Annotated in this window: 50 protein-coding genes and 5 tRNA genes (1 of these 55 only partly in view); 29 read left to right on the forward strand and 26 right to left on the reverse strand. The window is 64.9% G+C overall.

Annotation, left to right across the window (positions count from 1 at the left end; translation table 11 throughout):
* Positions 1–6: 6 nt before the first annotated feature.
* Positions 7–936: a citrulline utilization hydrolase CtlX gene (ctlX, locus tag BKX93_RS22565; protein ID WP_070981487.1), complete on the reverse strand. Its 930-nt coding sequence runs from the start codon at positions 934–936 to the stop codon at positions 7–9.
* A 189-nt stretch (positions 937–1,125) separates the two neighbouring features.
* Here ctlX and BKX93_RS22570 point away from each other — a divergent pair, with 189 nt between their 5' ends.
* Positions 1,126–1,548 carry an Lrp/AsnC family transcriptional regulator gene (locus BKX93_RS22570; RefSeq protein WP_070981488.1) on the forward strand — a complete coding sequence of 141 codons (423 nt, stop codon included), beginning with the start codon at positions 1,126–1,128 and terminating at the stop codon, positions 1,546–1,548.
* 7 nt (positions 1,549–1,555) lie between these two features.
* Here BKX93_RS22570 and BKX93_RS22575 read toward each other — a convergent pair whose 3' ends face one another.
* Both BKX93_RS22575 and BKX93_RS22580 read right to left on the reverse strand, forming a co-directional pair.
* Complete coding sequence (locus BKX93_RS22575) at positions 1,556–1,945, reverse strand: hypothetical protein (protein ID WP_144408911.1); 390 nt, start codon at positions 1,943–1,945, stop codon at positions 1,556–1,558.
* A 125-nt stretch (positions 1,946–2,070) separates the two neighbouring features.
* Positions 2,071–2,874, reverse strand: coding sequence for an AraC family transcriptional regulator (locus tag BKX93_RS22580; RefSeq protein WP_046168645.1), 804 nt, complete (start codon positions 2,872–2,874; stop codon positions 2,071–2,073).
* Positions 2,875–3,186: 312 nt separating this feature from the next.
* Here BKX93_RS22580 and BKX93_RS22585 point away from each other — a divergent pair, with 312 nt between their 5' ends.
* The 5 genes from BKX93_RS22585 to BKX93_RS22605 all read left to right on the forward strand — a co-directional run bounded on the left by BKX93_RS22585 (position 3,187) and on the right by BKX93_RS22605 (position 9,220).
* Positions 3,187–4,113 (forward strand): 4-hydroxyproline epimerase, encoded by a 927-nt coding sequence (locus BKX93_RS22585; protein WP_046168646.1) that lies wholly within the window; start codon positions 3,187–3,189, stop codon positions 4,111–4,113.
* Positions 4,114–4,168: 55 nt separating this feature from the next.
* Positions 4,169–5,116: a dihydrodipicolinate synthase family protein gene (locus tag BKX93_RS22590; RefSeq protein ID WP_070981490.1), complete on the forward strand. Its 948-nt coding sequence runs from the start codon at positions 4,169–4,171 to the stop codon at positions 5,114–5,116.
* 20 nt (positions 5,117–5,136) lie between these two features.
* On the forward strand, positions 5,137–6,711 hold the full coding sequence (locus BKX93_RS22595) for an aldehyde dehydrogenase (NADP(+)) (protein WP_235429514.1): 1,575 nt from the start codon (positions 5,137–5,139) through the stop codon (positions 6,709–6,711).
* Positions 6,712–6,714: 3 nt separating this feature from the next.
* The gene (locus BKX93_RS22600) at positions 6,715–7,971 is read left to right on the forward strand and encodes an NAD(P)/FAD-dependent oxidoreductase (protein WP_070981492.1); all 1,257 of its coding nucleotides are present in this window, start codon (positions 6,715–6,717) and stop codon (positions 7,969–7,971) included.
* A gap of 100 nt (positions 7,972–8,071) precedes the next feature.
* Positions 8,072–9,220, forward strand: coding sequence for a branched-chain amino acid ABC transporter substrate-binding protein (locus BKX93_RS22605; protein WP_046168650.1), 1,149 nt, complete (start codon positions 8,072–8,074; stop codon positions 9,218–9,220).
* A 423-nt stretch (positions 9,221–9,643) separates the two neighbouring features.
* On the opposite strand, the gene BKX93_RS24270 is transcribed toward BKX93_RS22605, so the two are convergent.
* From BKX93_RS24270 to BKX93_RS22615, 4 genes are all read right to left on the reverse strand, one after another.
* The gene (locus BKX93_RS24270) at positions 9,644–10,342 is read right to left on the reverse strand and encodes an RNA ligase family protein (protein ID WP_083340641.1); all 699 of its coding nucleotides are present in this window, start codon (positions 10,340–10,342) and stop codon (positions 9,644–9,646) included.
* Between the two features lie 5 nt (positions 10,343–10,347).
* The gene (locus tag BKX93_RS24275) at positions 10,348–10,878 is read right to left on the reverse strand and encodes a hypothetical protein (RefSeq protein ID WP_083340642.1); all 531 of its coding nucleotides are present in this window, start codon (positions 10,876–10,878) and stop codon (positions 10,348–10,350) included.
* Positions 10,875–12,272, reverse strand: a complete 1,398-nt coding sequence (locus tag BKX93_RS24280; protein WP_083340643.1) for a DUF3696 domain-containing protein — start codon at positions 12,270–12,272, stop codon at positions 10,875–10,877. The genes BKX93_RS24275 and BKX93_RS24280 overlap by 4 nt, the downstream gene beginning before the upstream one ends.
* A 521-nt stretch (positions 12,273–12,793) precedes the next feature.
* Positions 12,794–13,264, reverse strand: a complete 471-nt coding sequence (locus BKX93_RS22615) for a single-stranded DNA-binding protein (protein WP_046159161.1) — start codon at positions 13,262–13,264, stop codon at positions 12,794–12,796.
* 346 nt (positions 13,265–13,610) lie between these two features.
* Between BKX93_RS22615 and BKX93_RS22620 the strand changes: the two genes are divergently transcribed.
* Positions 13,611–14,285, forward strand: coding sequence for a YiaD family glycine zipper/OmpA-like lipoprotein (locus BKX93_RS22620; RefSeq protein ID WP_244887204.1), 675 nt, complete (start codon positions 13,611–13,613; stop codon positions 14,283–14,285).
* 74 nt (positions 14,286–14,359) lie between these two features.
* Here the strand turns inward: BKX93_RS22620 and BKX93_RS22625 are convergent, their stop codons facing one another.
* Entirely contained in the window at positions 14,360–15,721 is a 1,362-nt protein-coding gene (locus BKX93_RS22625; protein WP_070981495.1) for an MFS transporter, read from the reverse strand.
* 155 nt (positions 15,722–15,876) lie between these two features.
* Here BKX93_RS22625 and uvrA point away from each other — a divergent pair, with 155 nt between their 5' ends.
* The 4 genes from uvrA to BKX93_RS22645 all read left to right on the forward strand — a co-directional run bounded on the left by uvrA (position 15,877) and on the right by BKX93_RS22645 (position 20,089).
* Positions 15,877–18,708: an excinuclease ABC subunit UvrA gene (uvrA, locus tag BKX93_RS22630; RefSeq protein WP_070981497.1), complete on the forward strand. Its 2,832-nt coding sequence runs from the start codon at positions 15,877–15,879 to the stop codon at positions 18,706–18,708.
* Between the two features lie 53 nt (positions 18,709–18,761).
* On the forward strand, positions 18,762–19,208 hold the full coding sequence (locus BKX93_RS22635; protein ID WP_046155876.1) for a VOC family protein: 447 nt from the start codon (positions 18,762–18,764) through the stop codon (positions 19,206–19,208).
* Positions 19,209–19,263: 55 nt separating this feature from the next.
* Positions 19,264–19,575: a thioredoxin family protein gene (locus BKX93_RS22640; RefSeq protein ID WP_070981499.1), complete on the forward strand. Its 312-nt coding sequence runs from the start codon at positions 19,264–19,266 to the stop codon at positions 19,573–19,575.
* Positions 19,576–19,714: 139 nt separating this feature from the next.
* A complete protein-coding gene (locus BKX93_RS22645; RefSeq protein WP_046155878.1) occupies positions 19,715–20,089 on the forward strand; it encodes a hypothetical protein in 375 nt (124 codons plus the stop codon).
* A gap of 67 nt (positions 20,090–20,156) precedes the next feature.
* On the opposite strand, the gene BKX93_RS22650 is transcribed toward BKX93_RS22645, so the two are convergent.
* The 4 genes from BKX93_RS22650 to BKX93_RS22665 all read right to left on the reverse strand — a co-directional run bounded on the left by BKX93_RS22650 (position 20,157) and on the right by BKX93_RS22665 (position 24,957).
* Positions 20,157–21,311 carry a methyltransferase gene (locus BKX93_RS22650; RefSeq protein ID WP_070981501.1) on the reverse strand — a complete coding sequence of 385 codons (1,155 nt, stop codon included), beginning with the start codon at positions 21,309–21,311 and terminating at the stop codon, positions 20,157–20,159.
* 192 nt (positions 21,312–21,503) lie between these two features.
* Positions 21,504–22,823 carry a glycoside hydrolase family 19 protein gene (locus BKX93_RS22655; RefSeq protein ID WP_083340644.1) on the reverse strand — a complete coding sequence of 440 codons (1,320 nt, stop codon included), beginning with the start codon at positions 22,821–22,823 and terminating at the stop codon, positions 21,504–21,506.
* A gap of 185 nt (positions 22,824–23,008) precedes the next feature.
* Positions 23,009–23,272 (reverse strand): translation initiation factor IF-1, encoded by a 264-nt coding sequence (infA, locus tag BKX93_RS22660; RefSeq protein ID WP_021478917.1) that lies wholly within the window; start codon positions 23,270–23,272, stop codon positions 23,009–23,011.
* Between the two features lie 242 nt (positions 23,273–23,514).
* The gene (locus tag BKX93_RS22665) at positions 23,515–24,957 is read right to left on the reverse strand and encodes an aminotransferase-like domain-containing protein (protein WP_046167986.1); all 1,443 of its coding nucleotides are present in this window, start codon (positions 24,955–24,957) and stop codon (positions 23,515–23,517) included.
* 184 nt (positions 24,958–25,141) lie between these two features.
* Between BKX93_RS22665 and BKX93_RS22670 the strand changes: the two genes are divergently transcribed.
* The 10 genes from BKX93_RS22670 to BKX93_RS22715 all read left to right on the forward strand — a co-directional run bounded on the left by BKX93_RS22670 (position 25,142) and on the right by BKX93_RS22715 (position 34,507).
* Positions 25,142–25,762 (forward strand): LysE family translocator, encoded by a 621-nt coding sequence (locus tag BKX93_RS22670; RefSeq protein ID WP_046155881.1) that lies wholly within the window; start codon positions 25,142–25,144, stop codon positions 25,760–25,762.
* Positions 25,763–25,860: 98 nt separating this feature from the next.
* Positions 25,861–26,415: an isochorismatase family protein gene (locus tag BKX93_RS22675; RefSeq protein WP_070981503.1), complete on the forward strand. Its 555-nt coding sequence runs from the start codon at positions 25,861–25,863 to the stop codon at positions 26,413–26,415.
* Between the two features lie 115 nt (positions 26,416–26,530).
* Positions 26,531–26,743, forward strand: coding sequence for a DUF1737 domain-containing protein (locus BKX93_RS22680; RefSeq protein WP_046167983.1), 213 nt, complete (start codon positions 26,531–26,533; stop codon positions 26,741–26,743).
* Positions 26,730–27,635, forward strand: a complete 906-nt coding sequence (locus BKX93_RS22685; protein ID WP_070981505.1) for an EamA family transporter — start codon at positions 26,730–26,732, stop codon at positions 27,633–27,635. Before BKX93_RS22680 ends, BKX93_RS22685 begins: the two co-directional genes overlap by 14 nt.
* A complete protein-coding gene (locus tag BKX93_RS22690; RefSeq protein WP_070981507.1) occupies positions 27,628–28,542 on the forward strand; it encodes a GlxA family transcriptional regulator in 915 nt (304 codons plus the stop codon). The genes BKX93_RS22685 and BKX93_RS22690 overlap by 8 nt, the downstream gene beginning before the upstream one ends.
* 113 nt (positions 28,543–28,655) lie before the next feature.
* Positions 28,656–29,378, forward strand: a complete 723-nt coding sequence (locus tag BKX93_RS22695) for an LPP20 family lipoprotein (RefSeq protein ID WP_046167980.1) — start codon at positions 28,656–28,658, stop codon at positions 29,376–29,378.
* Positions 29,378–30,667 (forward strand): flagellar assembly protein T N-terminal domain-containing protein, encoded by a 1,290-nt coding sequence (locus BKX93_RS22700; RefSeq protein ID WP_070981509.1) that lies wholly within the window; start codon positions 29,378–29,380, stop codon positions 30,665–30,667. The genes BKX93_RS22695 and BKX93_RS22700 overlap by 1 nt, the downstream gene beginning before the upstream one ends.
* Positions 30,668–30,792: 125 nt before the next feature.
* Positions 30,793–31,785: an extracellular solute-binding protein gene (locus tag BKX93_RS22705; protein ID WP_046155888.1), complete on the forward strand. Its 993-nt coding sequence runs from the start codon at positions 30,793–30,795 to the stop codon at positions 31,783–31,785.
* Positions 31,786–31,857: 72 nt separating this feature from the next.
* Positions 31,858–33,462 (forward strand): ABC transporter permease, encoded by a 1,605-nt coding sequence (locus tag BKX93_RS22710; protein ID WP_070981510.1) that lies wholly within the window; start codon positions 31,858–31,860, stop codon positions 33,460–33,462.
* 1 nt (position 33,463) lies between these two features.
* A complete protein-coding gene (locus BKX93_RS22715; RefSeq protein WP_070981512.1) occupies positions 33,464–34,507 on the forward strand; it encodes an ABC transporter ATP-binding protein in 1,044 nt (347 codons plus the stop codon).
* 78 nt (positions 34,508–34,585) lie between these two features.
* Here the strand turns inward: BKX93_RS22715 and BKX93_RS22720 are convergent, their stop codons facing one another.
* The 3 genes from BKX93_RS22720 to BKX93_RS22730 form a co-directional block, all read right to left on the reverse strand.
* The gene (locus tag BKX93_RS22720) at positions 34,586–35,053 is read right to left on the reverse strand and encodes a YbaK/EbsC family protein (protein ID WP_046155891.1); all 468 of its coding nucleotides are present in this window, start codon (positions 35,051–35,053) and stop codon (positions 34,586–34,588) included.
* A 210-nt stretch (positions 35,054–35,263) separates the two neighbouring features.
* On the reverse strand, positions 35,264–36,391 hold the full coding sequence (locus BKX93_RS22725) for a methyl-accepting chemotaxis protein (protein WP_070981513.1): 1,128 nt from the start codon (positions 36,389–36,391) through the stop codon (positions 35,264–35,266).
* Between the two features lie 127 nt (positions 36,392–36,518).
* On the reverse strand, positions 36,519–37,007 hold the full coding sequence (locus BKX93_RS22730) for a winged helix-turn-helix transcriptional regulator (RefSeq protein WP_046155893.1): 489 nt from the start codon (positions 37,005–37,007) through the stop codon (positions 36,519–36,521).
* Between the two features lie 138 nt (positions 37,008–37,145).
* Between BKX93_RS22730 and BKX93_RS22735 the strand changes: the two genes are divergently transcribed.
* From BKX93_RS22735 to BKX93_RS22750, 4 genes are all read left to right on the forward strand, one after another.
* Positions 37,146–38,453, forward strand: coding sequence for a D-amino acid dehydrogenase (locus BKX93_RS22735; protein ID WP_046155894.1), 1,308 nt, complete (start codon positions 37,146–37,148; stop codon positions 38,451–38,453).
* A 4-nt stretch (positions 38,454–38,457) separates the two neighbouring features.
* Positions 38,458–39,525, forward strand: coding sequence for an alanine racemase (gene alr / locus BKX93_RS22740; protein WP_070981515.1), 1,068 nt, complete (start codon positions 38,458–38,460; stop codon positions 39,523–39,525).
* Positions 39,526–39,749: 224 nt separating this feature from the next.
* A complete protein-coding gene (locus BKX93_RS22745; RefSeq protein WP_083340645.1) occupies positions 39,750–41,456 on the forward strand; it encodes a ShlB/FhaC/HecB family hemolysin secretion/activation protein in 1,707 nt (568 codons plus the stop codon).
* Between the two features lie 243 nt (positions 41,457–41,699).
* Positions 41,700–46,637, forward strand: a complete 4,938-nt coding sequence (locus tag BKX93_RS22750) for a hemagglutinin repeat-containing protein (protein ID WP_186009462.1) — start codon at positions 41,700–41,702, stop codon at positions 46,635–46,637.
* A 67-nt stretch (positions 46,638–46,704) separates the two neighbouring features.
* On the opposite strand, the gene BKX93_RS22755 is transcribed toward BKX93_RS22750, so the two are convergent.
* Together BKX93_RS22755 and BKX93_RS22760 are read right to left on the reverse strand one after the other, a co-directional pair.
* Positions 46,705–47,565: a pirin family protein gene (locus tag BKX93_RS22755; RefSeq protein WP_070981520.1), complete on the reverse strand. Its 861-nt coding sequence runs from the start codon at positions 47,563–47,565 to the stop codon at positions 46,705–46,707.
* A gap of 75 nt (positions 47,566–47,640) precedes the next feature.
* The gene (locus BKX93_RS22760; RefSeq protein WP_046155897.1) at positions 47,641–48,483 is read right to left on the reverse strand and encodes a pirin family protein; all 843 of its coding nucleotides are present in this window, start codon (positions 48,481–48,483) and stop codon (positions 47,641–47,643) included.
* Positions 48,484–48,584: 101 nt separating this feature from the next.
* Between BKX93_RS22760 and BKX93_RS22765 the strand changes: the two genes are divergently transcribed.
* On the forward strand, positions 48,585–49,484 hold the full coding sequence (locus BKX93_RS22765; protein ID WP_070981522.1) for a LysR family transcriptional regulator: 900 nt from the start codon (positions 48,585–48,587) through the stop codon (positions 49,482–49,484).
* Here the strand turns inward: BKX93_RS22765 and BKX93_RS22770 are convergent.
* The 6 genes from BKX93_RS22770 to BKX93_RS22795 form a co-directional block, all read right to left on the reverse strand.
* Positions 49,478–50,152: a GntR family transcriptional regulator gene (locus BKX93_RS22770; RefSeq protein ID WP_021475694.1), complete on the reverse strand. Its 675-nt coding sequence runs from the start codon at positions 50,150–50,152 to the stop codon at positions 49,478–49,480. The genes BKX93_RS22765 and BKX93_RS22770 overlap by 7 nt on opposite strands.
* A 166-nt stretch (positions 50,153–50,318) precedes the next feature.
* A tRNA-His gene (locus BKX93_RS22775) sits at positions 50,319–50,394 on the reverse strand.
* A 26-nt stretch (positions 50,395–50,420) separates the two neighbouring features.
* Positions 50,421–50,496 (reverse strand) — tRNA-His (locus tag BKX93_RS22780).
* Positions 50,497–50,541: 45 nt separating this feature from the next.
* Positions 50,542–50,617: transfer RNA gene (locus BKX93_RS22785), tRNA-His, on the reverse strand.
* Positions 50,618–50,645: 28 nt separating this feature from the next.
* A tRNA-Arg gene (locus BKX93_RS22790) sits at positions 50,646–50,722 on the reverse strand.
* A gap of 18 nt (positions 50,723–50,740) precedes the next feature.
* Positions 50,741–50,817: transfer RNA gene (locus BKX93_RS22795), tRNA-Pro, on the reverse strand.
* A 224-nt stretch (positions 50,818–51,041) separates the two neighbouring features.
* On the opposite strand from BKX93_RS22795, the gene folD reads away from it, so the two are divergent.
* The 3 genes from folD (at position 51,042) to BKX93_RS22810 (ending at position 53,533) form a co-directional block, all read left to right on the forward strand.
* A complete protein-coding gene (folD, locus tag BKX93_RS22800) occupies positions 51,042–51,893 on the forward strand; it encodes a bifunctional methylenetetrahydrofolate dehydrogenase/methenyltetrahydrofolate cyclohydrolase FolD (protein ID WP_070981523.1) in 852 nt (283 codons plus the stop codon).
* Between the two features lie 178 nt (positions 51,894–52,071).
* The gene (gene purU, locus BKX93_RS22805) at positions 52,072–52,935 is read left to right on the forward strand and encodes a formyltetrahydrofolate deformylase (RefSeq protein WP_021475696.1); all 864 of its coding nucleotides are present in this window, start codon (positions 52,072–52,074) and stop codon (positions 52,933–52,935) included.
* A gap of 7 nt (positions 52,936–52,942) precedes the next feature.
* Complete coding sequence (locus tag BKX93_RS22810) at positions 52,943–53,533, forward strand: hypothetical protein (RefSeq protein ID WP_046155901.1); 591 nt, start codon at positions 52,943–52,945, stop codon at positions 53,531–53,533.
* Between the two features lie 67 nt (positions 53,534–53,600).
* Here the strand turns inward: BKX93_RS22810 and BKX93_RS22815 are convergent, their stop codons facing one another.
* The 3 genes from BKX93_RS22815 to BKX93_RS22825 all read right to left on the reverse strand — a co-directional run.
* Positions 53,601–54,071: an NUDIX hydrolase gene (locus tag BKX93_RS22815; RefSeq protein ID WP_011135479.1), complete on the reverse strand. Its 471-nt coding sequence runs from the start codon at positions 54,069–54,071 to the stop codon at positions 53,601–53,603.
* A 153-nt stretch (positions 54,072–54,224) separates the two neighbouring features.
* Positions 54,225–55,055, reverse strand: coding sequence for an undecaprenyl-diphosphate phosphatase (locus tag BKX93_RS22820; RefSeq protein ID WP_046155902.1), 831 nt, complete (start codon positions 55,053–55,055; stop codon positions 54,225–54,227).
* Between the two features lie 112 nt (positions 55,056–55,167).
* On the reverse strand, positions 55,168–55,616 hold the 3' portion of the coding sequence (locus BKX93_RS22825) for a YecA/YgfB family protein (RefSeq protein ID WP_046155903.1). It continues 181 nt past the right edge of the window; the window shows 449 of its 630 coding nt (coding positions 182–630); the start codon falls outside the window, past its right edge; the stop codon is at positions 55,168–55,170.

Raw genomic sequence — 55,616 nt, forward strand, 5'->3', positions numbered from 1 at the left:
CATCGGCTAGGGTTGAGCCACGCTTCGGCGCGGCAGGAAAATCTCCGCCACCATGCAGCGCGCGCCGCCGCCGCCCAGCCGCTCTATGGTGTCGATCGGCGCCAGCGCGATGCGCGCCTCGCTGGAGAGCAGGCCTTGCTGTTCCGCCGTCAGCGCCGCCCAGGCCTGGCGCGACAAGGCGAACACCGGCGCGCCGTCGGCGGCGGACAGCTCCAGCATATTGCCGGCGAAGCATTCCAGCTGGCGGTAGCCGATGTCGACGACGCGCTTGCCGCCTTGCTGCAGCGAATGGCGCAGCGCGCGGCGCTCGCCGGCGTCGGCCACCGATTCCAGGCAAACCACGGCCAGCGCGCGGCCCACGCTCATCATCACATTGGTGTGGAAGATGGGTTTGCCGGCGCGGTCGGCCGCGCCGAACCAGAACGGCCGATAGCCGATTTCCCGCTCCACCGCTTCCATCACCCGCTCGCTGCTGCGCGTCGAGCGGCAGACATAGGCGATGCGGGCCGAGTGGTCGAACACCATGGAGCCGGTGCCCTCGTGGTAATGTCCGTCGCGCTCGAAAGGGCTGAGGTCGATCGCGCGGCGCAAATCGAATTGTTTTCCGATGGCGTCCAGGATGTCCTGGCGCCGTTCCTGCCGGCGGTTTTCCGCCTCCATCGGGTAAATCAGCGCCCGTCCGTCGGCATGCAGGCTCAGCCAGTTGTTGGGAAAGATGGAGTCCGGCGTGTGGGGCTCATGGGTGTCATCCACCACCAGCACATTGACGCCGCAGTCGCGCAGCGCATCGACATAGGCGTCGAATTCGGCCAGCGCGGCGCGCTGCGCCTCGGCGGCGTCCCGTTCCCGGTTCTGGAAGGCGTTGCTGGCGGTGGTTTGCGGGTTGGACAGGAAGCGGACCGGCCGGATCATCAGAACGTCGCTGGTGGTTTGCATGCCTTTTCATCCTAGGGGAGGCGGTGGGTAAGGTGTCCGTCTTGACCTGCGGCTATCGATTGGGCCGGTATTGATGCGGATCAAGAATGGTCGATATTGTGCGCCTCCGGATTGTCGTCAAAAAGCTGGCAAACCTTACAGAATTTTCATATTGTTTTGCAAATTGATGGGTTTGATTGACGATTTGGCATGAACGATACCGACAGGCAATTACTGGCGCTGCTGCGCGACGACGCGCGGATATCCGTCACCGCGTTGGCGGAGAAGTTGAGAGTGTCGCGGGCGACGGTGCAGCATCGCATCGCCAGGCTGGAAGAGAGCGGGGTGATCGTCGGCTACACGGTGAAAGTGAAGCCGGAGGCGGAAGCCAGGCGCATCCGGGCCTGGATGTGCATCGCGGTGGAGGGCAACAAGACCGCCGCGGTGATGCAGGCGCTGCGCGGCGATCCCAGCGCCCACGCCTTGCATTCCACCAACGGCCGCTGGGACATCCTGGCCGAGCTGCGCGCCGATTCGCTAGAGCAATTCGACCGGGTGCAGGGGCGCGTCAGGCTGATTCCGGGCATTTCCGCCAGCGAAACCAGCATTCTGCTGTCCACGCACAAGGCCTAGCGGCCGGTTACTTGGCCTGCGGCTTTTCCTGGTAGCAGGTGGTTTCCAGCAGGGTGGGCAACAGTTTGTCGGCGGCGTCGCGTCCCAGCGCGAATTGGACCTTGCCGGTGTTGATCACGGCCCTGACGACCGGAGCGCTGACGGGCACGTCGTTGATCACCACCACCATGCTTTGATTCAGGAAGTCGCCGGTGGCCTGCTGCAGGCGAGCGGCGGCCGCCTTATTGAGCGTGGCGCTCAGGGAGAGGTTGTCGCGCTGGATGTTCAGGCTGCTTTCGGTGAAGTCGCAGGCGGAATCCAGACGCAGGATGTTGCCGGTGATGACGGGCTTGCTTGGCGCATCGGCCATGGCCGCGGCGGAAACCAGCAGCGCGGCGGCGGGCAGGAGAAACTTCATCAGACGCTCCATGTTCAGGATGTGGCTCATCGCATTATGACCGAGGCCGCCGCCAGAGGTTGCGTGGACTTGCTGTCAGGCTCGCGGCCGCGACAAGCGCAGCCGGTCTCAGAGCCCCGCGTTGGCTATTCGGCATCCGAAGCCGGCTCGGCATCGCTTCTGCCCAGCTGCTGGCGGTACTGGCGCGGCGTCAGGCCGGTCAAGGCCTTGAACTGCCGGCTGAAGGCGCTGTGATCGGCATAGCCGCAGCGCAGCGCCACTTCGGTGATGGCCATGTCTTCATGCAGCAGCCGGTGCGCGTGTTCCAGCCTGGCCTTGTGTATCATCTGCCGCGGCGACAGGTGGAACACTTTTTTGCAATAGCGCTCCAGCTGGGCGGCGGACATGCCGGCGATGCCGGTGAGCTCCGCCATGGTGACCGGCTGGCTGAAGTTGCGGCGGATGAACTCGTCCACCGCCACCAGGCGTTTGTACGCCGGGTGGGTCTTGCTGGCCGCTTGCAGGTCCAGCGAGATGCCTATCAGGCCGATGATCTCGTCCTGCCGGTCGCGCAACGGCCATTTGTAGGTCAGGCACCAGCCCGGCTCGCGGTTCTTGAACAGATGCAGTTCCAGCTGGCTTTCCAGCACCAGTCCGTCTTGCAGCACCTTGAGATCCTGCGCCGTATACGCCGGCCCCAGCTGGGCCGGGAACACTTCCGCGCTGGTCTTGCCCAGCAGCGGCCGCAAATCCTTCAGCCCGCAGCGCTGCACCAGCGTCTGGTTGGCGCAGAGATAGCGCGCCTGCCTGTCCTTGATGAAGATGGCCGCATTGGGGATCAGGTCCAGCACCGGCAACAGCGGGGCGACGCCCGCCAGCAGCTGGTCTATCGTCGCCGGGCGGATTTCATCCCGCCAGCGGGCGATTTTTTCCACGGTCTCGCTGGTCATCCCTCCCGCCTTTCTTGGCGCGCCAAGCGCCGTGCCTGGCCGTCGGCGTCCATCGCCGCCTCGTCATCCCGAATGCTCTGCTGCTCGGTCAAGCATCACGCCTATCCCGCTCGCTAGGCCCTCTGAAACGCAAACTATGCCGATTTCGTCATCGCAACTGATGATAACCATCAAGATTGCCGGCGACAACGCAGCCATGCTAGCGGGGTGGAAGCGAATACCGGCGCGGCGCGGAGATTCAATGGAATCAATGGCCTGCGAGACGACGGCGCGGTCGGTCGGACTGGATGGGGTTTGGAAATGGATACACGAATGAAACAGGTGGAGATCATCGATTCCCACACCGGGGGCGAACCCACCCGGCTGGTGCTGAGCGGATTCCCCGCATTGACGGGAGCCACCATGGCGGACAAACGCGATGCGTTGCGCGAACTGCACGATCCATGGCGCCGCGCCTGCCTGCTGGAGCCGCGCGGCAGCGATGTGCTGGTGGGCGCGCTGTATTGCGAGCCGGTTTCGCCCGACGCCGCCTGCGGGGTGATCTTCTTCAACAACACTGGCTACATCGGGATGTGCGGCCACGGCACCATAGGCCTGATCGCCTCCTTGCATTACCTGGGGCGCATCGCGCCCGGCAGCCACAAGATCGACACCCCGGTGGGGCCGGTGGACGCCGTCTTGCATGAGGACGGCGCGGTGACGCTGCGCAATGTGCCGGCTTATCGCTACCGCCGGCAGGCGGCGGTGGAGGTGCCCGGCCATGGAACGGTGACCGGCGACATCGCCTGGGGCGGCAACTGGTTTTTCCTGGTGGCCGAGCATGGCCTGAGCGTGCGGCTGGACAATGTCGAGGCGCTGAGCGCGTTCAGCTGCGCCACGATGCAGGCGCTGGAGGCGCAGGGCGTCACCGGCGCCGACGGCGCGCGCATCGATCATGTGGAGCTGTTCGCCGACGACGAACACGCCGACAGCCGCAACTTCGTCATGTGCCCAGGCAAGGCCTACGACCGTTCCCCCTGCGGCACCGGCACCAGCGCCAAGCTGGCCTGCCTGGCCGCCGACGGCAGGCTGGCCGAAGGCGAAGAGTGGGTGCAGGCCGGCATCACCGGCAGCCGTTTCATCGGCCATTACCAGCGCGAAGGCGACTTCATCCGCCCCTACATCACCGGCCGCGCCCACATCACGGCGCGCGCCACATTGCTGATCGACGAGCAAGACCCCTTCGCGTGGGGCATCTGAGCCCGCGCCTCTCATTACCTCTACCACCTGAATGAATGCCGCAAGGAGCAAAACAATGAGCGATAACATTTTCACCGGCTGCATCCCGGCGCTGATGACCCCGTGCACCGCCGATCGCCAGCCGGATTTCGACGCGCTGGTGGCCAAGGGCAAGGAGCTGGTGTCCCTAGGCATGAGCGCGGTGGTGTACTGCGGCTCCATGGGCGACTGGCCGCTGCTGAGTGAGGCCCAGCGCCAGGAGGGCGTGGCGCGGCTGGCGGCCGCCGGCGTGCCGACCATCGTGGGCACCGGCGCCGTCAACACCCGCGAGGCGGTTTCCCATGCCGCCCACGCCGCCAGGGTGGGCGCGCATGGCTTGATGGTGATCCCGCGGGTGCTGTCGCGCGGCGCGTCGCCGGCCGCGCAAAAGGCGCATTTCTCGGCCATTCTGGCCGCCGCGCCCAAGCTGCCGGCCGTGATCTACAACAGCCCCTACTATGGCTTCGCCACCCGCGCCGACCTGTTCTTCGAGCTGCGCCGCGCCTATCCCAACCTGATCGGCTTCAAGGAGTTCGGCGGTGCCGCCGACATGCGCTACGCCGCCGAGCACATCACCTCCCAGGATGACGAAGTCACGCTGATGGTGGGGGTGGACACCCAGGTGGTGCACGGCTTCGTCAATTGCAACGCCACCGGCGCCATCACCGGCATCGGCAACGCGCTGCCGCGCGAGGTGCTGCACCTGGTGGCGCTGAGCAAGGCGGCGGCCAGGGGCGATGCCGTCGCCCGCCGCCGCGCCGGCGAGCTGGAATCGGCGCTGGCCGTGTTGTCCTCCTTCGACGAAGGCTGCGACCTGGTGCTGTATTACAAGCACTTGATGGTGCTGAACGGCGACAAGGAATACGCGCTGCATTTCAACGAGACCGACGCGCTGAGCCCCGCCCAGCGCCGCTATGCCGAAACCCAGTACGCGCTGTTCCGCGAGTGGTACCGCAACTGGTCGGCCGAACTGAACGTCGCCTGAAGCTTAATCACACAGGAAACATGATGAATCTGACAGGCAAGATGCTCATCGGCGGGCAGGCCGTCGCCGGCCGCCGCGAGAGGATCCGGGCGATAGACCCGTCCACCGATCAAGCGCTGGAGCCGGGCTACCCCGGCGCGGACCGCGAACAGGTGGAGCAGGCCTGCGCATTGGCCTGGGACGCGTTTGACGCCTACCGCGAAACCGCGCCGGAAACGCGGGCGCGCTTTCTCGAAACCATCGCCGACGAGATGGAAGCGCTGGGCGATGCGCTGATAGAACGCGCGATGGCCGAAACCGGCCTGCCGCGCGCCCGCTTGCAGGGAGAGCGCGGCCGCGCCTGCGGCCAGCTGCGGCTGTTCGCCCGCACGCTGCGGGCCGGCGAGTGGCTGGACGCGCGGGTAGACCCGGCCATGCCGCAGCGCCAGCCGCTGCCGCGCGCCGATCTGCGCCAGCGCCAGGTGGCGCTGGGGCCGGTGGCGGTGTTCGGCGCCAGCAATTTCCCCTTGGCCTTCTCGGTGGCCGGCGGCGATACCGCTTCCGCGCTGGCGGCCGGCTGCCCGGTCATCGTCAAGGCCCATAGCGCCCATCCCGGCGTCAGCGAACTGGCGGGGCGGGCCATCGCGCGGGCGGCGGAGAAATGCGGGTTGCCGGCCGGCGTGTTCGCGCTGCTGTTCGGCGAAGGCCGCGAAGCGGGGCAGGCTTTGGTGGCCGATCCGCGCGTCAAGGCGGTGGGCTTCACCGGCTCGCGCGGCGGCGGCCTGGCCTTGTGCCGGCTGGCGCAAAACCGGCCGGAGCCGATTCCGGTTTATGCGGAAATGAGCTCCACCAATCCGGTGTTTCTGCTGCCGGCGGCGCTGCAGGCGCGCGGCGAGGCGCTGGCGCAGGGCTTTGTCGGCTCGCTGACGCTGGGCGCGGGGCAGTTCTGCACCAATCCCGGCTTGATCATCGCCGAGCAGGGCCCGGCGTTGGATGGCTTCATCGCCGCCGTGTCCGCTCTGCTGCGGCAGAGCCCGGCGCAGACCATGCTGACGCCCGGCATCTTCCACGCTTACCTGGCGGGCGTGGACGCGCTGTCCGGGCATGCGCGCCTGGCGGCCGCCGGCCTGCCGGTCACCGGGCCGAATCAGTGCCAGGCCCAGCTGTGGCTGGCCGACGCGCGGGACTATCTGGCCAACCCAGCGCTGCGGGCCGAAGTGTTCGGCGCCGCCGCCTTGATCGTGCAATGCAAGGACGCGCGGGAGTTCCGCCAACTTGCCGAGCAACTGGAAGGCCAGCTCACCGCCACGCTGCAGCTGGACGAGGGCGATCTGGACCTGGCCCACGCGCTGCTGCCCACGCTGGAGCGCAAGGCTGGCCGCATTCTGGCGAACGGCTGGCCCACCGGCGTGGAAGTGTGCGACGCCATGGTGCATGGCGGGCCGTACCCGGCCACCTCGGACGCGCGGGCCACCTCGGTGGGCACGGCGGCCATCCAGCGCTTCCTGCGGCCGGTCTGCTATCAGGACTTTCCGGACGCGCTGCTGCCGCAGGCCTTGAAACAGGCCAATCCGTTGGCGCTGCGCCGTCTGCTGGACGGCGATCGGGAGGGCTGAGCCATGGCGCCCGCTATTGCGCCCGGCGCGGCCGTCATCGTGGTGGGCGCCGGCGTGGTCGGCATCGCCGCCGCCTTGCAGCTGCGCCTGGCCGGTTTCGAAGTGACGCTGCTGGACCGCGGCGAGCCGGCGATGGAAACCAGCTACGGCAATGCCGGAGCTTTCGCCGTCAGCGACGTGATCCCGCTGGCCGAGCCCGGCGTGCTGCGCAAGGTGCCCGGCTGGATGCTGGACCCGCTGGGGCCGCTGGCCCTGCGCTGGCGCTACCTGCCTACGCTGGCTCCCTGGCTGCTGCGCTTTCTGGCCGCTAGCCGGCCGCGCCGCGTGGCTGAGCTGACGCAGGCGCTGGCCGCGCTGCTGGGCCGGGTCAACGACGACTACGCCGGACTGATCGCCCAAGTCGGCCTTGGCCATTTGTGGCGGCGGCACGGCAACCTGACGCTGTATCGCAGCCGGGAGGAATTTGACGCCGCCGCGCCAGACTGGGACGCCAAGCGCCGCCATGGCGTGCAATGGCAGGCGCTGGAGCGCGAGGCGCTGGTGGAAGAAGAGGGCGTTGTGGGGGAGGAATGGCGCTACGCGGTCAAAGTGCCGGCGTGGTCTCATGTGGACGACCCCTATGTCTTCAGCCGCGGCCTGTTCGACGCCTTTCTCCGCGAGGGCGGCCGCTTTGTCCGGGACGAGGCGCTGGCCACGGCGATGGAGGCCGGCCGCGTGGCCGGCGTGGAAACGGCTGGCGGCTTCCTGCGCGCCGACGCGGTGGTGATCGCCTGCGGCGTGTGGAGCGACCGCTTCGTCAAACAACATAAATACCGCGTGCCGTTGGAAAGCGAGCGCGGCTATCACGTCAACCTGCCCAAGGCTGGAGTGGCGCTGCGCCACTTCATCCAGTGCGCCAGCGAGAGCTTCGTCATCCTGCCGATGGCCAACGGCGGCTTGCGTCTGGCCGGCACGGTGGAGCTGGCGCACCGCGACGCCCCGCCGGACTGGCGCCGCGCCCGCATCCTGCTGGACAAGGCCAGGCGCATCGTCGGCGATTTCTCAACCGAGGACATGACGGTGTGGATGGGCAACCGCCCGTCGCTGCCGGACACCCTGCCCATCATCGGCCCGGCGCCGCAGCCGGGGCTGTGGTTCGCCACCGGCCACGGCCATCTGGGCCTGACCCTGGCGGCCACCACCGGCGCGCTGCTGCGCGACATGCTGCAGGGGCGGCCGCCGGCGCTGGACATGCAGCCGTATCGGCTATCTCGTTTTTGACCCCGCCTCAGGCTGGCGCAGACCAGCCGCGGTGGGGGAGCGGTAGCAGGGCGGGCCGGGTGGCTTGCCCTGGTCAATGCAGCAATAAAGGAGACATCTCATGGCTTGGAACAAACTGTTTGCGGAAGTGAACTGGGTGGTGGCGCTGGGCGGCATGATGGCGCCGTTCGCCATGGCGGCGGCCCATGCCGATACCGTGGTCAAGATAGGCTTCGCCTCGCCGATGTCCGGCCCGCAGGCCCACTATGGCAAGGACAATGAAAACGCCGCCAAAATGGCGGTGGACGATGTCAACGCCAAGGGCCTGGTGGTGGGCGGGCAGAAGATCAAGTTCGAACTGGTGTCCGAGGACGACCAGGCCGACCCGCGCATCGGCACCCAGGCGGCGCAGCGGCTGGTGGATGCCGGGGTGAAGGCCGTCATCGGCCATTTCAACTCCGGCGTGTCCATCCCAGCCTCGCGCATTTACTCAGAAGCCGGTATCCCGCAATTGTCGGTGGCCACCAACCCGGCTTATACCCAGCAAGGCTACAAAACCACCTTCCGCCTGGTGGGCAGCGACAGCCAGATAGGCGGCGCGCTGGGGCAATTCGCCGTCAAAACGATGAAGGCAAAGACCATTGTCGCCATCGACGACCGCACCGCCTACGGCCAGGGCATCGCCGACGAATTCGTCAAAGCGGTGGCGGCCAACGGCGGCAAGGTGACCCGCCGCGAATTCACCACCGACAAAGCCACCGACTTCACCGCCATCCTCACCTCGCTCAAGGCCGTCAATCCGGACGTGGTGTTCTACGGCGGCGCCGACGCCCAGGCCGCGCCCATGGTCAAGCAGATGAAACGGCTGGGCCTCAAGGCCAGGCTGATGGGCGGGGACATGCTCAACACCCCCACCTTCATCCAGCTGGCCGGCGCGGACGCGGCCGGTCACTACTCGGCGGTGGCCGGCGGCGTGCTCGGCGCCCGTCCGGCGGGCAAGGCGTTTGAGCGCCGCTACAAGGAACGCTTCCATCAAGACGTGGTGCTGCTGGGGCCGCAGTTCTACGACGGCGTGATGCTGGTGGCCGCAGCCATGAAACAGGCGGGCTCAGTGGAGCCGGCCAAATACCTGCCCAAGCTGGCCGCCATCCGCTACAGCGGCGTGACGGCGGACTTCGCCTTCGCGCCCAATGGCAATCTGTTGAAAGCGCCGGTCACGCTGTCCACGGTGAAAAACAACGCTTGGGCCGTGGAAACGGTGGTCCGCTGAGCGCGGCAAGGCAAGACGATATTTCATCGGGCGTACTCCTCTGGGCCGGCTCTCTTGATTGGGGGCTGGCTTCTTTTTGCTTGGAAGGTTTGGTGAGGAGCGGAGGGCGAGAGAGCGGCTTGTCGCAACGCTGTGGGTTCGGGTGGCCATCAGGAGTGAGGATGTCTAGTATTTCGAACTGATCTAGCTAGACGGGCTTCTTATCGGTCGGAGTCGACTTTCAACCGTTGTGCGGAAGTGGGCAACTATGGACCGGTTACCTGCCCTCAGTCGCTGATTGTGAACAATGGAAAGTTCGTTAGCAGCCCAAGACGAACTCAGGCATTAAAGCGACATTGCTAGGTTGAATTCTAGCGGCAGAAACTAGACGTTCAAAGCCACTGTCGTTGCCAATGTTTTCCAGCAAGGCTTGGTCTGGCGGGTTTATCCTAGATGCTCGCCCTCCTTGGAAAGCTGGTTCCATTCAATTTGGTGCCGGCGCCAGTGTTCGGAAATCGTCTGGGTAAAGTCCTCGCGTACCAACTTCGCTCGGCTCTTGCACCAACCATTTGAATCTTGGCGAATAATGATCCCTTCCAATGGTCCTGATCGGAAACGGCTGTGGTCGTACTGCAGCCGCGCTTTTAATAGTGGCAGCGTCTGATGACAACGCTCTAACTCCGGAACCGTGGAAAGCCCAATATTTTCTGCCAGCGCATTACGTCGCGCACTGCTCCAGAACTTATTCACCTGACGATCATAGACATCGAACAGCAAAAACCAGTCGGGTAGGTCGCTGTAGTCGAGCGAATGCCTGGCGGCACACCATTCTCCGAAGAGCATTAATGTTGGTTTTAAGGAAGAGGAGATTGCTTCGCTATGCTGGGCCAGCCAACCAGGCAGCCGGGAAAACTGGCCAGTGTACGGTTCGCACAGATATTGGCCACGATTCTGGGCACGTAACGAACCATCAGGAGCGAGAGATAGTCCGAGATTGGCCCCATCCAACTTCTCTTCCAGTACTACCTCTTCAGCCAGCAGCGCCTTTGCTTCCTCTGGGGAGAGTACCTTGTCGTGACGTGGCTCACCTGTTGCCAGCCAAGCAATATGCGGGGTGTGAGGGAAGCGGAAAAAGTCAGTCATTGGGTTTAATCAGGAAAGGGCGGCAAAGGTTTTGCCGGGAATTTTTTCTGGTAGAACTTTTTTGTATCAGCTTTGCATAGAAACTCGACCGAAAGCTTCTTCTTTTTCAAAGCAGGCCACCAATCCATCCACTTGCAATCTGCGGCCTGCCAAATGGGAGGTTTTTCTGGGTGTGCATGAGCAACAGCTGCAAATTTTCGATCTGGTGCATCAAAAATGACTTCCAGTCTTCGATCTGGAAATTCTTGGTAGTGGTTTTCCGAAATTTTAGTAATGTGTACTTGCTCGACATGTTGCCGGTTCGACTGGTTGCGTAGTAACCATTTCAGAAACACATCACCCACACCCTTTGGTTGATTCGGATGGGTTTTGTGCAGATATTCCGAAATGATGAGGAATGTATCATCAATGACGGTTATACCATCTTCCATGATCATGTTCAGCCGACGGACACATTCATCAACGCAAGCAGGTGAAGCGTCCTCGTGCGATTGATTGGCGACAAGCAGAACATTGGTATCGATGATGGCTTTCATCTGTCTGCTATCTCCTCGTTCTGGTTCATCAGGTGCTGCATTGCCGCTATAGTGCGTGCAGAAATATCGGCCATTTCATCGCCAAAGAAATTCTCTGGCCAGTTCTCAATCTCCCCTAATACGTTCAGGCGTAGTGGCTCCAACTCAGTGGCTGAACCAGCCCGACGACAGAAATAAACAGCCACGTCTTCAGGAGACACAGCGCCTTCAGCAACTCGACGTTGTAGTCGGTTTAGGAAGTGCTCGGAGTGGCTTTCAACGATTAGTTGAACATTGCGCTCTTTGCCGTTCTCACGGGCCTGAGTTGCAGAAATGAAGACATCCGCCAGTTCGGCTTGTACCTGTGGATGCAAGTGAATTTCTGGTTGCTCCATCCAGATGGTCGAGTTTGGAGGGCAATAGAAGGCTTGGACCAGTGCGGGTAATACCTGTGATACTCCAAAGCCTACATCTGTGATTTTTACTTCGCTGGAGGACGGGTGAACCTTGACCAGAACTTCGTATTCCTTCCGGCCTTCGGCTACTGGGTTAACCGAAAAACTGCTAATAATTCCCAAATCTTTCAGCCATTGGGCAATAAATTCGTCGAATCGGGACTGATGTTTTTTCGGTCCACGATTAAGTCTTCTATTTTGGGTGCTGGCTGCCAATATGGCTGCGATTGAAAACTCGCCTTTTTTTCCGACACTCTCTGGGGTTTCTCCTGACCAAGAATAAATGCGTTTTGGATGTTCGCGCAATGGTCCAAGGTAATAGACGCTACTTAACGCTGCTTCTGTGTGTAAGGCAAAATCAGAGAGGAAATCAGCATTTTGGAAACGGGCACGGCTTTGGTCGGAAATTCTATAAAATTTATCCGGTTCGTCCAGAGGCCAGCCGCGTCCCATATTTCGAACAAGCTTGTACTCGTCCGAGTGAATCTCAAGCTTGTTTTTCTCATCGCGTGCGTAGGCAACAGAGAGTGTGGTGGCATCTTCCTGACGTAGGCGATAGGCTAGATGGTTGACTCGAGGTTGCTCTTTTGCATCCGCCACAAGACTGACATCCAACTGCAATTCATCACCAACAAATTTTGTATGACTTAATGGGTCACGAACTTCTAGTTGTTTTCCAGGAACTTGCCATCCAAGCTCGAAGCTGAGCTCATTGTTTAGATCATGGTTGTGAAGGCATTCAGCAAAGGTGCCGAGGTCGATCAATGCGTTTTCATCCCCCAGATGGAGGGGGCGTTTACGATCGACGGACAGAACCGTTTGCTTCAGTGCGAGAAGCAAATGGCCTAAACTACTCTTGCCCGAGCTATTAACTCCAAAGATGACAGTAAGAGGGGCTAGCTGGATTGAGTCGGTGTCTTTCCAAGCCTTAAAGTTTTTGATGCGAAGTGACGTCAGCATCGTTGTGGCGCTCCATTTTTGGACTAGACCTAACGTAAGGCTGGCTGCTGGTCGCTGAGAAATTGGTGACTGAGCAGCAAGTCTTCGTTAGAGCTAGTATCAAGGACCAAACGCACATCATCACGTTGAAAAACACAATGTGGTGGCGTCGCGCAGTTGTGATGATGTACTGGAAGAAGGCATAGTGGCTTGATACGGTTCCCTTTGCAACAGCTAGACTGGGGATATGAGATTTTCATACATCTTCTTACCCTTGGGCGCGCTCCCTTTTAGGTGAATCGTACTGGTTTGAATAGATATATTCGCGGCGGCTTCCAACACTAAAGCCGCCAGTTTGGATCCCTTATTGGGAATGGCTGCTTAGGCCGACGAGCAGCCGCAGGGCACAGTTAATGGTGCGTCCGCCGTATTAGAGGCTGTCCAGTCATCTTCCAGAATCGCTGACAACCCAGGCTGCCAGAAATGAAAAAGCCCACGTTTCTATAAGCGCGGGCTTTGTCCGTAGCAAGCTGTGCCGTGGATCAGAACGGAATGTCGTCGTCCATGTCGTCCATGCGCGGAGCGGCTTTCGGCTCCTGGCGGCGCGGGGCGGCCGGGGCTTCCTGGCGCGGAGCCGGGGCGCTGTAGCCGTAACCGTCGTCCATGCCGCCACCCATGCCGCCGCCGGACGAAGCGCCCATTTCGCTCTTGCCGCCTTGCAGGCTCAGTTCGTTGACGCGCACGTCCGGGGAGACGCGCTTGTTGCCGTCCTTGTCCTGCCATTCGCGCAGGGTCAGTTGGCCGTACACGGTCACTTGTTGGCCTTTGGCCAGGTAGTTCTTCAGCGATTCACCGCGCTTGCCCCATACCTGGCAGCTGAACCAGTTGGTGCTCTTGCGCTCGCCGAAGCCGATGTCGCTGGCCACGCGGAACGACAGAACGGGCTCGCCGCTCGGGGTGTAGCGCAGTTCGGCGTCGGCGGCCAGGCGGCCGTCAAAGGTGATGCTGTTCATTCAATTCTCCGGATAAGTTCAAACTGCTTGGCCTGCGCCGCGAGCGAGGCCCGATTGGCGGCGCGTCTGCTTGCCGTTGCCCGCGCGGATGCGGCATTGCCGCAGCCCTCCATACTACCGCGAAGACGGATTTTCTGGCTGGGCGCTTGCACAAAGGCCAGCGGGCGGACTGGGTTTCGGGGCAGGTTTGGCGAATGGGCCGTATTATACACGCCAATCGGCTTTGCTTTGTTCCGGATGCGGCGCAAGCTGAAGTGTTTCCGCTTGGAACGATGCGCTTGGCCGCGCGCGGGGAACTGTATCGGTCCGCGGCGGTCTGTCATGGGTTTGTTGAAAGGATGATGACATGATGAAGAACACAATAGTATCGATGCTGGTTGCCGTGAGCGTGGCCGGTTTGTCTGGTTGCGCCAACATGAGCGACACCCAGAAGGGCGTGGGCGGCGGCGCTGCCATCGGTGCCGGCGTGGGCGCGGCGATCGGCGCGTTGACCGCGGGCGGCCACGGCGGACGCAGCGCGGCTACCGGCGCGGCGATTGGCGGCCTGCTGGGCGCGGGCGGCGGCTATCTGTGGTCGCAGCACATGCAGAAGCAGAAGGAAGCGATGGAGCAGGCGACCAAGGGCACCGGCATCGGCGTGAGCCAGACCGCCGACAACCGCCTGAAGCTCAACATCCCCGCCGACGCCTCCTTCGATACCGGCAGCTACGCGCTGAAGCCCAGCCTGAAGCCGGTGCTGGACAAGCTGGCCGCCACGCTGCAGCAAAACCCGGTGACCTCGGTCAACATCATCGGCCACACCGACAACACCGGCAGCGACGCGATCAACAACCCGCTGTCGGTCAACCGCGCCAAGGCGACGCAAAGCTACATCGCGTCGCGCGGCGTGGACATCAACCGCATCGGCGTGGACGGCCGCGGCTCGCGCGAACCGGTGGCCGACAACGGCACCGTGTCCGGCCGCGCGATGAACCGCCGCGTGGAGATCTTCGTGGCCGAACCGGCGCAGCCGCAGAAGTAAGCGCGGACGGCGAAACGAAACAAGGGCGGCTCCCGATCGGGTGGCCGCCCTTGTCGCATTCAGGCTGGAGGAGGTTAGAACGTGGCGTCTATCAAGCGCCGTACCTCGGCCTCGTCCCATTGCTGTTGCGATACCTTCAGGTAGGCGACGCGGTCGGCCAGCACCACGGCGGCCTCGTGCACGCCGGCCACTCCGGCCAGCTCGCGCGACAGCGCCTCGGCGTCGCCCTGCCACGATTCGCCGATATGCAGCATCACCGAGCGCACCGCCTTGGGCGGCTGCATGCCCAGCGACCAGATCAGCCACGACAGCATCAGCAGGGTGGTGAAGCCGAACACGCCGGCCGGGCCGTAATGGCTGTACAGCCAGCCGCCAGCGGCCGCGCCCAGGAACAGGCCGAATGACTGCGAGGTGTTGTAGACGCCGATGGCGGTGCCTTTGGCATCGGCCGGGGCGATCTTGGAGATCAGCGACGGCAGCGTAGCCTCCAGGATGTTGAAGGCGATGAAGTACAGGGACAGCCAGCCGACGATCTGCCAGAAGCTGTCCAGCGCCAGCGCCATGCCCAGCTGTGCGGCGGTCATCAGCGCGATGGCGCCGACGAACACCGGCTTCAGCCGCGCTTTCTTTTCGCCGTAGATGATGGCCGGCACCATCAGGATGAAGCCGATCACCGTCACCGGCAGATACACCTGCCAGTGCTGGGACTTGTCCAGGTGCGCGGTCTTGATCAGCGCGAAGGGCACGGTGACGAACATCGCCATCTGCGCCGCGTGCAGCGCGAAGATGCCGTAGTTGAGCCGCAGCAGCTGGCCGTCCTTCATCACCGCCGGCAGCCGCTTGGCGTTGGCCTCGGTGTCGGAGTGGAAGCGGGATTGCGCCGGGTCCGGAATGACCAGCCACACGCCGATCAACGCGGCCAGCGACAGGAAGCCGGTGAGGGCGAAGATGCCGTTGACGCCGATGTACTTGGCCAGCAGCGGGCCTAGCACCAGGCTGGCCGCGAAAGTGGTGCCGATGGACATGCCTATCATCGCCATCGCCTTGGTGCGGTTTTCTTCGCGGGTGAGGTCGGCCAGCAGCGCGGTGATGGCGGCGGAGATGGCGCCGGCGCCCTGGATCACGCGGCCCACGGTCAGGGTGGCGATGTCGTGCGCGCCGGCGGCGACGAAGCTGCCGATGGCGAACAACAGCAGGCCGCCGTAAATCACCTTCTTGCGGCCGATGCGGTCGGACAGCATGCCCAGCGGCAGCTGCAGGATGGCCTGGGTCAGGCCGTAGCTGCCCAGCGCGATGCCGATCAGCGTGTGGTTGTCGGCGCCTTGCAGGGTTTTGGCGTAGATCGCGAAGACGGGCAGAATCAGGAACATGCCCAGCATGCGCAGGGCGTAGATACCGGCCAGCCCCAGGCTGGCCCGCAATTCAGTGGCATTCATGCGGTGAGATTTCGGTTTTGCGTATCTGGGTTTTAACGACCGCGCCGCGCAAACGGATGACGCGTTTGCACGGTCATTGCACGGACAAGTGGAGCCGTCCCGGCCAAGTCGGGTATATTAACAGGTTCCCTGACGACGGTGAGTAACAGCTTCTTATGGACAGCATCCGCATCCGTGGCGCCCGCACCCACAATTTGAAGAACGTCAACCTGGACTTGCCGCGCAACCAGTTGATCGTGATTACCGGCTTGTCCGGCTCCGGAAAGTCCTCGCTGGCCTTTGACACGCTGTACGCCGAAGGCCAGCGCCGCTACGTGGAGAGCCTGTCGGCCTACGCGCGGCAGTTCCTGCAATTGATGGAAAAGCCGGACGTAGACCTGATCGAGGGCCTGTCGCCGGCGATCTCCATCGAGCAGAAGGCCACCAGCCACAACCCGCGCTCGACCGTCGGCACCGTCACCGAAATCCACGACTACCTGCGCCTGTTGTTCGCCCGCGTCGGCGATCCGCATTGCCCGGAGCACAACGTGCCGCTGTCCAGCCAGACCGTCAGCCAGATGGTGGATCACGTGCTGGCGCTGCCGGAAGAAACGCGGATGATGATCCTGGCGCCGGTCATCGTCGGCCGCAAGGGCGAAAACCTGGATCTGTTCGACGACCTGCGCGCGCAGGGCTTCGTCCGCGTGCGGGTGGACGGCGAGGTGTACGAGCTGGACGCGGTGCCCAAGCTCGACAAGAACAAGAAGCACACCGTCGAGGTGGTGATAGACCGCCTCAAGGTGCGCGCCGACATGCAGCAGCGGCTGGCGGAGAGCTTCGAGACCGCGCTGCGCCACGCCGAGGGCCGCGCCATCGCCGTGGAAATGGATGGCGGCAAGGAGCACTGGTTCTCCGCCAAATTCGCCTGCCCGGTATGCAGCTACAGCCTGCCGGAACTGGAGCCGCGGCTGTTCTCGTTCAACAACCCGATGGGAGCCTGCCCCAAGTGCGACGGCCTGGGCGAGATCACCTTTTTCGATCCCAAGCGCGTGGTCGCGCATCCAGAGCTTTCCCTCGCTTCCGGCGCGATCAAGGGCTGGGACAAGCGCAACCAGTTCTACTACCAGATGCTGCTGGCGCTGGGCGAGCACTACGCTTTCTCGGTCAATGACTTGGCCTTCGACGACTTGCCGGAGAAGGTCAAGCACGTGGTGCTGCACGGCTCCGGCCGCGACAGCATCGAATTCAGCTACATGTCGGAGAAGGGCACCAAGTTCACCCGCGCCCATCCGTTCGAGGGCATCATCCCCAATCTGGAGCGCCGCTACCGCGAAACCGACTCGATGGCGGTGCGCGAGGAGCTGGCCAAGTATCAGAACAACCAGGCCTGCCCGCACTGCAGCGGTTCCCGGCTGCGGCTGGAGGCGCGCCACGTGTTCATCGGCACGCGCACGCTGCATGAGATCAACCAACTGCCGCTGAAGGAAACGGCGGACTTCTTCGAGGGATTGGAATTCACCGGCCAGAAACAGGCGGTGGCGGAGAAGATCGTCAAGGAAATCCGCGAGCGGGTGTCCTTCCTCAACAACGTGGGCCTGGATTACCTGAACCTGTCCCGCTCCGCCGACACCCTGTCCGGCGGCGAGGCGCAGCGCATCCGGCTGGCCAGCCAGATCGGCTCCGGCCTGACCGGCGTGATGTACGTGCTGGATGAGCCGTCCATCGGCCTGCACCAGCGCGACAACGACCGCCTGCTGGGCACGCTGAAGCGCCTGCGCGATCTGGGCAACAGCGTGATCGTGGTGGAGCATGACGAAGACGCGATCCGCGAGGCCGACTACCTGGTGGACATGGGACCCGGCGCCGGCGAGCACGGCGGCGAAGTGCTGGTTGCCGGCACGCCGGCCGACGTGGCGGCCAGCGAGAATTCTGTCACCGGCGCCTTCCTGTCCGGCCGCCGTAAGATCGCGCTGCCGGGCGGCCGCCGCGAGCTCTCCGAGGAGCGCATGCTGCAGCTGATCGGCGCCACCGGCAACAACCTGAAGGACGTGACGCTGAACCTGCCGCTGGGCGGCCTGGTGTGCATCACCGGCGTGTCCGGCTCCGGCAAGTCCACGCTGATCAACGACACGCTGTACAAGATCGCCGCGCGCGATCTGAACGGCGCCGGCGAGGAGCCGTCGCCGTACCGCGAGATCAAGGGCCTGGACCAGCTGGACAAGGTGATCAACGTCGACCAGAGCCCGATCGGCCGCACGCCGCGCTCCAACCCGGCCACCTACACCGGCCTGTTCACGCCGATACGCGAGCTGTTCTCCGGCGTGCCGCTGGCGCGCGAGCGCGGCTACGGTCCGGGCCGCTTCTCGTTCAACGTCAAGGGCGGCCGCTGCGAGGCCTGCCAGGGCGACGGCGTGATCAAGGTGGAGATGCACTTCCTGCCGGACATCTACGTGCCCTGCGACGTCTGCCACGGCAAGCGCTACAACCGCGAGACGCTGGAAGTGCAGTACAAGGGCAAGAGCATCCAGGAAGTGCTGGAGATGACGGTGGAGCAGGCGCTGGAGTTCTTCGCCGTGGTGCCGCCGGTGGCCAGGAAGCTGAAAACGCTGATGGACGTCGGTCTCGGCTACATCCGCCTGGGCCAGAGCGCCACCACGCTGTCCGGCGGCGAGGCGCAGCGGGTGAAGCTGGGCCTGGAACTCTCCAAGCGCGACACCGGCCGAACCCTGTATATTCTGGACGAACCGACCACCGGCCTGCATTTCCACGACATCGACCTGTTGCTGCAGGTGCTGCACCGCCTGCGCGAGAGCGGCAACACGGTGGTGGTGATCGAGCACAATCTGGACGTGGTGAAAACCGCGGACTGGCTGATCGACCTGGGGCCGGAAGGCGGCGCCGGCGGCGGCCAGATCATCGCCAGCGGCACGCCGGAACAAGTGGCGGCCAATCCGGTCAGCCATACCGGACGCTATCTGGCGCCGCTGTTGGAACGAGACAAGAAATAAAACCAAGGCGCCGGCTTGTCCGGCGGCAAACCACAGCACATCAAGAGGTAGGCATGCTGAGCTTAGGCAAGATCGATCACATCCACATCCGCGTCAAGGACGTGGCCGTCGCGCTGAAATGGTACCAGCGGGTGCTGGGCATGGTTCCCGACGCGCGCTACAAGACCGACGGCGAGCACAACAACGCCATGCTGGCCAACGCCAGCGGCAATGTGCGCCTGGCCATCAGCGAGGACGCGGACGCGGCGCCGTCCGACGCCCAGGGCGCGGTCGCCTTCGTGGTGAGCGGCCAGGAGTTCGTCGAGTGGATAGACCAGCTGGCCGGCGAGCGCGTCACCAATCGCGAAGGCCAGACCATCGCCCGCGATTCGGTGCACGACCACCGCTTCTTCTGCGCGCTGTCCTTCGTCGATCCGTTCGGCAATCCGTACGAGATCGTCAGCTACGACCACACCTGGCTGGTCGGCAAGCTGAAGCTGGGCGGCCAGTTGGCCGTTTGATCCGAGTCGTTCAAGACACCCGCCGCGAGCGGGTGTTTTTTCATTGGAGCAGGCCATGGCGCACTATCTGGTCGATAACCCTTCCCCGGAGCAGGTGGCGGCGCTGCCGGGACTGACGCTGCTGGAGTTCGGCGTGGACTGGTGCCCGCATTGCCAGGGCGCGCAGCCGCTGCTGGCGCAATATCTGTCCGCGCATCCGCGACTGCGCCATCTGGCGGTGGAAGACGGCAAGGGCAGGCGGCTGGGGCGGCTGTACGGCGTCAAGCTGTGGCCCAGCTTCATCCTGCTGCGCGACGGCGTCGAGATCGGCCGCGCGGTCCGGCCGCAGAGCCTGGACGATCTGGAGGCGCTGCCGGCTGGCGCGTAAACGGTTTTGACGCCGGCTTTGCGCGGATGGCCTCCGCTTTTAGCCGGTTTTTAAGCGTATTTGGATATCTTGCATGTCCGTCCCGCCATAGGGCGTCGCAAGGGGCGATGCCCGGCCTGGGCATGGTCTGGAGATATCCATGTTTGAAAAAGGCAAAAGCTACACCCGCGAGGAAATCCGCGCGGAGGTCGGCGGCAACAAGCATTCCTTCCTGCCGCGCCACAAGGGCAGGGTGGTGGCCGCCTGCCTGCGTCCGGATCTGAACCCGGACGCGCCCGAAGTGATCCTGTGCAATTCCTGCCCGCCGGAGCGCGCGGCCGGCGAGCAGCTGGCCAGCCAGGGCGGGGCGATCCCGGTATTCCTGAAACAGGGCGCGGACAGCTGGACATACCAGGGCCTGTTCCGCGTGGCGGACAGCGAGACCCATCCGGACGTTTGCGCGCCGCATGCCGCGCGCAGCGCCTGGACCCGGGGTCAGATCAAGCGGGTGTTGAGGATGGCGAAGCAGGGCTAGCGCCGGCAGGCCGGCGCGGCTTGTCGGGACGGATCGGATGCTTTGGGCGTTCGATCCGCCGCCAGGCTCAGGCTTGCGGCTTGGCGCCCAGCCGCCACAGGCTGGTGATTTCGGCCCGGCGCGCCGCGCTCAGGCCGTCGGTCTGCTCCACCGCTTTCTTGTGGCTGGGTTTGATGTCCAGCCTGCCCAGCACGGCGAGGCCGGCCTGGTCTATCCATTGCAGCAGTTGCTCGCGCGAGCGCAGGCCCAGGTGTTCGGCCAGGTCGGACAGGATCAGCCAGCCTTCGCCGCCGGGCAGCAGGTGCGCCGCCAGGCCGTCCAGGTAGCCGCGCAGCATGGCGCTGTCCGGGTCGTAGACCGCGTATTCGATCGCGGAGCTGGGTTTGGCCGGCAGCCAGGGCGGGTTGCATATCGCCAGCTGCGCCCGCCCTTCCGGGAACAGATCGGCGCGCCGCAACTCCACCTGGCCGTCCAGCCGCAGGCGTTGCAGATTGTCGGCGGCGCAGGCGAGGGCGCGCTCGTCCTGGTCGGTGGCGACGACGCGGGCCACGCCGCGCTTGGCCAGCAGCGCCGCCAGCACGCCGCTGCCGGTGCCGATGTCGAAGGCCAGCTCGGCGCCCGGCAGCGGGGCGTCGGCCGCCAGGTCGACGTATTCGCCGCGAATCGGCGCGAACACGCCGTAGTGCGGATGGATGCGCGCGTCCAGCGCCTTCACTTCCACGCCTTTCTTGCGCCATTCGTGCGCGCCGATCAGGCCCAGCAGCTCGCGCAGCGACACCAGCGACGCTTCGCCGCCCTCGCCGTAGGCTTCCCGGCAGGCCTGGCGCAAGTCGGGCGCGCGGCGCAGCGGGATGGCGTAGTCGGCGTCCAGCGGCAGCACCAGCCGTGACAGGATCTGCGCGCGGCGTCCCTGGGCCTGGCGGTGCAGGTGGAACGATTCCAGCGGCGTGGCGCCGGTTTTGGCGCCCTTGCGGTCCACGCGCCGCGCCAATGCCTGCAGCAGCTGGCGGGCGTTCTGGTAGTCGCCGCGCCACAGCAGGGTGCCGCCTTCGCAGGCCAGCTTGTAGGCGGCGTCGGCGGACAGGCTGTCGTCGGCGATCACGATGCGCTTGGGCGGCGGCAGGCCGGCTTCGGAGCGCCAGCGGGCGCTGCGCTCGGCGCCGTCTTCCTGCCAGTGGGCGATGGGGTGCGCTGGGGCGGCGGGCTGCGGAGTCTGGGTCATGTCGTGCGTCGGATAAGGTTGGCCAAGGGCGGAGCCGCGTCTGCGCAGGGCCAATGGGCTGCGACTCGCCGCGAGGCGGCGGGCTTTGGAGTGCGGGACTGCGGGGAAGGGCTGAATGGTAAACGCAACGGGGCCATCCGTCATCTGGAAAACGCGCCGGTCCGCGCGGGCGGTCCGGCGCGGCGAGGGGGCTTATTTCAGCTTGATGCCCCAGTTGTCTTCCACGCAGCGCTGGTAGTTGCCGGCCTGCAGCGCGCTGTACGGCGTCTGGTAGCTGACCAGCTGGCACTGGTAGTCGTGCTGCCACTGCCAGTCTTTTTCCCAGTAGATGTTGTAGGCGGCGGAGCTGGCAGAGGTGAAGCGCTGCATATTGGCGCAGGACAGCTGTTCGTTGCCGTAGTCCCAGCCCAGATCGTGGGCGAACTGCTTGTAGTAGTCGATGCGGTTCTGCGCGGCCTGGCGCTCGGTGCCGCCGCCGCATTCGCCGTTGATGATCTGGATGGTGGTGGCGAAGTTGTTGCCGGCGCCGGCGGCTTTGTCGGCGGCGTTGGGCACCCAGGTGCCATCGAGAACGTGCAGCATGGAGGGCTTGGGCGGCTGCGGATAGACGAAGAAGAAGGTGGCGGAGGCGAGGTTGAGCCAGGTGCTGGCCACCAGGTCCGGGTTTTGCAGCAGCACCGATTGGTCGCCGTTGTTCATCGCCTGCGAGAAGGGGCCGTAGTTGTAGTTGTACGACAGCTGCTTGGCGCCGCGGCCATAGTATTTCTTCCAGCTGCCGTCCGCGTTCTTGCCGCAGGTCCACACCTTGTTGAACACCGGGTCGTTGCACTCGGTGTTGTAGCCGCAGGCGCTGCCGCTGTCGGTGCAGCCCATCTCGCGCAGGTAGGCCAGGCCCTGGCGCCATTGCGGCACGGTGTCGCTGGCGTCGTGATTGCCGGTTTCCTGGCCGAAGTGGGCGAACATGGTGGCCAGGCTGTGGCGGCAGATGGCGTCGGCGTCGCGGCCGTCGCTGTAGTCGTCGCAGACGCCGGGGAATTTGGCTATGGACTGCAGAAAACGGGTGTAGGTGTAGCTGGGATCGCGGCGGCTGAAGTAGTAATCCCATTTGGCAGACGGCAGCAACCGCTCGACGCGGCGCACATTGGCCGGGTTGGCGGCGCGGCCGGGGGCCACTTGTTCAACCTGGTCATTGGGCAGGGTGCGGATGGACGCCTTCACTTTGCGGAAGAAGTCGTTGTTGGTGAGGTCGGCTTCATGTTGCAGCGCTTGCTGCAGGGTGGGAATGGGCGGCGCGGCGTCATCCAGCTTGCGCAAGGTTCCGCCGACATGGGCGACCCACGATCCCTTGGGGTTGGCGCCCGGGGCTTCGCCGCGGGTGGGCCATTTGGCCTGCCAGTCGCGGCCCTGCCATTGGACGGTCTGGCCTTTTTGATAGGCTGCGCCGGCGTTCCATGGGGCGGCGAGCGCGGAGCCTGTCAGCAGCGACAGGACAAGGGATGCGAATAATTTCATATCGGTTCCTCGATGGTGGGGCATGCCGGATGGCACGTAATACCACTATGGAACCAATATGAAGTATGTCAAATGCAAATCAATGCCGCTAGTTCAATCCGCAGAGGAAGCGCCAAGCGGCGAGGGGCCAGAGCCGAGGCTGGCCGATGCGGAGCGCACAGGGCCGAAAAAACGGCCGCAGGCGCTCAGCGGCGGTGGTGCGACGGACGCGGGCCGGCGCCGGGGTTGGCGGTCGGGTGGCGGAAGTTGATGCGGCCTTTGGTCAGATCGTACGGAGACATTTCCACGGTGACGCGGTCGCCCAGCAGCACGCGGATGCGGTGCATCTTCATCTTGCCGGAGCCGTAGGCCAGGATCTCCATATTGTTGTCCAGTCTCACGCGAAAGCGCGACTCGGGCAGCATTTCGATGACGACGCCTTCCAGTTCGATCATGTCTTCCTTGGACATAGCGTTTCCTTTCTCATACGGTAATGAAATGGCTTCGCGCGGCTGTCGGTTCGACTGCCGCGGCGAGGCGTTTTAGCTTCAGTTCGGTGACCTTGCGGGATGGGCGCGAGACGGGCCCAAGAGGCGAGGCTAAGCGTCGGGCCGCGCAGGGCTCGACAGCTGAAATCCAGAGGCAAGCTGGTATTGTACCGCCAAGCGGGCAGACTGGTCAGCTGTTTTGTTCTCATCGCGGAAAAAAGCGCTCAGCCGGCGCTCGCCTGCTGCTCGCAGGCCAGTTGGCCGACGCGCACCAGCGCGGCCAGGTAGCGTTCGTCCAGCGGGTAGCAGCAGGACAACCGCATCGCGTTGCGGTAGCGGCCGCCGGGCGAACTGAGAGGGCCGGGGATCAGGCTGATCTTCTCGGCCATCGCGGCGTGGAACAGCGCCACGCTGTCGCAGCCTTCGGGCAGTTCCAGCCAGATCAGGAAGCCGCCTTGCGGCTGGGTGGCGCGGGTGCCGGCCGGAAAGTGGCGGGCGATCAGGCCGCGCACTTTTTCCACGTGGGCGGCGTAGCGGCGCTTGAGTGTGCGCAGATGGTGGTCGTAGCCGCCGGACTCCAGGAACGCGCCCAGGGTCTCGGCCAGCACCGCCGGTTGCGCCACCGACGAGGCGAACTTCAGCTTGCGCAGCGCCGCGCCGAAGCGGCCGCCTTCCATCCAGCCGATGCGGAAATCCGGCGCCAGCGTCTTGGTGTAGCTGGCGCAAACGATGATCCAGCCGTCGTTGTCGAAAGACTTCACCGCCGGCGCCAGCGTGTCGGAAAACTGCAGCTCGGCGTACAGCGCGTCCTCGATCAGCGGCACCTTGTGCTGGTTGACCAGCCGCGCCAGCCGTTTCTTGTTCTCCAGCGGCATGCAGCATCCCAGCGGATTGTGGACGTTGGGCATGGCCACCAGCGCCTGGATGCGCCCCTCGGCCAGCAGCACTTCCACCGCGTCTATCGACAGCCCGGTCTGCGGGTCGGTGGGAATCTCCACCGCCTTCAGCCCCAGGCTGGCCAATAGCGGCAGCAGATTGAAGTAGGTGGGCGATTCCAGGCCCACCGCGTCGCCGTGGCGGGTGACCGCGCGCAGCGCCAGCTGCAGCGCCTCCATGCAGCCATGGGTGAGGATGATGTCGTCTGGTTGCAGCGTCATGCCCAGGTCCATGCCGCGGCGGGCGATCTGCGTGCGCAGCTTCTCCGGGCCGGGCGGCAGCGCGTAGGTGCTGACCATGCCGGGCTGGCGGCGCAGGATCTGGCCCATCAGCCGCGCCAGCTTGTTGCCGGGGTAGAAATCGCCGCCGCGCGGGCAGGCCAAGGCCAGATCGATGAAGCCCTCTGTCTGTTGCGCCTGCAGCACGGTGCCGATCAGGTCCAGCACCGCGTGCTTGGTCGGCGAGGCCGGGCTGCTCTGGGTGCCGGCCTGCCTGGCCGGCGACGGCAGCCGCGCACGCACGTAATAGCCGGATTGCGGCCGCGCCTCGATCAGGCCGCGGTCTTCCAGCACGCGGTAGGCGCTGACCACGGTGTTGAGGCTAAGCTGGCGGTTGTGCGCGGTGCGCCTCACCGACGGCAGCCGCGACCCCGGCGGCAGCGTGCCGCGGCTGATCGCCAGCGACAGGTCGTCTGCCAACTGCTGGTAAAGGGTGGAAGCGCTGTTCTGCATCGACGGCTTTCGGCGGGGGAGTAGTACAACGCTCATCATAGTGGATGGTGACAGTTGCTGAAAAGATCAATCTGTAACCAGATCAATAATGGATTTTTGAATCTGTATCCATGAGGACGGTCCGCATAGCATGTCGAGGTGGGCAAGGGCTTGTCGCCGCTTGCCGTTTCGCCGGAGAACCGCCATGCCAGAATTCGCCTTGCTGTCCTATGTCGCCCTGATGTCCATCACCCCGGGCCCCAACAATCTGATGCTGGCCTCGTCCGGCGTCAATTTCGGCTTCCGCCGCACCGTGCCGCACATGCTGGGCATCAGCCTGGGCTGCGCGCTGCAGGTATTCATCGTCGCGATGCTGCTGGCGCAGATGCTGGGCTGGCTCAGCGCCTGGCGGCTGCCGCTGGCGGTGGCCGGCTGCGTCTACCTGTTGTGGCTGTCGTGGCAGATCGCCCGTTCCGGCCAGCCGGAAGCGCGCGAGCAGGCGCGGCCGCTCGGCTTCGTCGGCGCGGCCTTGTTCCAGTGGCTGAACCCCAAGGCCTGGGTGATGGTGCTGAACGCGTCCATCCTGTTCATGCCGGCAGGCGAAGGCGGCCGCTGGCTGGCGGCCTCGCTGCTGGCGCTGGCCTTCGCGGTGGTCAATCTGCCCTGCATCAGCGTGTGGGCCTGGGGAGGCGAAAAGCTGCGGCGCTGGCTGGCCGCGCCGCGCGCCTTGCTGGTTTACAACCTGACGATGGGCGCGTTGATGGCCGTCACCGCGGTGTGGCTGCTCTACGACGAACTGACGCCGGCGCTTGCCCAGATGGCATGATGTCCTTTTTTGGCAGGCGCTTGTCCGCTCGCGGCCTTATTTCCTGGCGCGATCCGCCTTACGATGCTGTCCATATCCACACCGCCGGGAGAGGCGAAATGAAAAAGACCGCATTGCTGGTGATCGATGTTCAGGAATCCTTCCGCCACCGTCCGTTCTGGACCGAGCAAGACCTGCCGGCCTATCGGAAAGCGCAGCAGGCGCTGATCGCCGGCGCCCAGGCGCGCGGCGTGCCGGTGATCAACATCCTGCACGAAGCGGGCGCGGATGGCCCGTTTTCCGCCGTTTCAGGCCTGGTGCGGCCGCTGGACTGGATGACGCACCAGCCTGCGGCTACCTTCGTCAAGCACGTGCACAACGCGCTGACCGATTCCGGCCTGCAGAGCTGGCTGATCAAGCATGGCATCCAGAAGCTGGTCATTTCCGGCATTCGCACCGAACAGTGCTGCGAAACCACTACCCGGGTGGCGTCCGACCTGGGTTACGAGGTGGATTTCGTCACCGAGGCGACGCTGACCTTCCCGATGACCCATGCCGGCAGCGGCGTCGTTTATAGCGCCGCCGACATCCGCGCCCGCACCGAGCTGGTGCTGGCCGGGCGCTTCGCCGCCATCGTCACGGTGGAGGAGGCTTTGAGGCGGATGGCGGACTGATGATTGGTCGGCCCGCGCGGGCGGCGAACTTTGCATGAAAGCCGCCGGCGCTTGCCGCTTGACGCTGGCATGTCATAAGGTGTCGTCATTGGATTTGTCTGAATAAGGAGAAAGCATGCCGCAACATGTAGCGGACATTCCGCCCGACGGCCTGCCGGCCTATCGGTTGCTGACGGGGCCGGACGACTCCGCCTTCTGCAAGCGGGTCAGCGAAGCGCTGGCGCTGGGCTACCGGCTGCACGGCTCGCCGGCGGCAGCTTTCAACGGCGAGCGGGTGATCGTCGCGCAGGCGGTGCTGTGGCCGGGGAGCGACCATGCCGCTGGCTGACGTGGCGCAGGCGCTGGCCATCGTGCTGGTCTGGGGCGTGAATTTCGTGGTGATCAAATGGGGCGTGGCCGGCGTGCCGCCGTTGCTGCTGGGCGCGCTGCGCTTCACGCTGGTGGCGCTGCCGGCGGTATTCATCGTCAAGCGGCCGGCGCTGCCGTGGCGTTACCTGGCGCTGTACGGGCTGACGGTGGGGGTGGGGCAGTTCGGCTGTCTGTTCACCGCGATCAAGCTTGGCATGCCGGCCGGCCTCGCCTCGGTGGTGCTGCAGTCGCAAGCTTTCTTCACCTTGTTGCTGGCCCGGGTCTTCCTGGGCGAGCGCTGGCAGGCCAGCCAATTGGCGGGGCTGGCGCTGGCCTTGGGCGGCCTGGCGCTGATAGGCATGGGCAAGGGCGGCAATATGACGGCGCTTGGCTTCGGCCTGACCATCGCCGCGGCCACCAGTTGGGCGGCATCCAACATCGTGGTGCGCGCGATCGGCCGCGACGGCTTCAAAGTGGAGCCGCTGGGGCTGGTGATCTGGTCCAGCCTGGCGCCGCCTATTCCTTTCTTGCTGCTGTCGTGGCAGCTGGAAGGCGGCGAACGCATCGCGGCGGCGCTGCGCGGCTTCGACGGACAGTCGCTGTTCGCCGTCGCCTACCTGGCCTTTGTCGCCACCATGTTCGGCTATGGCTTGTGGAGCCGCCTGCTGGCGCGGCATGCGGCGGCCAAGGTGGCGCCGTTCTCCCTGCTGGTGCCGGTGGTGGGGCTGCTGGCTTCGCACTGGCTGCTGGGCGAGAGCCTGACCGCCCCGCAACTGGCCGGCAGCGGGCTGCTGATGGCCGGATTGCTGGCGACGGTGTTCGGCGGCAGGCTGCTGGCCTTGGCCGCTTCCTGGAGAACCAGCCGTGCGTGACGTTTATTTCGTGCTGTCGCCCAACGTCTTGCTGCTGGATCTGGCCGGGCCGGCCGACGCCCTCCGCCTGGCGGGGCTGCGGGGCGCGGATTTTCGTCTGCATTACGTCGGCGCGTCGGAAGCGGTGGATACTTCGCTGGGCCTGCCGCTGGGCGGCCTGGCGCCGTTGCCGGACCAGCTGCCGGAGGGAGCGGTGGTGGTGGCGCCGGGCTCGACGCCGTCCATCGAGGCCTATGCCCGGCCGGAAGCGAGGCGCATCGTCGCCTGGCTGGCCGAGCGCCGGCGCCAGCCGGGCGTCCGCTGGGCCGGCGTCTGCTCCGGCAGCCTGCTGCTGGCGGAGGCCGGGGTGTTCGACGGCCGCGCCTGCACCAGCCACCATACGCTGCTGGAGCGGCTGCGCGCGCTGGCGCCGGCGGCCCGGGTGCAGGAGAACCGAGTGTTCGTCGCCGATGGCCCGTGCTACAGCAGCGCCGGCATCACCGCCGGCATCGATCTGGCGCTGCATCTGATCGCCGATTTGGCCGACCCCGCGATCGCCCGCGCGGTGGCGCGCGAGATGGTGGTGTATTTCCGCCGCTCGCCGCAGGACCCGGAGCTGTCGCCATGGCTGGCCTGGCGCAACCATCTGCACCCGGCGCTGCACCGGGCCCAGGACTTGATCTGCGCCGACCCGGTGCGGGACTGGCCGCTGGACGAGCTGGCCGCCAAGGTCCACGTCAGCGCGCGCCACCTGTCCCGGCTGTTTCGCGATCAGGCCGGCGTTTCAGCGCACGATTACCACCGAGCATTGCGGCTGGCGCTGGCCCAGCAGTGGCGCTCGGCCGGCCTGGGCAAGGAGAAGGCGGCGCTGTCGGCCGGTTTTTCCTCGGCCAGACAGATGAGCCGGGCCGCCGCCGCGCATGACTGAGAGGCCGCGCATGCCGTCCGCTTCTCAAGTTTCATCAGTTATTGCCGATGTTTCAGGTTGACGAGCTCCGGGAATGGTTCATACCATTCCATCAACACCTATCGGTAATTGCCATGAATACAGTCCGTCGTACGTCTCGCCTCGCCTTGTTCGCCCTGGTGGCCGGTTTGACCGCCTGCGCCACGCCCGCCCCGCAGACATCCGCGATGTCCGCGCCGATGCCGATGAAGGAGAGCGGCTCGGTGCCGTCGGGCGTCGGCTATGTAGGCTCCGGCGACGAGACGGCCAGCGGCGAGGAGGTGAGGGTGGTGGTCAAGGAGGTCAATCCCTTCCAGCCCATCGTCGTCCGCGTGACCGGCTCCGGCGCCGCGCCCTACACCAACAGCCTGACGCCGTCTCAGCGCAAGCTGCTGGCGATGCGCGCCGCCCGGCTGGACGCCTTCCGAGCGATCGCGGAACAGGTGCAGGGCATGAAGCTGGTCGGCAACAGCTCGGTGTCCAATATGATCGCCAACAGCGACAGCTTCCGCACCTATGTGGACGCCTACCTGCGCGGCGTCACCATCGTTTCCACCGTGATGAAGCCGGACGGCACCAGCGAGGCGGTGGCCGAGATCACGCTGGACCAGGAGTTCTACAAGCAATTCCGCCACTCCATGGAAAAGACCGGCAGCGTGATGCAGGCGTCCAAGGAAACCGGCGCCGCCGGCGCCCTCTGTCCGGAAGCCAACTGCGGCGCCACCAAGATCGTGCCGGCCCCGGCGGCCGCGCCGGCGCCCGCCGTCATGACCGTTTCGCCAGCCCGCTACAGCAACAATTTCTACGTGACCCAGTAATGACGCGAATCGCTATCCGCGCCGCCGCTCTTGCGGCGGCATTTGTTTTGTCGGGCCCGTCGCAAGCGGAAATCCTGACCGCCGAGGGCGTGGCGCCGCTGGACAACGGGCCGGTCGCCGCGCGGGAGATGGCGATGCAGGACGCGTTGAAGCTGCTCTCCATCCGGCAGGGCGCGCGCATCGAGTCGACGCAGCTGGTCGATGCCGGCCGGCAGGGCGAATCCAGCACGCTGAGGGCCTTGTCCCCGGTGCAGGGCGCGGTGCGGGTCGTCAACGAATACGCGCAGGGCAAGCTTTACCACGTCAAGGTCGAGGTGGACACCGGCCAGGCCAAGGCCGCGCAGGCTCCCGCGGCGGAGCGGCGCGGAGACCCGTCCTGCCAAATGCCGGTGGGCCGGTCGCTGAAGCGCAAGCTGGTGACCACGTATTTCGACGTCGCGCATCCTGCCGACGCGTCCGATATGCCTGACCTGGCCACAGCGCTGCCGACTGAGTTGGCGCGCAGGCTGGCGCACAACAGCATGCTGGTGGTGAAGGACGCCAATACCGTTTCGGTGCTGGCCGACAGCCGCGTTTCCGAACCGGATGCCGGCTGGCAGGCCGCCAGCCAGCTGGGGCAGCGGGAAAACGTGCAGTTCGTGGTGGCGGGCCGGGTGCTGTCCACATCGGTGATGGACAAGGGCATGCGCAGGTCTCTGTTCGAATCCAACAATACCAGCCAGCAAGGGGCGTTCTACAACGGCCCCTTCGCCGGCATGTTCGGCGGCGGCGTCAAGTATGTGCCCACGCAGCGGCAGTTCGATCTGGAATTCTGGATATACGACGGGCTGACCGGTTCGCTGATAGCCAAGGATAGGGTCAGCGGCATGGTGAGCTCGAAAGGGCCGGTGATTCCGACCATGCCGCAGCCCTTCGCCTCTGTCGCGTTCTGGCAGAGCGACTACGGCAAGCAGGTGGATAGGTGGCTGGATAATGTGTCGGACCGCATCGAAAGCGTGATTTCCTGCATCCCGTTCTCCGCCCGCGTGGTAAGGCTGGAAGGCAAGCGCGTTTACATCAACGCCGGCCTGCTGGACGGCATGGCGGTGGGCGACAAGCTGCTGCTGTACAAGCGCTCGAGCGGGCAGCCGCTGCGCGACCTGATTTCGGGCCGGGAGCTGGGCATGCCGGAGAGCCTGAACGGCGACGTGACGCTGACCCAGGTGCAGCCCAATTTCTCGATAGGCGTGGCGCAGGGCGGCGCCCGCGTGGCGGAGGGGGATTACGTCCGCTTCGGAACGGCGCGCTGATGGCGGGTTTTTCTGCTCAAAGTTCCACTGTTTGCAATTTATTTTTGTATTGATAAGTATTATCAACTGGTGTTACGGTGCTCCCCGCACTTCGCTTTTCGTCTCAATCGAACAGGGGAAACACCTTGAAACAGCAACTGATGTTGGCCGCCGCGCTGGCGGCCGTGGCCGGCCCCGCGCTGGCCGAGGATGTGGTGGTCTACAGCGCGCGCGGCGAGCAACTGCTCAAGCCCATCGTCGAAGCCTACAAGAAGGAGACCGGCGTCAACGTCAAGCTGGTGTCAGACAAGGAAGGCCCGCTGATGGAGCGTCTGCGCGCCGAGGGCCGCAACAGCCCGGCCGACCTGCTGCTGACGGTGGATGCCGGCAATCTGTGGCAGGCCGAGCGCATGGGGCTGCTGAAGGCGGTCAATTCGCCGGTGCTGGACGCCAACATTCCGGCCCACCTGCGCGATCCGGCCAAGCAGTGGTACGGCCTGTCCATCCGCGCTCGCACCATTTTCTACAACACCCAGAAGGTGAAGCCGTCCCAGCTGTCCAGCTATGCCGATCTGGCCGATCCCAAGTGGAAAGGCAAGCTCTGCCTGCGCACCTCCAAGAAGGTGTACAACCAGTCGCTGGTGGGCATGATGCTGGCCGAGATGGGGCCGGCCAAGACCGAGCAGGTGGTCAAGGGCTGGGTGGGCAATCTGGCCGCCGCGCCGTTCCCCGACGACACCAAGATGCTGGAGGCCATCGCCGCCGGCCAGTGCGAGGTGGGCATCGCCAACACCTACTACTATGGCCGGATGATGGAAAAGTCGCCGAAGCTGCCGGTCGGCATCTTCTGGGCCGACCAGGCCGGCAAGGGCGCCCATGTCAATATTTCCGGCGCCGGCGTCACCCGCCATGCCCGGAACGAGAAGGGCGCGGTGAAATTCCTGGAGTGGCTGAGCTCGGAGAAGGCGCAGAACATGTTCGCCGACGTCAATCTGGAATTCCCGGTCAATCCCAAGGTGAAGCCCGACGCCCGTGTGGCGGCCTGGGGCGATTTCAAGCACAACTACATTAACGTCTCCAATGCCGGTGCCCGGCAGGCCGAGGCGGTCAAGCTGATGGACCGCGCCGGCTACAAGTAAGCCGCCGCGATTCGTGTTGAACCGGGCCCGCCGTCCTGACGATGCGGGCCCGCCGCCGTTGGATCGCATCGCATGCCGTTTACCGTTTCGCGCTGGCGCGCGTCGGCCGCAGCCGCCAGCCTGCTTACCCTGATTCCGCTGGCGGTGATCGCCCTGGGCCTGTTGGAGCCGGACGCCGAAGTGTGGCGCCATCTGGCGGAGCACGCGTTGCCGGAGCTGCTGCGCAACACCGCCGTCCTGCTGCTGGGCGTCGGCGCCGGTGTGCTGCTGCTGGGCGTGCCGCTGGCCTGGCTGACCGCGGTGCATGACTTTCCCGGGAGGCGGTTTTTCTCCTGGGCGTTGATGCTGCCGCTGGCGATGCCGGCCTATGTGATGGCGTTTTCCCAATTGGGACTGTTCGATTTCACCGGTCCGTTCCAGACCTGGTTGCGCGAGGCCTTCGGCAGCTCCGCCTGGGTGCCCGACATTCGTTCGACGCCCGGCGTGGTGCTGGTGCTGTCGCTGGCTTTCTATCCCTATGTCTACCTGCTGGCGCGCAACGCGTTCGCCGGCATGGGCCGGCGCGCGCTGGAGGTCGGGCAGTCGATGGGTTTGTCGCCGCTGGCCGGTTTCTTCAAGGTGGCGCTGCCGATGGCCCGGCCCTGGATCGCAGGCGGGCTCGGCCTGGCGCTGATGGAGACGCTGGCCGATTTCGGCACCGTCGCCATCTTCAATTTCGACGCCTTCACCTCGGCCATCTACAAGGCCTGGTTCAGCCTGTTCTCCTTGCCCGCCGCCAAGCAGCTGGCGTCCTTGTTGGCGCTGCTGGTGTTCGTCCTGCTATGGCTGGAGCAGCGCGCCCGCGGCCAGCGCGGCTATGTCCAGGCGGGCAGGGCGGCGCCGCTGCCGCGCACCCGCCTGGCCGGCGCGCGCGGCTGGCTGGCCAGCGTCTTCTGCGCGCTGGTTTTGTCGCTGGCTTTCGCCTTGCCCTTCGGCCAGATACTGGTTTGGGCGGCAGGCCATCTGGCTAGCGATCTGGACGCCGACCTGCTCGACAGCTTGAAGAGTTCGCTGTCGCTGGCGGCGTTGGCGGCGCTGCTGGTGCCGGCCATCGCCTTGTGCCTGGTTTTCGCCGGCCGGCGCGATCCGGGCAGCCGGCCCTGGATCCGGCTGGCCACGCTGGGTTACGCGGTGCCGGGCACGGTGCTGGCGGTGGGGGTGTTCGCGCCGGTTGCGGCGTTGGACAATCTGCTGCTCGAGCATTTCGGCCGCTGGCTGCCGGAAGGCGCGTCCGCCGTGTTCAAGGGCACGCTGCTGGTCTTGATGCTGGCCTACGCGTCGCGCTTCCTGGCCGTGGCCCACTCCGCGCTGGAGGCGGCGATGCAGCGGATCAGCCGCAGCCAGGAAGAAGCGGCGAACAGCCTGGGCGTATATGGCGGATGGCTGTTGCTCTGTCTGCACCTGCCGCTTCTCAAGGGCGGCCTCTTCACCGCGATGCTGATGGTGTTCGTCGACGCGATGAAGGAGATGCCGATCACGCTGATGACCCGGCCTTTCGGCTGGGACACGCTGGCGGTGCGCATTTTCAACCTGACCAGCGAGGGCGAGTGGCAACGCGCGGCCCTGCCCTCGGTGGCCATCGTGCTGGCCGGCCTGTTGCCGGTTTTGCTGCTGTCGCGGCAGAAGCCTGGAGTGTGAGATGGACAAGACGCTTGAATTCGACGCGGTAAGCCTGGCTTTCGCCGGCAGGCCGGTGCTGGACGGCATGAGCTTCGCGCTGGAGGGGGGCGAGATCGCCTGCCTGCTGGGCGGCTCCGGTTGCGGCAAGACCACCGCGCTGCGCTGCATCGCCGGCTTCGAGACGCCGTCGGCCGGCCGCATCCGGCTGGAGGGCGAGACGGTGTTCGGCGTGGGCGTGAATGTGCCCGCCCATCGCCGCCGCGTCGGCATGGCGTTTCAGGACCATGCGCTGTTTCCGCACCTGACGGCGGCCGGCAACGTGGCTTTCGGCCTGTCCGCGCTGTCCCGCGCCGAGCGCAAGGCCAGGGTGGCGGAGGCGCTGAGCCTGGTGGGGCTGGAGGACGAAGCCGCGCGTTATCCTCACCAGCTGTCCGGCGGCCAGCAGCAGCGGGTGGCCCTGGCGCGCGCGCTGGCGCCCAGGCCCAGGCTATTGCTGCTGGACGAGCCGTTTTCCAATCTGGACGCCGAGCTGCGCGAGCGGCTGGCGCGCGAGGTGCGCGCCATTTTGAAATCGCAGGGCATCGCCGCCTTGATGGTCACCCACGACCAGCACGAGGCCTTCGCCATCGCCGACCAGGTGGGCGTGCTGCACCAGGGGCGGCTGCAGCAGTGGGACGCGCCGGACGGGCTCTACCATCGCCCCGCCAACCGCTACGTGGCCGGTTTCATCGGCCAGGGCGCGTTTCTGCCCGGCAGAGTGAGCGGCCGCGCGGTGTGGCTGGAGACCGGGGAGCTGAGATGCGATGAGGGCCTGCCCTTCGACGACGGCGCCGAGGTGGACGTGCTGCTGCGGCCGGACGCGGTGCTGCCGGAGCCGGGCAGCCCGCTGCGGGCAAGAGTGGTGGACAGGGTGCTGCGCGGCACAGTCAGCCATTACGCGCTGGAGCTGCTGTCCGGCCGGCGGCTGCTGGCCGAGCTGGGCCATGAGCGGCCGCTGGCGGTCGGCGACATGGTGGGCATCCGGCTGCAGCCCAGGCCGCTGCTGGCGTTCGCCCGGGAGTGAGGCCCAGGCTGTGCCTTGGAATTGCCAAGGCCTAGGCTCTTTGACGCGCGCTCGCGCAAAACGGAGGCGGGCAGGCCCTCAGGCGAAGGCCTGGCAGACGTCCACCCACTGGCCGGCGGTGATGTCGCCGAGCCGGTCCGGGCTGATCCGCACCGCGCTGTGCACGGCGCCGGCAGCGGGCAGCACCTCGTCGAAAGCTTGTATCGAAACGTCCAGATAGATGGGCAGCTCGCGGGCCAGGCCGAACGGGCAGACGCCGCCGACCGGGTGGCCGGTGATGGCCTCCACTTCTTCCGGCGGCAGCATCTTGCCTTTGCCGAAGGCGTCCTTGAACTTGCGGTTGTCGATGCGGGCATCGCCGCGCGCGACCAAGATCACCTCGCGGCCGTCGCTGAGGCGGAAGGCCAGCGTCTTGGCGATGCGGCCGGGTTCGACGCCGTGGGCGGCGGCGGCCTCGGCCACGGTGGCGGTGCTGACGTCCAGCTCGATGATGGCGATGTCCGCTTGGCGGGCGGCGAAGAAGGCTTTGACCGATTCCAGGCTCATGGGCGGTTCTCGTCGGGAAGGAGGGATGACCCGACCATTATTCCCGATGAGGACCAAAGGCGCCAGGCGCGGCTTCCGCTCGCGGTTTTTGCGGCAGCGGCCATTTCCGGCGCGGAAAAATGCCCCAGGCGGTGTCGTCCGCGGCCCGGGGCGTTTGATGGGGCGATGCGGCGGGGAAAAGCGGCCCGATAACCAGTCTTTGATGGATGATCAGGACTGACGCACGATTTCGGCCAGCTTGTCGGCGATGTCTTGCGAGGTAGCGGCCTGTTCCTCGGCGGCGTTGGCGATCTGTACGACGAAGTCGCGCATATTGTTGATTTCGTTGACGATGGTGGTCAGCGCCTGCTCGGCGTGCAGGAAGTCGCTCTCGGTCGCGTCCACTTGTAGGCGGCCGCGTTCGATCGCCTCCACGTTCTGCTTCACCTCGTGCTGGATGTCGCGGATCATGTCGCCGATTTCCTGGGTGGCCTTGGTGGTGCGCTCGGCCAGCTTGCGCACCTCGTCGGCCACCACGGCGAAGCCGCGGCCCATCTCGCCGGCTCGCGCCGCCTCGATGGCGGCGTTCAGCGCCAGCAGATTGGTCTGGTCGGCGATGTCCTTGATCACGCCGATGATCTGGCCGATGGTCACGGAGCGCTGGCCCAGCGACTCCAGGCTGTCGGCGGTGTCGCGCACCATGCCGCCCACGCTTTTCATGCTGCCGCTGGTTTCGTTTACGATGGTCGCGCCCTTGCGGCCTTCGCCCAGCATCAGTTCGGCCGATTCCGACGCCGACGCGGTCTGCACCGCCACGTTCTGGATCGTGGCGCTCATCGCCTGCATGTTTTCCGACAGCTCATTGATGCGGGCCTCCAGGAAGTCGCGGCGTTGATTGCCTTGTTCCTGCAGCTTTTGGGCGCGGATTTCAGAGGACACGTCTTGAAAGCTGGCCATGAAGCACAGCAGTTGATTGGGGTTGGCCGAATCCCAGATCGGAAACACCTTGGTTTCGAACATGACCTCGCCCACCGGAATCATCGCCACGTGCTGCTCCATTTTGCGGCTGGCCAGGTCGGCCAGGATGCGGCGGTTGTGCTCCGGATCCCGGTGGAACTGGTGGATGCTGTGGCCGTGGGCATGGTTGACATCGACGCCGGCCCGGAATTTCTGGTTCATCATTTCTCGATGGCGGCCAAGCACATCGCGCGCAGTCCGGTTCATGTAGAAAATCGCGTTGTCGCGACTGGTGTCGCACAGCATGATCAGATTATCCGCATGATCCAGCACGCTTTCCAGCTGGCGCACCTTGCGCGCCGCATCCTCGGCCTGATTCGTTGCTTTCTTGAAACCAAACATCCCTATCTCCCGCCTACGTACGTGTTTTTACTAGGTTTATTATTTTTGGTTTGGTTGACTCAAGACATAAAAGCAAGCTTTTTCTGGGATTTGGTCAAGTTTCATGCATTGATTTTAAAGGGGTATTTCAGTCTCCCAGAGGCAGTTGCAGGGTCTCTTTGACCTCTTCCATCACCACATAGCTTTTGGACTCCTTGGCCGAAGGCAGCTGCAGCAGGATGTCGCCCAGCAGCTTGCGGTACATCGACATGTCCGGAATGCGCGCCTTGATCAGGTAGTCGAAATCGCCGGACACCAGGTGGCATTCCAGTATCTCCGGGATGCTCATGATCTCGCGGCGGAAGGCATCGAAGATGTTGCCGGACTTGGCCTCCAGCTTGATCTCCACGAACACCAGCAGCGAGCCGCCCAGCGCGTGCGGATTGAGGCGGGCGTAATAGCCCTCGATGATGCCGTCGCGCTCCATGCGCCGCACCCGCTCGGTGCAGGGCGTGGTGGACAGGCCTACTTTTTCGGCCAGTTCGGTCATGGCGATGCGGCCGTTCTTCTGCAGGATGCGCAGGATTTTCCGGTCCATCTTGTCCAGGGCTTTGGCGACGGCGGGAAGTGGCTTCATGTTTTCACTGTTTTTATGAGAAAGATTTGAGAATGATCATTTGATTTTTATCAATTTCAGTGAAAAAAACCAGATGTCAATGCATATACTAGCGGAATTCACTATCTGGTAGTGCCAAGACTACAAACGGAGACAGAAATGAAGGTAATCGTGCTGGGCGGCGGCGTTCTGGGCGTATCCACCGCGTGGTATCTGGCCAAGGCAGGCTGCCAGGTGACGGTGCTGGAGCGCCAGGAAGGCGTGGCGCTGGAAACCAGTTTCGGCAACGCCGGCCAGATATCCCCCGGCTACTCGGCGCCGTGGGCCGCGCCCGGCATCCCGTTGAAGGGTCTGAAGTGGATGTTCCAGCGCCATGCGCCGCTGGCCATCAGCCCGGATGGCAGCCTGTACCAGTTGCAGTGGATCGCGAAAATGCTGGCCAACTGCAACGAGAAGGCCTACGCGGTCAACAAGGGCCGCATGATGCGCCTGGCCGAGTACAGCCGCGACAAAATCAAGGAACTGCGCGCCGAAACCGGCCTGCAGTACGAAGGCCGCCAGGGCGGGACGCTGCAGCTGTTGCGCAGCCAGGCCCAGGTTGAGGGCATGGCCAAGGACATCGCCGTGCTGCGCGAGTGCGGCGTGGACTTCAACGTGCTGGACCCGGACGGCTGCGTCCGCGTCGAGCCGGCGCTGGCGGCTGTCAAGCACAAGCTGGCCGGCGGCCTGCAGCTGCCCAATGACGAAACCGGCGATTGCAATCTGTTCACCAGCCGCCTGGCGGAGCTGGCCCGCGCCAAGGGCGTGGAGTTCCGCTTCGGCGTGACGGTGGACGGCATCGAGAACGACGGCAAGCGCATCACCGGCGTGCGCGTCGGCGACGAGCTGCTGCGCGCCGACCATTACGTGGTGGCGATGGGCAGCTACTCCCGCGACATGGTGAAGGAGCTGGGCATCGACATCCCGGTCTACCCGGTCAAGGGCTACTCGCTGACGGTGCCGATCACCAATCCGGCCGGCGCGCCGACCTCCACCATTTTGGACGAAACCTACAAGGTGGCGATCACCCGCTTCGACGACCGCATCCGCGTCGGCGGCATGGCCGAGCTGTCCGGCTACAATCTGGAGCTGAACCCGCGCCGCCGCGAGACGCTGGAAATGGTGGTGGGCGACCTGTACCCGAACGGCGGCGACATCAAGGCGGCCAGCTTCTGGACCGGCCTGCGCCCGATGACGCCGGACGGCACGCCCATCGTCGGCGGCACCCGTTTCGCCAACCTGTCGTTGAACACCGGCCACGGCACGCTGGGCTGGACCATGTGCGCCGGCTCCGGCAAGGTGCTGGCCGACCTGATCACCGGCGCCAAGCCGGAAATCAGCGTGGACGGCCTGTCGATGCAGCGCTACGCCAAACAGGGCGAAACCCTGGTGGTGCCGGTGATCCGTCCCGCGGCGCAAGGGGCCTGATCCGATGCGTCCGTTGATCGCGACGATACGGCTGGACCATCTGCGCCATAACTATCTGCTGGCGCGCGCCGCCCACGGCGGCAAGACGCTGGCGGTGCTGAAGGCCAATGGCTACGGCCACAACGCGGTGCGTTGCGCGCAGGCGCTGGCCGACATCGCCGACGGCTTCGCCGTCGCCTGCCTGGAAGAGGCGCTGCAGCTGCGCGCCGCCGGCGTGGCCGCCCCCATCCTGCTGCTGGAAGGGGTGTTCGAAGCGGCCGAGCTGGCCGAGGTCGAGCGCCACCGCTTGTGGCTGGTGGTGCAGAGCGAGAGCCAGCTGCGCATGCTGGAGGAAGCCAATCCGGCCGAGCCGTTCCGCGTCTGGCTGATGCTGGACAGCGGCATGCACCGCGAAGGCTTTTTGCCGCAGCATTACCGCGCGGCTTGGCTGCGGCTGCGGGACAGCGGCAAGGCGGAGAGCATCGTGAAGATGACCCACTTCGCCCGCGCCGACGAGCCGGCGGTGTCGATGACGCAGGCGCAGATAGAAGCTTTCGACGCCGCCACCGCCGGTCTGCCGGGGGAGGAGAGCATGGCCAATTCCGCCGGCCTGCTGTGCCATCCGCGCGCGCGCCGCGACTGGGGCCGCGCCGGCATCGTGCTGTACGGCGCCAACCCCTTGCCGGCCGGCTACTTGCAGGGCGATGCGTTGAAACCGGTGATGCGCTTGAGCAGCCGGATCTTCGGCGTGCGCGAACTGGCCGCCGGCGAGCCTATCGGCTATGGCAGCAATTTCGTCACGGATCGCCCGACCCGGGTGGGACTGATCGCCTGCGGCTACGCCGACGGTTATCCGCGGCTGGCGTCCAGCGGCAGCCCGGTGGCGGTGGACGGCCGCCGTTCGCGCATTATCGGCCGGGTGTCGATGGACATGATCACCGTGGATCTGAGCGATCTGCCCGAGGCCGGCATCGGCAGCGAGGTGGAATTGTGGGGCGACGCGGTATCGGTCAACGAGGTTGCCGCCGCCGCCGGCAGCATTTCCTATGAATTGCTGTGCAATATCAAGCGCGCCCACTTCGCATTCGTATAAGTTTTTGCTGATTTTCTGAAAGGTATTTCAGAATCAAACGACTAAGGGACAAGCCCGGCCATTGGCCGGGTTTTTTATTTATATTGCATCTTGTGTTGCGTCGACGCCGCAAGGCTGGCATCAAGCTTGGGTAATTTTGTCATTATTTGATAGTTATTCTCATTAGTCTGGACGCGCAATGGGATTTCTGTTTTCCTTTGTTAAAAATAGTTAAGAATCTAGTGATGATTAAATACAAAAAACTATCTTCGGCCAGATTGTGGCGGATGGCGGGGATAGTCTGCTGGGGCGTGGCGGCGCAAGCCGCGGAAGTGCCCGGCATGTCCGGCAGCATGCATCAGCAGATGGAAAACGATTCGCGGCGCTTGTTGCAAGACAACAGCCGCCGCTTCGACGCCATCATCCAGCAGCAGCGTCTGCGGCAGATGCTGCCGGACAGCAACACCATGCATCGGCCGGAAGCGGAGGACATGAGCGAGCTGGATTGCCTGCGCGTCAAGGGCGTGCGTCTGGCCGGCATCAAGCTGCTGAGCCGCAAGGAAGTGGCTTCGCTGGGCGAGCTGGCGGGCGACTGCCTGAGCAATGAAGAGCTGAACCGCTACAGCCGCGCCTTGACCCAGCTTTATCTGAAGAAGGGCTATATCGCCGCGCGGGTGGCGGCCGAAGGGCCGGACGAACAGGGCGTGCTGACCTTGCGCGTGCATGAGGGGCGGGTGGAAAAAATCGTCAGCGCCGACCGGCGCAGCAACCCGGCCACCTTGTTTCCCGGGGTGATTGGACGGCCGCTGAACATCCACGACGCCGACCAGGGACTGGACCAGGCCAACCGGTTGCCGTCCAGCAAGGCGACGCTGGACATCCTGCCCGGCGAAACGGTGGGCGGCTCCATCCTGAGCCTGCGCAACAATATGGACGCGCCCTGGCGGCTGAACTTCAACGCCGACAACACCGGCCGCGACAGCACCGGCCGGGTGCAGGCCGGGGTGGGGCTGTCCTGGGACAGCCCGCTGGGCTTGTCCGACTTCATCAGCGTGTCGGCGCAGCGCACCAGCAACGACAACGCGGTGCGGCACAGCCGCAGCGAGTCGCTGTTTTATTCCTTGCCCTACGGCTATTGGACTTTCAGCGCCTTCGCCAGCCGCGCCGATTATCTGAACACACAGCAGTTTCCTAATGGCGTGGCGCAGTTGTCCGGCAGTACCGCTCAGAGCGGCCTGCGTACGGACTGGGTAATGAGCCGCGGCCAGGACCAGACCACCTCACTGATGGCCCAGCTAACCCATAAGCGGGTGCGCAATTATTTTCTCGACAGTGAACTCGGCGTCAGCAGCCCGACGCTGAGCGTGGCCGAGCTGGGCTTGTCGCGTCTGCAGCTGCTTAGCGGCGGGGTGTTGATCGCCGATGCCGGCGTGCAGCGCGGCACCCGTTGGCTGGGCGCCAGCGCGCCGGACCCGCGTTCGCCGGACGGCCCGAATCCGCAGTTCACCAAGTGGAAGGCGTCGCTGAACTGGTTCCAAAGCCTGGCCTTTCCCGGCGGGCCGTACCAGCTCAACAGCACGCTGGTCGGCCAGACCAGCCGCGACTACCTGCCCGGCGTCGAGCAGATGGACGTGTCCGACGCCAGCGCGGTGCGCGGCTTTCGCCGCAACACGTTGGCAGGCGAAACCGCCTGGTCCTGGCGCAACACGCTGTCGCGCCGCTTCGAGATGGCAGGCGTTGGCGTGACGCCGAGGCTGGGATTGGATGGCGGCCGGGTATTGCCGAACGGCTCGGTCCAACAGTGGCAAAGCATTGCCGGCGTCAGCCTGGGCCTGGCGTTCAGCTATCGCAAGGCCAGTCTGGATCTGGAATACAGCCGACCTTTGTACAAGCCCGCCGGCTGGCAGCCGGAAGGCCATCAGTTGTTCGCCAGGCTGGCGTTGTCCTGGTGATGCCTTTGGCATCTGTTTTTAAAAGCATAAATATTCTGAAAGAAATTAGCTGCGTACGCGACTAAGCGGTATTGGCAGTATTTCATTTGAATTGATTTAAAAAGAGACGTAGATTAGAAATCAAACGTATGTTTTAGTGCGGGTAAGAACGGCAGGCAGGCCGGCGATGCTCGCGCGACATGGGTTGGATGAAGCGGCCTGAGGCCGGATCTGCTTGTTCTTTGGATGAACGGGACTCAAATCATGAAGAAAAAAATAAATTTCGGATTATCGGCAACGGGGAAAGTGGCCGCGGCGCTGACCCTGGCGTTTTGCGTGGCGGAAGCCACGCTGGCAGCCGGCATCGTAGCCGGGGGCAACGGCGCGCAGCCTCAGGTGAGCAATGCCGCCAACGGCGCGGCGGTGGTCAATATCGTGGCGCCCAGCGCCGCGGGCCTGTCGCATAACCAGTACCAGGATTTCAACGTCGGCAAGCCGGGCGCGGTGTTCAACAACTCCGCCACTGGCGGCCAATCGCAGCTGGCCGGCCAATTGGGCGCCAACGCCTTGCTGGGCGGGCGCGAAGCCAGCGTGATCCTGAATGAAGTGATCAGCCGCAATCCGTCTCTGCTGTTGGGCAAGCAGGAAGTGTTCGGCAAAGCCGCTGATTATGTGCTGGCCAACCCCAACGGCATCACTTGCAGCGGCTGCGGCTTCATCAATACTCCGCGCGCGTCGCTGTTGGTGGGCAATGCCAATATCGAAAACGGCGCCATCGCTTCCTTGCAGGCGGCGATGAACGGCAACGCGCTCACCGTCAACGGCTCCGGCCTGAGCGGCGTCAACGTGCTGGACCTGATCGCGCCGCGCATCGATGTCCGCGGCAATGTCGCCGCGCGCGACCGGATCAATGCCCGCGCCGGCTTCAACCTGGTGGATTACCAGGGCAGCGACGCAAGGATCATCCGCAGCGACAAGGCGCCTGAGGGCGTGGGCTCGCTGGACAGCGTGTTCCTGGGCGCGATGCAGGCCGGCCGCATCAACATCATCAGCACCGCCGACGGCGCGGGCGTGAACGTGGGCGGCAGCCTGAACGGCGCGCAGGAAGTATCGGTGGAGGCCAATCAGGGCAAACTGGCGCTGGAAGGCGCGCAGATCCACGCCAGCGAAGGCAAGGTGGCCCTGGCCGCGCGGCAGATCGACAGCCGCGGCCGAGTGGAGACTTCCACCGCTCAGGACAGCAGCCATGACGAGAGCTGGTTCATCTGGAAAACCGGCGAAACCAATACCGCCAGCAACAGCAGCGACACCCGCATCAAGCGCAGCGCCATCAGCGCGCGCGACGATGTGGCGCTCAGCGCCGGCGATGCCGTCACGCTGGCGGCCACCGACATCAGCGGCCGCAACGTGGCGGTCAGCGGCAAGGACGTGACGCTGGACAGCCAGCTGGCGGAAAGCACATCGAGCAGCAGCAATCACGCCTGGAAAAACTCCTGGGCGTACAACCGAGACCAGAACGAAACCACCCAGCGCCAGGAAGGCGTGCGCATCCGCGCAGACCAGGATGCCACGCTGACCGCGGCGGCATCGGCTGCTGACAATCAGGCGGCCGACGGCGCGCAGCCGCGCGGCCAGATCGCAATCCGCGGCGGCAGCGTCAGCGCCGGCCAGGACATCCGCCTGCAGGCCGACGGCGGCGTGAAGCTGAGCGGCGTGACGGAAACCGACACCCGCCGCGACCAGGGCAATCGTAAGAACGACGGCGCCAGCCTGGAGACCGGCTCCTGGGACAATGCTTCCAGCGAGCAGCGCCTGGCGCAAAGCCAGCTGCGCGCAGGCCGGGACCTGAGCGTCCGCGCCAGCGGCGATATCGACGCCAACGCGGCCAAGCTGGCCGCCGGCCGCGACGCCGGCCTGAACGCGGGCGGCGCGCTCAGCCTGGGCGTGCAGCAGACCGTGAGCCTGAACAACCAGCGCAACGATCAGGTGTACTGGGGCGGCATCGGCGGCGGCGGCAATCGCGACAACGGCAAGACCGACACCGTCAACACCGGCAGCGACCTGACCGCCGGCGGCAAGCTGACGCTGCAGGGCGACAGCGTGGCGATCGCCGGCAGCCGCTCCCGCGGCGAGCAGGACGCGGTGGCGATCAGCCGCAACGGCGATGTCAGCATCGACAGCGTGGTCAATCAGTCGCAAACCCGAACCGATCAGCGCAGCGGCACCGCCTTCAACATCACCAAGAGCAGCAGCAAGGGCAACGCCAGCCAGCAGCAGGCGGTCAACGCCGAGCTGAAGTCGGACACCAATCTGACCATCCAGTCCGCCAAAGACGTGGCGATCAGCGGCAGCCAGGTGCGCGCCGGCGGCGAATTGAACGTTTCCGCGAACGGCGACATCAAGGTGGCGGCGTCGCAGACCCGCGACACCGTGCAGAGCAAGGACACCGAGCTGGCGCTGCGCGGCGTCGGCGAGATCACCGGCGACAAGCAGTACCGCGGCGGCGTGCGCATCGAGCATACCAGCAGCAGCGTGGATCGCGACGCGACTCAGAACCAGGTGGCGACGCTGTCCGGCGACAAGGTGGCGCTCAATGCCCAGGGCGATCTGACGGTGACCGGCTCCAAGCTGAAGGCCGGCGTCGGCGGCGCGGCTCTCAGCGGCCAGAACGTCAGCCTGAACGCGGCGCAGGACACGGTGAAGGAAAGCAAGAGCAGCAGCGTCACCGGCGGCGGCATCTATGTCGACGCCGGCCTGGACAAGACTGGTTTGGCGCTGGGTGTGGACCAGAAGAACAGCAGCAGCCGCTCCGAGAGCGGCACGGCCCAGGTCAGCGCCATCAGCTCCAAGGGCGGCGTCAGCATCGTCGCCGGCAATGGCGACGGCGACATCCGCAACCAGGGCACCCAGGTCAAGGCTGATGGCGACATCAAGCTGGCTGGCGGCCGCATCGACAACCAGGCTGCCAACAGCACCCAGAAAACCACCACCGACAGCAGCCATTGGGGCGTGGAGGTAGGCGTCAACGCGGATTACAGCGGCGTGACTCGTCCGCTGGTGGCGGCCGGCGAAAAAGTAGTCAAGGGCGATGTGGTCGGCGCGGCCGGCGCCGCCGGCAATCTGGGCGCGGCCAATCTGGGTGTGGACCTTGGCGTCAAGGCCGGCGTCGGCTCGGAAATCAGCCAGTCCAGCACCGCGCAGGCCAGCAGTCTGAACGGCGGCAACGTCAAGGTGGACGCCAAGGCGGGGCTGAGCGACCAGGGCACCCAGTACCAGGCGGGCAACACGGTGGAGATCAAGGCGGACAGCCACCAATTCACCGCCGCGGCCAATACCCAGAGCCAGAGCGGCAGCAAGACCGAGGCTGATGTCGGCGTGCGCGTCTACACCACTACCGGCGAGGACGTGAACGTCAAGGCGGCAGGCAGCGGCAGCACGGTGACCAGCGCTTCGTCCAGTTCCACCGCGGTGACTGGCGGCATCCGCGCCGGCAACGGCGTCAAGGTGGACGTGGACAACAACGCCGCCTACCAGGGCGTGGCCATCGCCGGCGGCAAGGGCGCGGCCAGCGTCAATGCGGGCGGCGACCTGAGCTTCAGCCAGGCCAGCAATACCAGCAGCAGCGAGCAGCGCACCGTGGGCGGCAAGGCCAATCTGGCCATCACCACCAGCCCGATCGAAGGCGGCGGCAAGAATGTCGGCGGCAGCGGCGCAGTGGCGGTGAACGTGGACAAGCAGCAAGCCAACTCCAGCGCCGCCGTGACCGGCGGTGTGGACGCCGATGCCGGCGTGGCGTTGACGGCCGGCGGCAAGCTGGCGCTGCAGGGCGACAAGATCGCCAGCCGCGGCGACGTGGCGCTGAAGGGCGACAAGGTGGAGTTCAAGGCCGCCGAATCCAGCGCCGACAAGTCCGGCAGCCAGTGGGGCTTCGACGTCAAGGCCGGCGGCAGCCAGAGCAACGGCCAGGAGAAGGCGAGCCAGGGCTTCAATGTGGGCGCCGGCGGCAATTACGCCAGCACCGACGAGTCCAGCCGCAGCCAGGCTGGCGGCAGCGTGGCCAGCGGCGGCAAAGCCAGCATCGAGGCCGGCAGCGGCGGCATCCGCCTGAGCGGCACCCAGGTGCAGGGCGACAGCGTCAAGCTGGACAGCCAGGGCGATGTCCGCCTGGAGTCGGCGCAGTCCAGCAGCCAGCGCAACAACTGGAGCGTGGCCGGCAATATCGGCGGCGGCAACAAGGCCAGCAGCGACAAGGAAAACGGCCAGATCAAGCCGGACAGCGCCAAGAACGTGCATGACGTGAGCGCGGGCTTGAGCGTCAAGGTGGATCAGCAGGACAAGCTGAGCAACGCCAATGCTTCCATCACCGGCAAGCAGCAGGTGGAGCTGAACGCCGAAGGCAACGCCACTCTGGCCGGCGCCAACGTCAGCGGCAAGACCGTCGCTGGCCAAGTGGGCGGCAAGCTGGCGCTGGAAAGCCGTCAGGACCGCGACAACAGCGTCAAGGTGGATGTGGCGCTGGGCGTCAACAGCTCCAACGGCAAGGAGGCCAGCCTGGTCGATCAGGCCGCCGACAAGGCCGGCCCGCTGAAGGACAAAGTGAAGGAGAAGGGCACCGAACTGGTCAACGCCGCGTCCGACAAGGTGAAGGAGAAGTATGACAGCCTGGCCTTCAACAAGGGTCTGAAGGAAGACACCACCAATGCGGTGAGCTTCAACGCCAATAGCGAAACCGTCACCCTGCCCGAGCAGCCGACCTCCGGCCCGGCCAAGTCCGGCACGCTGGACACCCTGGCGCGCAAAGGCGGCAACACGCTGAAGGACAAGCTGCTGAACGCCCAGGACAAGGGCACCGAGCTGAAGGCCGACGTGGACGTCAGCGTCAAGCGCGACAACTCGGTCGGCACCGTAACCGGCATCGCCGGGGCCGACGGCGTGACGCTGCAAGTGGGCGGCAAGACCCAGCTGACCGGCGCGACCGTCTCGTCCGCCAACGGCAAGGTGGATCTGGGCGATTCCAAGGTGGAAACCGCCGACATCGCCACCGAACGCTACAACGGCGGCGGCGGGGTCAAGCTGAACAGCACGCCGTCCGGCATCCTGAAGCAGGCGGTCAGCGATGTGACGTCCGGCAAGGCGCCGCTGATCCGCGCCGAGCACGAAAATGTGCCGACGGTGGTGCAGGGCGGCATCCAGAGCAAGTAAGGCGCTTCAGCCAAGCGAAAACCCCCGTCAGGAAACTGGCGGGGGTTTTGTTTTGGCGCGGCCGCCATCACAGAGGAATGAACTCCGTCTCGCCCGGCACCATGGGAAACCGCTGCTCGATCCAATCCGCGCGGGCCTGGGCCAGCCGCTCGCGGCGGCTGGATACGAAGTTCCAGTCCAGATAGCGCGGGCTGGCCGGGGGCGTGCCGCCCAGCAGCATCACCCGGCTGTCGCGCCGCGCGATCAGCTCGCCTCCCTGGCCGGTTCGCAGCAGGCCCAGTTGATTGGAGTCCAGCGCGGCGCCGTCCACGTCCAGCTCGCCGGCGGCGACATAGGCGGCCAGTTCTTCCACGCCTTCCGGCAGCGCCAGCCTCGAGCCGGCCGGCATGACGGCGCTGGCGTAGAACACCGGCAGCGGATAGGCGACCGGCGCGTTGCGGCCCCAGCCTTCGCCCATCAACAGGTTCAGCTCCACGCCGTCCTGCCGCCAGCGGGGCAGGTCTTCGGCCGGGTAGTGGGCGAAAGCCGGCTCGCACTCCTCCAGCTCGTCCGGCAGCGCCAGCCACAGCTGCATGCCTTCCACCGCGACGCCTTGCCGGCGGATGTCGGCCGGCACCCGCTCGGAGTGGGTGATGCCGCTGCCGGCGGTCATCAGATTGACTGCGCCGGGCTCGATGCGCTGCACGGTGCCCAGGCTGTCGCGGTGCATCATCGCGCCGGAGAACAGGTAGGTGACGGTGGCCAGGCCGATGTGCGGATGTTGCCGCACATCGCCGGCGCTGCCTTCGGCGGAGAAATGGGCCGGACCCATGTGGTCGAGAAACACGAAGGGACCGACGCGGCGCGCCTGGCGAGTGGGCAGCAGCCGGCGCACCGGAAAACCGATGTCGCGGTCCTGGCTGGCTATGGTTTGCGTAAGCAGAGGCATGGCGGCTCCAGGCAATGAGTTGGATTTAGGGTCTGTTCAAGTTTCGCCTTTGTTCACGAGGCGTTGAACAGGCTATTAGAAGCGTCCGTCGCGAAAATCGCTGATGGCTTCTTCCACTTGTTCGCGCGTATTCATCACGAAGGGGCCCCACTGGGCGATGGGCTCGCCCAGGGGTTTGCCGGCGATCAGCAGCAGGCGGCTGTCGGCCGCGGCGCGGACGACGACGCCGTCGCTGCCGGCGCGGTTGTCCAGCACCGCCATCTGCCTGGCCTTGACGCCGCGCTGCCGCGCGCCGACGGCGATTTCTCCCTGGTAAACATAGAGGAAGGCATTGTGGCCGGCCGGGATTTCCAGCGTCTCTTCGCGGTCGGCGTCCAGATGCAGATCCAGGTAGAGCGGTTCGGTGGCTTCGCGCTGCATCGCGCCGGCCTGGCCTCGCCAGTTGCCGGCGATCAGGCGCGCCTCGCCTTGGGCTGGCGCAGAGGGGATCTCGGCGGCGGGGATGTCGCGATACCAAGGCTCGCACAGCTTGCGATCCGCCGGCAGGTTCAGCCACAGCTGGAAGCCGTGCATCAGGCCGTCTTCCTGCTCCGGCAGCTCGGAATGGACGATGCCGCGCCCTGCGGTCATCCATTGCACGCCGCCGGGTCCGAGCAGGCCCTCGTTGCCGGCGTTGTCGCGGTGGCGCATGCGGCCGGCCAGCATGTAGGTGACGGTTTCGAAGCCGCGGTGCGGGTGGCTGGGAAAGCCGGCGATGTAGTCGTCTGGATTGTCGGAGCGGAACTCGTCCAGCATCAGGAAGGGGTCCAGCCGCCGTTGCAAGTCGGCGGTAAGCACCCGCAGCAGGCGCACGCCGGCGCCATCCGAGACCTCGCGGCCATTGATGATGTGTTCCACTTCGCGGCTGGTCTTGCTCATTTCTCTCTCCGGTCTGAATTCATGTCCTTTATTTTTACAGTGAAAAATCAGATAAAAAAGCGCAAAATTCAGCGTATATATATCTAAAAATTTGATCAATTATGAAAACGACGCTGGATCAATGGCAGGTGTTGCGGACCATCGTGGAGGAGGGCGGTTTCGCCCAGGCGGCGGAGAAGCTGCATCGCAGCCAGTCGTCGGTCAGCTACGCGGTGGCCAGGCTGCAGGAGCAGCTGGATGTCGCCTTGTTGCGGCAGGACGGGCGACGGATGCGGCTGACCGGCGAGGGGGAGGTGCTTTTGCGCGAAGCCGCCGAGCTGCTGCGCCACGCCGACAGGCTGGAGCGTCGCGCGGGAAGCCTGCGCCGGGGATGGGAGCCGGAGCTGAAGGTGGCGTTGGACAGTCTGTTGCCGTCCGAGGTGGTGCTAGCCGCCTGCGGCGATTTCGCCGGCCACTGCCGGGAGACGCGGCTGCAATTGCATGAGGTGGTGATGTCGGGCGCCGACGACGCCTTGTACCAGGGCGATGCAGCCTTGGCGGTGGCGGGGCGGGTGCCGCAGGGTTTTCTGGGCGACTGGCTGCTGGACGCGGAGTTCATCGCCTGCGCGGCGCCGGGCCATCGCTTGCATGCGCACGGCGGGGAGCTGGACGGCGAAAGGCTGCGCGGCGAGGTGCAGGTGGTGTTGCGCGATTCCGGCATTCGCCAGCCGCGGGACGAGGGTTGGCTGGGCGCGCATCAGCGCTGGACGGTGTCGCAGCCGGAAACCGGCATCGCGATGGTGGAGGCCGGCCTGGCCTTTGCCTGGCTGGCGCGCCACCGCATCCGGCGGCAGCTGGCCGAGGGCAGCCTGAGGCCGCTGCCGCTGAAGAGCGGAGCGGTGCGCAAGGCCTCGCTGTACCTGGTGCTGGCGGAGCCTGCGTCCGCCGGGCCCGCCTGCCTGTATCTGGCCGACGCGCTGAGAAGGGCCGCCGCCGATTGGCGGAGCGGCTGCGCTCAGTGATTCGCCTGCTGGCCCTTCAGATAGCTTTCCAGCGCATGGCCGGCGGACAGGATGTGGAAACGCAGGAATTCCGCCGCCTCGTCCGCCTTGCCCTGGCGGCATAGCTCCAGCAGCCGGGTGTGCTCTTCGTGAGCGCGCTCCATGGTGCGGGTGAACAGGATCTGCATCCGGGTGTAGCGGTCGGTCTTGTTGTGCAGCTGCTCGATCAGCGCCAGCGTGTTCGGGCGCTTGGCGGCACGGTACAGCGCCAGATGGAAGCGGGAGTTGATCTCGCCCCAGTGGCGCACGTCGTTGTTGTTGAGCGCCACTTCGAACTCGCGCAGCGTCTGCTGGGCGGCGTCGTGGTCGGCCGAGCTTTGACAGGGGATGGCCGCCTTCAGCAGCGAGCACTCCAGCATCGCCCGCACTTCCAGCAATTCCAGGATGTCTTCCAGCGACAGCTTGGAAACCAGCGCGCCCTTGTGATCGATGATCTGGATCAGCCCCTCGGCCTCCAGCTGCCGCAGCGCTTCCCGCACCGGCACCCGGCTGACGCCGTATTCATTGGACAGCGCCTCTTGGCGCAGTTGTTGGCCGTCGGCGAACTCGCCGGACAGGATGCGTCGGCGCAGGGATTCGGTGACGGCACTGGTAAGCGTCTGGCGCTTGATCGGCTGCAGGGTGGTCATGGTGGATGGGCTTATCTGTCAGTCAATCGGATACATGCAAATGTATTCGATTATACGGAGCTTCACTGTACTGGCAAGCGGCAAATCTGAACATTTTTGTCGCAATTCTATAATTGCGGAGGCGGGAAAAGATAAAGCCCGACACGAGGTCGGGCTTTGCTGTTTCTGGGGTGGATGATGGGACTCGAACCCACGACAACCGGAATCACAATCCGGGACTCTACCAACTGAGCTACATCCACCGCTGATGACGCGATGGTCGAAACCTTGGGGTGGATGATGGGACTCGAACCCACGACAACCGGAATCACAATCCGGGACTCTACCAACTGAGCTACATCCACCGTCGAAACAGTTCGACTGCGGCGATGCCGCAATCTTGCAAATTGTGGGGTGGATAATGGGACTCGAACCCACGACAACCGGAATCACAATCCGGGACTCTACCAACTGAGCTATATCCACCACTGTTTGTTGCCGCCGCTTAAGCGGCTGGCGCGCCCGACAGGAATCGAACCTGTAACCCCCAGCTTAGAAGGCTGGTGCTCTATCCGGTTGAGCTACGGGCGCTCTATCGGGCATTGTGTCTGGTCGGGGCGGCGGGATTCGAACTCGCGACCCCCTGATCCCAAATCAGGTGCGCTACCAGGCTGCGCTACGCCCCGAACAGAGACCGCAACTATACGGACGGGGCATGGGGCTGTCAACGGCTTTGTGCAAATATTTTCGGGGCTTTCCGGGGTGTTTTCGCCGCGCCGGAATAGGATGTTTGTTTTTTCTTTATTTATCTTGATCTTAAGAAAAATATTCCGCCGAGCGGCCTTACTGCACTGCGCAATTAATGCGAGAATAGCGGCCGTTATTCATTGCACCAATATGGGAATCAGGCATGTCGGCACAATTGATCGATGGCAAGGCGGTAGCGGAAAAACTGCTGGAGAAGGTGCGCGCGGGCGTGGAAGAGCGCCTGGGGCAGGGTAAGCGGGCGCCGGCGCTGGCGGTGATCCTGGTCGGAGACAATCCGGCCTCCGCGGTTTACGTGGGCAGCAAGAAAAAAGCCTGCGAAAAGGCGGGCATCCGCTCCCTCGCTTACGATTTGCCGGCCTCCACCAGCCAGAAGGAATTGCTGGAAATCATCGATGGCTTGAACGCGGACGCCGGCGTGGACGGCATTCTGGTGCAATTGCCGCTGCCGGCGCAGATCGATCCGCAGGCAGTGATCGAGCGCATCGATCCGAAAAAGGATGTGGACGGCTTTCACCCGTATAATGTAGGCCGCCTGGCGATCAAGATGCCGCTGCTGCGGCCGTGCACGCCGCGCGGCGTGATGACGCTGCTGGAAGAGTACGGCATCGATCCCAAGGGCAAGAAGGCGGTGATCGTCGGCGCGTCCAATATCGTCGGCCGCCCGCAGGCGCTGGAAATGCTGCTGGCGCGCGCCACCGTCACCGTCTGCCACAGCGCGACGCAGAATCTGGCGGAGGAAGTGGCCGGAGCGGACATCCTGGTGGCCGGCGTCGGCATTCCCAACTTCGTCAAGGGCGAGTGGATCAAGCCGGGCGCGGTGGTGATCGACGTGGGCATCAACCGGCTGGACACCGGCAAGCTGTGCGGCGACGTGGAATTCGACGTCGCGCGCGAGCGGGCCGGCTTCATCACCCCGGTGCCGGGCGGCGTGGGGCCGATGACGGTGGCGACGCTGTTGCAGAATACGCTGGACTCCGCCAATCTGAACGCCTGAGCCGAACGCCGCCGCAGCTGCGGCCGCAAGCCAGTTCGCCACAGCCGCCGCCGCGCCGGGCTGTGGCGATTTTGTTTTCCGCGGCGGCGGCTTGACCGCGTCATGCCGCGCGCGAATTTGCAGACAGCCGTCCGCGGCTGTTTTAGTATCATGTAAAACTAATTTACGGATTTGCTTCATGAGTCACGACAAGCACTCGGCGACGCTGTTGATCAGCGCGCCGGACAAGAAGGGCCTGGTAGCGGCCATCGCCAATTTCCTGATGACCTACAACGCTAACATCATGCATGCGGACCAGCATCAGGACACCAGCGAAAACCTGTTCCTGATGCGGGTGCAGTGGGATCTGGACGGCTTCACGCTGCCGATGGACAGCTTCGCCGCCGCGTTCCAGCCCATCGCCGACGAGCACGGCATGAACTGGAAGGTGTCGCTGTCCGCGCGCAAGCCGCGGATGGCCATCTTCGTATCCCAGTACGAGCATTGCCTGGTGGACCTGATGCACCGCTGGCGCATCGGCGAGCTGGATTGCGACATCCCGCTGGTGATCTCCAATCACGAAACCTGCCGCCGCCTGGTGGAGTTCAACGGCATTCCTTTCCATGTGATCAAGGTCACCAAGGACAACAAGGCCGAGGCCGAGGCCGAGCAGTTCCGCCTGCTGGAAGAAGCGGGCGTCGATTTCATCGTGCTGGCCCGTTACATGCAGATCCTGTCCAGCGGCTTCGTCGAGCGCTATCCGGACCGCGTGATCAACATCCACCACAGCTTCCTGCCGGCCTTCGACGGCGCCAAGCCCTATCACCGCGCCTTCGCGCGCGGCGTGAAGCTGATCGGCGCCACCAGCCACTATGTGACCGAAGATCTGGACGAGGGTCCGATCATCGAGCAGGAGGTCACCCGCATCTCGCACCGCGACACGGTGGAGGATCTGGTGGAGAAGGGTCGCGACCTGGAAAAAGTGGTGCTGTCCCGCGCCGTGCGCTGGCATCTGGACAACCGCGTGCTGTCGTACAGCAACAAGACCGTGGTTTTCGACTGAGGATGCCATGCGCCTGTTGATCGACGATGTGCTTGATTTGCTGCGCCTGCGGGTCAAGCCGCTGGCCGCCTACCAGTACGCCTGGTGGCAGCCGGCGCTGCTGCTGACGCTGATGGGCGCGGTTTCCAGCGGCGATACCGCCGAGCTGGGCGGCAATATCGCCGGCCGCATCGGTTTCATGGTGCTGTTCACCTGGTTGCAGACCCTGCTGTTCGCCCGCTTCATGGGCGTCTGGCTGCGCTGGGGCAAGGGCGAAGTCAGCGGCTCGCTGTTCGGCCTGGTGGTGGTGGCCAGCGGCCTGCAATTCGTGGAGCCGCTGACCAGCTGGCTGCCGGGAGATGCCGCCAAGGTGATAGACATCCTGCTGTCGCTGCTTGGCCTGGTGGTGCTGGTCAACGCGCTGTCCAAGGTAGCGCAGGTGTCCGTGATGCGCACCCTGGCCGGCGTGGTGCTGTTCGCGCCCTTGTCGCTGCTGCTGTTGGCGGCCACGCTGTCGTTCGCCAAGACCGCAGGCTGGGTGGAGCTGCCTCAGGAGATGGTGGAGATGATGCAGCAGCAGGGCGCCGCCAGCGATGCCGCGTCGGCGGTGAAAAAATAAGCCGCATGGCGGGCAAGAAAAAAGGACACGCGCACGCGTGTCCTTTTTGTTTTGAGGATTGAATCCCTCAGTCTACTTTGGCGATGTAGCGGGCCAGGCCCAGCAGCGCGCGCAGCGCTTCTCCTTTGGCGGTTTCCTCGTTGCGCAGCCTGGCGTAGCGGCGCAGGATGGCCCGTCCTTCGACGAACAAATCCATATCGGTATCCGGCGACGACACCAGCGCGATGCGCTCGATCTCGTTCTGCGGCTTGGGTTGTCCCTGGGCGATGCACAGGTAGACCTTGTGGGCGTTGAACGGGGTGATGTGGTCGAACAGGTACAGCATGGAGTTGATGCGCAGGCCGGTCTCCTCGCGGATTTCGCGAATCAGCGCCTGGGAGCGCAGTTCGCCGCGATTGGCCTTGCCGCCGGGGAGGTTGTAGCGGCCGCCGCGGCTGGCGGTGACCAGCACGCCGTCCGGCATCTCGATGATGGCTGTGGCGCGCCTGGCCAGGTCGCTGGGCAGGCGTTCGTTCTTACGGTCTTCCAATACGTTCATTCTTCCAAAATATCATTATTTGATGAGGTCTGACGCCTCGAGCCAGCATTCCAAACACAGATAGCGCCCTTTGGCGGCGCCATCTGTATTTCAATAAGTAGAATTACTGGTCACATGCCATTTTATATCAAGGCATGGCCAAGTCCAGCGCATTTATACGAGTTTGACCAGTAAACCGACAAGGCCGACCAGCAGGCAGTAAAAGCCGAAGGGACGCAGCGACTCGATTTCGGTTTTCTTGAAGTAACGCATCAGAAACCAGGTGCTGGCATAGGCGCACAGTCCCGAAACGGCGCCGCAGGCCAGCAGCAGCCCCCATTGCGGGGCGCCGCTGCCGTGGTGCGCCAGCTTGGGAATTTCCAGCACGCCCGCCGCGGTGATGATGGGCGTGGCCAGCAGGAAGGAAAAGCGGGCGGAGGAGGCGTAGTCCAGGCCGTGGGCCAGTCCGGCCACCAGCGTGGCGCCGGAGCGGGAGAAGCCCGGCAGCAGCGCCAGCGCCTGGCCGGCGCCTATCTTGATCGCGCCGGCGAAGCTCAGCTCGGATAGCTCGTGCGAGGCGGTTTTCTTTTTCAGACGGTCGCCCCACAGCAGCATCAGGCCGTTCAGCGCCAGGAAAACCAGCACCGCGGTGGCGCTGGTGAACAGCGCGCGCAATTGTTTTTCCAGCAGCAGGCCCAGCAGGCCGGCGGGTATGGTGCCGGCGATCACCAGCCACATCAGGCGCGCGTGCGGATTGCTGGCGCGGCCGCCGGCTTTGAGCCAGCCGCCGATCAGGTCTGTCCAGTCGCGGCGAAAGTAGATCAGCAGCGCGGCGGCGGTGCCCAGGTGCAGCATCACCATGAAGGGCAGGAAGTCGGGATGGGTGCGGTTGATCGACCAGTGCAGCCAGTCAGGTATCAGCACGCCGTGGCCCAGGCTGCTGACGGGAAATAATTCGCTGATGCCCTGTATCACGGCAAACAGCAAGGCTTCGGTCGCGTTCATGGCTCCCCCTTGGATAGGACGCGGAAGAAACGGGCGGCGGATCCGCCGCGCCCGTTTTGGAAGAATGACCGCTTCTTAACGCGCAAGCCAGCTGTCCGGTTTACCGGATCGTTCAGTGCGGGCGGCGCGGCTCTTCCCGCTCCAGCTCCTGCTCTTCCTGCTCCAGCTGGCGGCGGATGGCGGCGAAGAAATCATGGATGCCGTGCACGGAGGGGGAGAGCGACGCCAGCAGCTCGGCCCGGGTCTCGGCGTCGATGGCGTCGACGAAGGGGCGCATTTCCGGGTCCGGATGGCGTTCGAAGCCCAGGATCATGATCGGCTCGAGCAGCGGCGCGTTGTCGGGGGAGTCGAACAGCAGGCCCCAGTCGTCGTTCAGCAGCTCCATGCCGGCGGCGAAGCCTTCTGCCCAGTCGTTGCCTGTGGTCTGGCCGGCCGCGTCGGCATCCAGCCATGGCTGAAACTCGCCCTGCTTCAGCGCTTCGGCGATGTCCTGCCAATGTCCGCGCAACAGCGCCACGAACTGCTCCAGCGCTTTTTCGCTGGGAAAGGCCGACTCGTCGT

Origin of the sequence: Chromobacterium vaccinii (assembly GCF_001855275.1) — a bacterium.
Lineage (GTDB): Bacteria > Pseudomonadota > Gammaproteobacteria > Burkholderiales > Chromobacteriaceae > Chromobacterium > Chromobacterium vaccinii.

What these genes read in the sequence shown, in the direction of transcription:
- BKX93_RS22650 (WP_070981501.1), bottom strand. Translation starts at nt 21,311, where the DNA reads ATGACCCAGACTCCGCAGCCCGCCGCCCCAGCGCACCCCATCGCCCAC.
- BKX93_RS22605 (WP_046168650.1), top strand. Translation starts at nt 8,072, where the DNA reads ATGGCTTGGAACAAACTGTTTGCGGAAGTGAACTGGGTGGTGGCGCTG.
- BKX93_RS22755 (WP_070981520.1), bottom strand. Translation starts at nt 47,565, where the DNA reads ATGCCTCTGCTTACGCAAACCATAGCCAGCCAGGACCGCGACATCGGT.
- BKX93_RS22625 (WP_070981495.1), bottom strand. Translation starts at nt 15,721, where the DNA reads ATGAATGCCACTGAATTGCGGGCCAGCCTGGGGCTGGCCGGTATCTAC.
- BKX93_RS22745 (WP_083340645.1), top strand. Translation starts at nt 39,750, where the DNA reads ATGATTAAATACAAAAAACTATCTTCGGCCAGATTGTGGCGGATGGCG.
- BKX93_RS22600 (WP_070981492.1), top strand. Translation starts at nt 6,715, where the DNA reads ATGGCGCCCGCTATTGCGCCCGGCGCGGCCGTCATCGTGGTGGGCGCC.
- BKX93_RS22620 (WP_244887204.1), top strand. Translation starts at nt 13,611, where the DNA reads ATGATGAAGAACACAATAGTATCGATGCTGGTTGCCGTGAGCGTGGCC.
- BKX93_RS22640 (WP_070981499.1), top strand. Translation starts at nt 19,264, where the DNA reads ATGGCGCACTATCTGGTCGATAACCCTTCCCCGGAGCAGGTGGCGGCG.
- BKX93_RS22730 (WP_046155893.1), bottom strand. Translation starts at nt 37,007, where the DNA reads ATGAAGCCACTTCCCGCCGTCGCCAAAGCCCTGGACAAGATGGACCGG.
- alr (WP_070981515.1), top strand. Translation starts at nt 38,458, where the DNA reads ATGCGTCCGTTGATCGCGACGATACGGCTGGACCATCTGCGCCATAAC.
- BKX93_RS22665 (WP_046167986.1), bottom strand. Translation starts at nt 24,957, where the DNA reads ATGCAGAACAGCGCTTCCACCCTTTACCAGCAGTTGGCAGACGACCTG.
- BKX93_RS22720 (WP_046155891.1), bottom strand. Translation starts at nt 35,053, where the DNA reads ATGAGCCTGGAATCGGTCAAAGCCTTCTTCGCCGCCCGCCAAGCGGAC.
- BKX93_RS22725 (WP_070981513.1), bottom strand. Translation starts at nt 36,391, where the DNA reads ATGTTTGGTTTCAAGAAAGCAACGAATCAGGCCGAGGATGCGGCGCGC.
- BKX93_RS22635 (WP_046155876.1), top strand. Translation starts at nt 18,762, where the DNA reads ATGCTGAGCTTAGGCAAGATCGATCACATCCACATCCGCGTCAAGGAC.
- BKX93_RS22645 (WP_046155878.1), top strand. Translation starts at nt 19,715, where the DNA reads ATGTTTGAAAAAGGCAAAAGCTACACCCGCGAGGAAATCCGCGCGGAG.
- BKX93_RS22675 (WP_070981503.1), top strand. Translation starts at nt 25,861, where the DNA reads ATGAAAAAGACCGCATTGCTGGTGATCGATGTTCAGGAATCCTTCCGC.
- ctlX (WP_070981487.1), bottom strand. Translation starts at nt 936, where the DNA reads ATGCAAACCACCAGCGACGTTCTGATGATCCGGCCGGTCCGCTTCCTG.
- BKX93_RS22615 (WP_046159161.1), bottom strand. Translation starts at nt 13,264, where the DNA reads ATGAACAGCATCACCTTTGACGGCCGCCTGGCCGCCGACGCCGAACTG.
- BKX93_RS22810 (WP_046155901.1), top strand. Translation starts at nt 52,943, where the DNA reads ATGCGCCTGTTGATCGACGATGTGCTTGATTTGCTGCGCCTGCGGGTC.
- BKX93_RS24270 (WP_083340641.1), bottom strand. Translation starts at nt 10,342, where the DNA reads ATGACTGACTTTTTCCGCTTCCCTCACACCCCGCATATTGCTTGGCTG.
- BKX93_RS24280 (WP_083340643.1), bottom strand. Translation starts at nt 12,272, where the DNA reads ATGCTGACGTCACTTCGCATCAAAAACTTTAAGGCTTGGAAAGACACC.
- BKX93_RS22710 (WP_070981510.1), top strand. Translation starts at nt 31,858, where the DNA reads ATGCCGTTTACCGTTTCGCGCTGGCGCGCGTCGGCCGCAGCCGCCAGC.
- BKX93_RS22670 (WP_046155881.1), top strand. Translation starts at nt 25,142, where the DNA reads ATGCCAGAATTCGCCTTGCTGTCCTATGTCGCCCTGATGTCCATCACC.
- BKX93_RS22685 (WP_070981505.1), top strand. Translation starts at nt 26,730, where the DNA reads ATGCCGCTGGCTGACGTGGCGCAGGCGCTGGCCATCGTGCTGGTCTGG.
- BKX93_RS24275 (WP_083340642.1), bottom strand. Translation starts at nt 10,878, where the DNA reads ATGAAAGCCATCATCGATACCAATGTTCTGCTTGTCGCCAATCAATCG.
- BKX93_RS22590 (WP_070981490.1), top strand. Translation starts at nt 4,169, where the DNA reads ATGAGCGATAACATTTTCACCGGCTGCATCCCGGCGCTGATGACCCCG.
- BKX93_RS22715 (WP_070981512.1), top strand. Translation starts at nt 33,464, where the DNA reads ATGGACAAGACGCTTGAATTCGACGCGGTAAGCCTGGCTTTCGCCGGC.
- BKX93_RS22820 (WP_046155902.1), bottom strand. Translation starts at nt 55,055, where the DNA reads ATGAACGCGACCGAAGCCTTGCTGTTTGCCGTGATACAGGGCATCAGC.
- BKX93_RS22760 (WP_046155897.1), bottom strand. Translation starts at nt 48,483, where the DNA reads ATGAGCAAGACCAGCCGCGAAGTGGAACACATCATCAATGGCCGCGAG.
- BKX93_RS22735 (WP_046155894.1), top strand. Translation starts at nt 37,146, where the DNA reads ATGAAGGTAATCGTGCTGGGCGGCGGCGTTCTGGGCGTATCCACCGCG.
- BKX93_RS22700 (WP_070981509.1), top strand. Translation starts at nt 29,378, where the DNA reads ATGACGCGAATCGCTATCCGCGCCGCCGCTCTTGCGGCGGCATTTGTT.
- BKX93_RS22580 (WP_046168645.1), bottom strand. Translation starts at nt 2,874, where the DNA reads ATGACCAGCGAGACCGTGGAAAAAATCGCCCGCTGGCGGGATGAAATC.
- BKX93_RS22750 (WP_186009462.1), top strand. Translation starts at nt 41,700, where the DNA reads ATGAAGAAAAAAATAAATTTCGGATTATCGGCAACGGGGAAAGTGGCC.
- BKX93_RS22765 (WP_070981522.1), top strand. Translation starts at nt 48,585, where the DNA reads ATGAAAACGACGCTGGATCAATGGCAGGTGTTGCGGACCATCGTGGAG.
- purU (WP_021475696.1), top strand. Translation starts at nt 52,072, where the DNA reads ATGAGTCACGACAAGCACTCGGCGACGCTGTTGATCAGCGCGCCGGAC.
- folD (WP_070981523.1), top strand. Translation starts at nt 51,042, where the DNA reads ATGTCGGCACAATTGATCGATGGCAAGGCGGTAGCGGAAAAACTGCTG.
- BKX93_RS22695 (WP_046167980.1), top strand. Translation starts at nt 28,656, where the DNA reads ATGAATACAGTCCGTCGTACGTCTCGCCTCGCCTTGTTCGCCCTGGTG.
- BKX93_RS22770 (WP_021475694.1), bottom strand. Translation starts at nt 50,152, where the DNA reads ATGACCACCCTGCAGCCGATCAAGCGCCAGACGCTTACCAGTGCCGTC.
- BKX93_RS22655 (WP_083340644.1), bottom strand. Translation starts at nt 22,823, where the DNA reads ATGAAATTATTCGCATCCCTTGTCCTGTCGCTGCTGACAGGCTCCGCG.
- BKX93_RS22595 (WP_235429514.1), top strand. Translation starts at nt 5,137, where the DNA reads ATGATGAATCTGACAGGCAAGATGCTCATCGGCGGGCAGGCCGTCGCC.
- BKX93_RS22585 (WP_046168646.1), top strand. Translation starts at nt 3,187, where the DNA reads ATGAAACAGGTGGAGATCATCGATTCCCACACCGGGGGCGAACCCACC.
- BKX93_RS22680 (WP_046167983.1), top strand. Translation starts at nt 26,531, where the DNA reads ATGCCGCAACATGTAGCGGACATTCCGCCCGACGGCCTGCCGGCCTAT.
- BKX93_RS22570 (WP_070981488.1), top strand. Translation starts at nt 1,126, where the DNA reads ATGAACGATACCGACAGGCAATTACTGGCGCTGCTGCGCGACGACGCG.
- BKX93_RS22575 (WP_144408911.1), bottom strand. Translation starts at nt 1,945, where the DNA reads ATGAAGTTTCTCCTGCCCGCCGCCGCGCTGCTGGTTTCCGCCGCGGCC.
- BKX93_RS22815 (WP_011135479.1), bottom strand. Translation starts at nt 54,071, where the DNA reads ATGAACGTATTGGAAGACCGTAAGAACGAACGCCTGCCCAGCGACCTG.
- uvrA (WP_070981497.1), top strand. Translation starts at nt 15,877, where the DNA reads ATGGACAGCATCCGCATCCGTGGCGCCCGCACCCACAATTTGAAGAAC.
- infA (WP_021478917.1), bottom strand. Translation starts at nt 23,272, where the DNA reads ATGTCCAAGGAAGACATGATCGAACTGGAAGGCGTCGTCATCGAAATG.